This window comes from Saccharopolyspora sp. NPDC050389 (assembly GCF_040655595.1).
Classification (GTDB): Bacteria; Actinomycetota; Actinomycetes; order Mycobacteriales; family Pseudonocardiaceae; genus Saccharopolyspora.
Genome location: NZ_JBFAKG010000010.1, coordinates 87,304 through 144,531 on the forward strand (window position 1 = coordinate 87,304; position 57,228 = coordinate 144,531).

The 57,228-nt window shown below is 67.9% G+C and carries 51 protein-coding genes and 1 pseudogene (1 of these 52 only partly in view); 12 read left to right on the plus strand and 40 right to left on the minus strand.

The window, feature by feature from the left end; all coding sequences use genetic code 11:
• The 9 genes and pseudogenes from AB0I53_RS08970 to AB0I53_RS09010 form a co-directional block, all read right to left on the minus strand.
• Positions 1-1,602, minus strand: a pseudogene (locus tag AB0I53_RS08970) (hypothetical protein); the annotation flags it as partial.
• A 124-nt stretch (positions 1,603-1,726) separates the two neighbouring features.
• Positions 1,727-2,524, minus strand: a complete 798-nt coding sequence (locus AB0I53_RS08975) for a hypothetical protein (protein WP_358598792.1) — start codon at positions 2,522-2,524, stop codon at positions 1,727-1,729.
• 103 nt (positions 2,525-2,627) lie between these two features.
• Positions 2,628-2,924: a WXG100 family type VII secretion target gene (locus tag AB0I53_RS08980; RefSeq protein ID WP_132490886.1), complete on the minus strand. Its 297-nt coding sequence runs from the start codon at positions 2,922-2,924 to the stop codon at positions 2,628-2,630.
• A gap of 33 nt (positions 2,925-2,957) precedes the next feature.
• On the minus strand, positions 2,958-3,281 hold the full coding sequence (locus AB0I53_RS08985; RefSeq protein ID WP_358598795.1) for a WXG100 family type VII secretion target: 324 nt from the start codon (positions 3,279-3,281) through the stop codon (positions 2,958-2,960).
• 624 nt (positions 3,282-3,905) lie between these two features.
• The gene (locus tag AB0I53_RS08990; protein WP_358598798.1) at positions 3,906-5,144 is read right to left on the minus strand and encodes a hypothetical protein; all 1,239 of its coding nucleotides are present in this window, start codon (positions 5,142-5,144) and stop codon (positions 3,906-3,908) included.
• A gap of 348 nt (positions 5,145-5,492) precedes the next feature.
• Positions 5,493-5,846, minus strand: coding sequence for a hypothetical protein (locus AB0I53_RS08995; RefSeq protein ID WP_358598801.1), 354 nt, complete (start codon positions 5,844-5,846; stop codon positions 5,493-5,495).
• 371 nt (positions 5,847-6,217) lie between these two features.
• Positions 6,218-7,243 carry an alpha/beta hydrolase gene (locus AB0I53_RS09000; RefSeq protein ID WP_358598804.1) on the minus strand — a complete coding sequence of 342 codons (1,026 nt, stop codon included), beginning with the start codon at positions 7,241-7,243 and terminating at the stop codon, positions 6,218-6,220.
• Positions 7,244-7,272: 29 nt separating this feature from the next.
• Positions 7,273-7,764, minus strand: coding sequence for a DinB family protein (locus AB0I53_RS09005; protein WP_358598807.1), 492 nt, complete (start codon positions 7,762-7,764; stop codon positions 7,273-7,275).
• Positions 7,765-7,803: 39 nt separating this feature from the next.
• A complete protein-coding gene (locus AB0I53_RS09010) occupies positions 7,804-8,430 on the minus strand; it encodes a class I SAM-dependent methyltransferase (protein WP_358598810.1) in 627 nt (208 codons plus the stop codon).
• Positions 8,431-8,517: 87 nt separating this feature from the next.
• On the opposite strand from AB0I53_RS09010, the gene AB0I53_RS09015 reads away from it, so the two are divergent.
• On the plus strand, positions 8,518-9,123 hold the full coding sequence (locus AB0I53_RS09015) for an XRE family transcriptional regulator (protein WP_358598812.1): 606 nt from the start codon (positions 8,518-8,520) through the stop codon (positions 9,121-9,123).
• A 459-nt stretch (positions 9,124-9,582) separates the two neighbouring features.
• On the opposite strand, the gene AB0I53_RS09020 is transcribed toward AB0I53_RS09015, so the two are convergent.
• The 3 genes from AB0I53_RS09020 to AB0I53_RS09030 all read right to left on the minus strand — a co-directional run bounded on the left by AB0I53_RS09020 (position 9,583) and on the right by AB0I53_RS09030 (position 12,307).
• A complete protein-coding gene (locus tag AB0I53_RS09020) occupies positions 9,583-10,005 on the minus strand; it encodes a hypothetical protein (RefSeq protein ID WP_358598815.1) in 423 nt (140 codons plus the stop codon).
• 69 nt (positions 10,006-10,074) lie between these two features.
• Positions 10,075-10,923: a formyltetrahydrofolate deformylase gene (gene purU, locus AB0I53_RS09025; protein ID WP_358598817.1), complete on the minus strand. Its 849-nt coding sequence runs from the start codon at positions 10,921-10,923 to the stop codon at positions 10,075-10,077.
• A gap of 10 nt (positions 10,924-10,933) precedes the next feature.
• Positions 10,934-12,307 (minus strand): L-serine ammonia-lyase, encoded by a 1,374-nt coding sequence (locus AB0I53_RS09030; RefSeq protein ID WP_358598820.1) that lies wholly within the window; start codon positions 12,305-12,307, stop codon positions 10,934-10,936.
• A gap of 116 nt (positions 12,308-12,423) precedes the next feature.
• On the opposite strand from AB0I53_RS09030, the gene AB0I53_RS09035 reads away from it, so the two are divergent.
• Positions 12,424-13,098, plus strand: a complete 675-nt coding sequence (locus AB0I53_RS09035) for a GntR family transcriptional regulator (RefSeq protein ID WP_358598822.1) — start codon at positions 12,424-12,426, stop codon at positions 13,096-13,098.
• 20 nt (positions 13,099-13,118) lie between these two features.
• Here the strand turns inward: AB0I53_RS09035 and folP are convergent, their stop codons facing one another.
• From folP to AB0I53_RS09105, 14 genes are all read right to left on the minus strand, one after another.
• Entirely contained in the window at positions 13,119-13,994 is an 876-nt protein-coding gene (folP, locus tag AB0I53_RS09040) for a dihydropteroate synthase (RefSeq protein WP_358598825.1), read from the minus strand.
• Complete coding sequence (locus tag AB0I53_RS09045) at positions 13,991-14,869, minus strand: bifunctional 5,10-methylenetetrahydrofolate dehydrogenase/5,10-methenyltetrahydrofolate cyclohydrolase (protein WP_358598828.1); 879 nt, start codon at positions 14,867-14,869, stop codon at positions 13,991-13,993. The genes folP and AB0I53_RS09045 overlap by 4 nt, the downstream gene beginning before the upstream one ends.
• Positions 14,866-15,486 carry a cyclodeaminase/cyclohydrolase family protein gene (locus AB0I53_RS09050; RefSeq protein ID WP_358598830.1) on the minus strand — a complete coding sequence of 207 codons (621 nt, stop codon included), beginning with the start codon at positions 15,484-15,486 and terminating at the stop codon, positions 14,866-14,868. The genes AB0I53_RS09045 and AB0I53_RS09050 overlap by 4 nt, the downstream gene beginning before the upstream one ends.
• Positions 15,487-15,579: 93 nt before the next feature.
• Positions 15,580-18,054 (minus strand): FAD-dependent oxidoreductase, encoded by a 2,475-nt coding sequence (locus AB0I53_RS09055; RefSeq protein WP_358598833.1) that lies wholly within the window; start codon positions 18,052-18,054, stop codon positions 15,580-15,582.
• 109 nt (positions 18,055-18,163) lie between these two features.
• Positions 18,164-18,751, minus strand: a complete 588-nt coding sequence (locus tag AB0I53_RS09060; protein ID WP_358598836.1) for a sarcosine oxidase subunit gamma family protein — start codon at positions 18,749-18,751, stop codon at positions 18,164-18,166.
• Positions 18,744-21,524, minus strand: coding sequence for a 2Fe-2S iron-sulfur cluster-binding protein (locus AB0I53_RS09065; RefSeq protein ID WP_358598839.1), 2,781 nt, complete (start codon positions 21,522-21,524; stop codon positions 18,744-18,746). The genes AB0I53_RS09060 and AB0I53_RS09065 overlap by 8 nt, the downstream gene beginning before the upstream one ends.
• Positions 21,521-21,838, minus strand: coding sequence for a sarcosine oxidase subunit delta (locus AB0I53_RS09070; protein ID WP_358598841.1), 318 nt, complete (start codon positions 21,836-21,838; stop codon positions 21,521-21,523). The genes AB0I53_RS09065 and AB0I53_RS09070 overlap by 4 nt, the downstream gene beginning before the upstream one ends.
• Before the next feature lie 14 nt (positions 21,839-21,852).
• Positions 21,853-23,091, minus strand: coding sequence for a sarcosine oxidase subunit beta family protein (locus tag AB0I53_RS09075; protein WP_358598843.1), 1,239 nt, complete (start codon positions 23,089-23,091; stop codon positions 21,853-21,855).
• On the minus strand, positions 23,088-24,389 hold the full coding sequence (gene glyA, locus AB0I53_RS09080; protein ID WP_358598846.1) for a serine hydroxymethyltransferase: 1,302 nt from the start codon (positions 24,387-24,389) through the stop codon (positions 23,088-23,090). The genes AB0I53_RS09075 and glyA overlap by 4 nt, the downstream gene beginning before the upstream one ends.
• Positions 24,390-24,508: 119 nt before the next feature.
• Positions 24,509-25,135, minus strand: a complete 627-nt coding sequence (locus tag AB0I53_RS09085) for an MBL fold metallo-hydrolase (protein WP_358598848.1) — start codon at positions 25,133-25,135, stop codon at positions 24,509-24,511.
• Entirely contained in the window at positions 25,132-26,220 is a 1,089-nt protein-coding gene (locus tag AB0I53_RS09090; protein WP_358598851.1) for an S-(hydroxymethyl)mycothiol dehydrogenase, read from the minus strand. Before AB0I53_RS09090 ends, AB0I53_RS09085 begins: the two co-directional genes overlap by 4 nt.
• Before the next feature lie 281 nt (positions 26,221-26,501).
• Positions 26,502-27,647 (minus strand): aromatic ring-hydroxylating dioxygenase subunit alpha, encoded by a 1,146-nt coding sequence (locus tag AB0I53_RS09095; RefSeq protein WP_358598854.1) that lies wholly within the window; start codon positions 27,645-27,647, stop codon positions 26,502-26,504.
• 157 nt (positions 27,648-27,804) lie between these two features.
• Positions 27,805-28,980: an FAD-dependent oxidoreductase gene (locus tag AB0I53_RS09100; protein ID WP_358598857.1), complete on the minus strand. Its 1,176-nt coding sequence runs from the start codon at positions 28,978-28,980 to the stop codon at positions 27,805-27,807.
• Entirely contained in the window at positions 28,980-29,339 is a 360-nt protein-coding gene (locus AB0I53_RS09105; protein WP_358598977.1) for a bifunctional 3-phenylpropionate/cinnamic acid dioxygenase ferredoxin subunit, read from the minus strand. Before AB0I53_RS09105 ends, AB0I53_RS09100 begins: the two co-directional genes overlap by 1 nt.
• Positions 29,340-29,460: 121 nt before the next feature.
• On the opposite strand from AB0I53_RS09105, the gene AB0I53_RS09110 reads away from it, so the two are divergent.
• Positions 29,461-30,270 carry an IclR family transcriptional regulator gene (locus tag AB0I53_RS09110; RefSeq protein ID WP_358598860.1) on the plus strand — a complete coding sequence of 270 codons (810 nt, stop codon included), beginning with the start codon at positions 29,461-29,463 and terminating at the stop codon, positions 30,268-30,270.
• Between the two features lie 117 nt (positions 30,271-30,387).
• Positions 30,388-31,815, plus strand: a complete 1,428-nt coding sequence (locus AB0I53_RS09115; protein WP_358598862.1) for an MFS transporter — start codon at positions 30,388-30,390, stop codon at positions 31,813-31,815.
• A gap of 4 nt (positions 31,816-31,819) precedes the next feature.
• On the opposite strand, the gene AB0I53_RS09120 is transcribed toward AB0I53_RS09115, so the two are convergent.
• A complete protein-coding gene (locus tag AB0I53_RS09120) occupies positions 31,820-32,251 on the minus strand; it encodes a hypothetical protein (protein WP_358598865.1) in 432 nt (143 codons plus the stop codon).
• 302 nt (positions 32,252-32,553) lie between these two features.
• Positions 32,554-33,780 carry a helix-turn-helix domain-containing protein gene (locus AB0I53_RS09125; protein WP_358598868.1) on the minus strand — a complete coding sequence of 409 codons (1,227 nt, stop codon included), beginning with the start codon at positions 33,778-33,780 and terminating at the stop codon, positions 32,554-32,556.
• 143 nt (positions 33,781-33,923) lie between these two features.
• Between AB0I53_RS09125 and AB0I53_RS09130 the strand changes: the two genes are divergently transcribed.
• A complete protein-coding gene (locus AB0I53_RS09130; protein WP_358598871.1) occupies positions 33,924-35,717 on the plus strand; it encodes an FAD-binding dehydrogenase in 1,794 nt (597 codons plus the stop codon).
• Between the two features lie 113 nt (positions 35,718-35,830).
• Here the strand turns inward: AB0I53_RS09130 and AB0I53_RS09135 are convergent, their stop codons facing one another.
• From AB0I53_RS09135 to AB0I53_RS09155, 5 genes are all read right to left on the minus strand, one after another.
• Positions 35,831-36,481, minus strand: coding sequence for a histidine phosphatase family protein (locus tag AB0I53_RS09135; protein WP_358598874.1), 651 nt, complete (start codon positions 36,479-36,481; stop codon positions 35,831-35,833).
• 218 nt (positions 36,482-36,699) lie between these two features.
• On the minus strand, positions 36,700-37,371 hold the full coding sequence (locus tag AB0I53_RS09140) for a response regulator transcription factor (protein WP_358598877.1): 672 nt from the start codon (positions 37,369-37,371) through the stop codon (positions 36,700-36,702).
• Positions 37,368-38,540 carry a histidine kinase gene (locus AB0I53_RS09145; protein ID WP_358598879.1) on the minus strand — a complete coding sequence of 391 codons (1,173 nt, stop codon included), beginning with the start codon at positions 38,538-38,540 and terminating at the stop codon, positions 37,368-37,370. The genes AB0I53_RS09140 and AB0I53_RS09145 overlap by 4 nt, the downstream gene beginning before the upstream one ends.
• Positions 38,537-38,665 (minus strand): hypothetical protein, encoded by a 129-nt coding sequence (locus AB0I53_RS09150; RefSeq protein ID WP_358598882.1) that lies wholly within the window; start codon positions 38,663-38,665, stop codon positions 38,537-38,539. The genes AB0I53_RS09145 and AB0I53_RS09150 overlap by 4 nt, the downstream gene beginning before the upstream one ends.
• Positions 38,666-39,193: 528 nt before the next feature.
• Positions 39,194-40,258 (minus strand): aldo/keto reductase, encoded by a 1,065-nt coding sequence (locus AB0I53_RS09155; RefSeq protein WP_358598885.1) that lies wholly within the window; start codon positions 40,256-40,258, stop codon positions 39,194-39,196.
• Between the two features lie 117 nt (positions 40,259-40,375).
• On the opposite strand from AB0I53_RS09155, the gene AB0I53_RS09160 reads away from it, so the two are divergent.
• A complete protein-coding gene (locus AB0I53_RS09160; protein WP_358598888.1) occupies positions 40,376-41,209 on the plus strand; it encodes a helix-turn-helix transcriptional regulator in 834 nt (277 codons plus the stop codon).
• 458 nt (positions 41,210-41,667) lie between these two features.
• Complete coding sequence (locus AB0I53_RS09165) at positions 41,668-42,570, plus strand: LysR family transcriptional regulator (protein ID WP_358598891.1); 903 nt, start codon at positions 41,668-41,670, stop codon at positions 42,568-42,570.
• 80 nt (positions 42,571-42,650) lie between these two features.
• Here the strand turns inward: AB0I53_RS09165 and AB0I53_RS09170 are convergent, their stop codons facing one another.
• From AB0I53_RS09170 to AB0I53_RS09180, 3 genes are all read right to left on the minus strand, one after another.
• On the minus strand, positions 42,651-44,102 hold the full coding sequence (locus tag AB0I53_RS09170; RefSeq protein WP_358598894.1) for an NAD(P)/FAD-dependent oxidoreductase: 1,452 nt from the start codon (positions 44,100-44,102) through the stop codon (positions 42,651-42,653).
• A gap of 297 nt (positions 44,103-44,399) precedes the next feature.
• Positions 44,400-45,764 (minus strand): MFS transporter, encoded by a 1,365-nt coding sequence (locus AB0I53_RS09175; RefSeq protein ID WP_358598897.1) that lies wholly within the window; start codon positions 45,762-45,764, stop codon positions 44,400-44,402.
• Positions 45,765-46,056: 292 nt separating this feature from the next.
• Entirely contained in the window at positions 46,057-46,968 is a 912-nt protein-coding gene (locus AB0I53_RS09180) for a LysR substrate-binding domain-containing protein (RefSeq protein WP_358598899.1), read from the minus strand.
• Between the two features lie 245 nt (positions 46,969-47,213).
• Here AB0I53_RS09180 and AB0I53_RS09185 point away from each other — a divergent pair, with 245 nt between their 5' ends.
• The gene (locus tag AB0I53_RS09185) at positions 47,214-48,848 is read left to right on the plus strand and encodes an acyl-CoA dehydrogenase family protein (protein ID WP_358598902.1); all 1,635 of its coding nucleotides are present in this window, start codon (positions 47,214-47,216) and stop codon (positions 48,846-48,848) included.
• Between the two features lie 107 nt (positions 48,849-48,955).
• On the opposite strand, the gene AB0I53_RS09190 is transcribed toward AB0I53_RS09185, so the two are convergent.
• Positions 48,956-49,261 carry a hypothetical protein gene (locus AB0I53_RS09190; RefSeq protein WP_358598905.1) on the minus strand — a complete coding sequence of 102 codons (306 nt, stop codon included), beginning with the start codon at positions 49,259-49,261 and terminating at the stop codon, positions 48,956-48,958.
• 294 nt (positions 49,262-49,555) lie between these two features.
• Between AB0I53_RS09190 and AB0I53_RS09195 the strand changes: the two genes are divergently transcribed.
• The 4 genes from AB0I53_RS09195 to AB0I53_RS09210 all read left to right on the plus strand — a co-directional run bounded on the left by AB0I53_RS09195 (position 49,556) and on the right by AB0I53_RS09210 (position 53,349).
• Entirely contained in the window at positions 49,556-50,806 is a 1,251-nt protein-coding gene (locus tag AB0I53_RS09195; RefSeq protein WP_358598907.1) for a histidine kinase, read from the plus strand.
• Entirely contained in the window at positions 50,803-51,477 is a 675-nt protein-coding gene (locus AB0I53_RS09200) for a response regulator transcription factor (RefSeq protein ID WP_358598910.1), read from the plus strand. Before AB0I53_RS09195 ends, AB0I53_RS09200 begins: the two co-directional genes overlap by 4 nt.
• A 161-nt stretch (positions 51,478-51,638) precedes the next feature.
• Positions 51,639-53,144, plus strand: a complete 1,506-nt coding sequence (locus AB0I53_RS09205) for an acyltransferase (RefSeq protein WP_358598913.1) — start codon at positions 51,639-51,641, stop codon at positions 53,142-53,144.
• A 79-nt stretch (positions 53,145-53,223) separates the two neighbouring features.
• Positions 53,224-53,349, plus strand: a complete 126-nt coding sequence (locus AB0I53_RS09210) for a hypothetical protein (protein WP_358598916.1) — start codon at positions 53,224-53,226, stop codon at positions 53,347-53,349.
• A 25-nt stretch (positions 53,350-53,374) separates the two neighbouring features.
• Here AB0I53_RS09210 and AB0I53_RS09215 read toward each other — a convergent pair whose 3' ends face one another.
• The 3 genes from AB0I53_RS09215 to AB0I53_RS09225 form a co-directional block, all read right to left on the minus strand.
• Entirely contained in the window at positions 53,375-54,181 is an 807-nt protein-coding gene (locus AB0I53_RS09215; protein ID WP_358598919.1) for an MFS transporter, read from the minus strand.
• A gap of 147 nt (positions 54,182-54,328) precedes the next feature.
• Positions 54,329-55,963, minus strand: a complete 1,635-nt coding sequence (locus tag AB0I53_RS09220) for an amidohydrolase (protein ID WP_358598921.1) — start codon at positions 55,961-55,963, stop codon at positions 54,329-54,331.
• Positions 55,964-56,207: 244 nt separating this feature from the next.
• A protein-coding gene (locus AB0I53_RS09225) for a cytosine permease (RefSeq protein ID WP_358598923.1) crosses the window boundary here: on the minus strand, positions 56,208-57,228 show its 3' portion. The gene runs 293 nt beyond the window's last position; only the last 1,021 of its 1,314 coding nucleotides appear in the window; its start codon lies off the right edge, out of view — the gene reads right to left on this strand; its stop codon occupies positions 56,208-56,210.

Here is a 57,228-nt window from a genome sequence, read left to right on the forward strand (position 1 = left end):
TTCGCCGGCGTCCAGCAAGCCCGAGGCATCCGGGCGCTCCGCGTTGGAACCCTGACCACCGGCACCCGGAGGCATCATCGGCGGAACCATCGGCATGCCGCCGCGATCCTGCTGCCCGCCCGGCGGAACCTGGCCACCGGGAGGAGGCGACCAGTCCTGCGGGTTCGACACCGGCGGCGGAGTGCCGATGCCGCCCGGTGGCGGCGTCGAGCCCGGCGGTGACCCCAGAGGGGGCGGCGTACCGATGCCGCCCGGTGGCGGCGTGGAGCCCGGCGACCCCACTGGTGGCGGCTTCGAGCCCGGCGGCGGACCCACGGGTGGCGGCTTCGAGCCGGGCGGCGGAACCTCGCCGGGGCCCCCGTTCTGGTTGTCCTTCGGCGGGCTCTGGCCGGGCGGCGGGCTCACCGGAGGCGGCGGACCCACCGGCGGCGGCTTCGAGCCGGGAGGTGGTTGCGAACCAGGAGGCGGCACCGAGCCCGGCGGCGGGCCCACCGGCGGCGGCGGACCCGGCGGCGGCTTCGACCCCGGTGGCGGAATTTCGTTGAACTGTCCGCCCTTCTGGTTGTTCTTCGGCTGGTTCTGGCCGGGCGGCGGGCCCACCGGCGGCGGCGGGCCCACGGGCGGCGGCGAACCCGGCGGTGGCTTGGAGCCTGGCGGCGGCCCCACAGGCGGCGGCTTCGAGCCCGGCGGCGGTGGGCTCTTCGACGGCGGGCTCTTCGGCGGCGGTGGGCTCTTCGGCGGTGGCGGAGAACCCGGCGGCGGCTTCTGCGGCGGTGGTGGTGGGCTCTTCGGCGGCGGCGGATTCTTCGGCGGTGGCGGATTCTTCGGCGGTGGCGGCGGGGGTGGGCCGCCCTTCTTGTCGATGGGCGGCGGCTTCTCGCCGCTTCCGCCCGGCGGCACCGGCGTCGTGGTCCGGACTTGGTCGACAGTGACGCCGTAGTTGTCCGCGAGCTTCTTGATGGGCTTCTGCATCTCGATGTTCATGGCCTTGACGACTTCTTCGTCGTCACTGACCTTGACCAACCCGTTGTCCATCACGTCCGCCACGCCGCGCCATCTCGCCACCTGGGCGTAGTGCTGGTCGATCTGGTTCACCGCGTCGCGGGCCCAGGCCAGCCAACGACCGTTGTCGTACAGCTTCGACGGGACCGGGTGCACCGTGTCCGGGCCGCCCAGCCGGTCGGCGTTGTCCTTGATGTTGTTGGCCAGGGTCTGGATCTTGGCCAGGAACACGCCGGCCGCCTGGCCCTTCCAGGAGCCGTGCCCCCCGGCGACCGCGTTCGCCTGGGCCTCCAGGTTCTTGGCGACGGCGTGCATGGTCTCCTGGATGTGCAGGAAGGCATTGCCCGCCGCGTACAGCGTGTTGGGATCGACCTCGTGCCAAGCCTGTTCCCACAGGGCGTCGCTCGACAGGGCGGCACCGCCCCACAGCGCGGCCTTGATCTGCTTCCAATCCCAGGCTCTGAAATCCTCGTCTTTTCCGTCTTGGTAGGGCGCCTTGTGGTTGATGAACACCGCGTGCTCGTCGATTTCGTCCTTCCGGAAGACGTCCGCGTCGTAATCGCCGAACTTCAGCCTTTCGTTCTCTTCCGACTCAGCCATCGCCCATCACGCTCCCTAGAAGACCAAACCAAGATCAGAATTCAGCGCCCGTACGCCACCGGCAGGCCCCGCCACGGCCCGGCCAGCGCGCCAGAACCGCCGTCCACCACCGGCACCGGACCCGCTACTTCGAGCGCGAGCTCGAGTCGATGAAGCCGAACGAGTCCCGCATCACCTTGTTGAGCTTGTCGGTGGTGAGCTTGTTCAGCTCTTCGGTGCTGTCGTAGTCGACGATCAGCTTCCGGACCTCGTCCCGGACGTTCGCCAGCGCGATGTCCAGCCCGTCCATGTAGTTGCGCACGTTGCTCTTCAGGCCGGGATCCTTCTCACCGGTGCCCATGATCTTGTCCCGCAGCTTGAAGGCGACGTTGAACCCGCCGGGCAGGACGTTCACCTCGTCGGTCTTCTTCTTGGATTTGCCGATCATGACGCGCAGTGCTTCCACATTGTCGGCGAACACCGCGAGGGCCTTGGTGTTGACGCTGATGACACCGTCGCCGCCCTTCTTCTTGTCGCCGCCATCGCCCGGCACCTTGGGAACGTCGCCCACCGGGGTCTTCTCAGTTCCCGGAATGTCGGAGGGGCCGTCCTTGTAGTAGTCCTTCCCGTCCTGCGGGCCGTCGTCCCAGTCCGGCGGGGGGATGTCCTCCGCCTTGGTTTCGTCGTTGAAGATCGGGTCGTTCTCGTGCTTGTCGGAAACGTCGAGGTACTTCTTCCACGCCGCGTCGGTCTCCGAGAACCCGCCCGACGAGTCCGGGTTGAGCGCGACCATGCTCCCGTACGCGTGCAGGTACTTCCGGTCCTGCTCCGTGAGCCAGCCGTGATCGACGAAGGCGTCGATCTTCGACCAGTCGGCGACCTTGGTGTCCTTCCAGGCGTCGCTCGCCAGGTAGTAGTCGAGCCCCTTCAATTCTTCGGCCATTGCGAACCTCCCTTTCTTCAGAACCTGTCGCGGATCTCAGCCGCGAACGGCCGCCGGAGAAGTCCGAAACCTCCCCGGCGGCCGAACCGCGGATCGCGGCAGGTCAGCGGCTGCCATCCCAGATCTGCTTGGCCCGCTGCTCGGTGGTGCCGTAGTTGTCCGAGATGGAGAGCAGGGTCTGCCGCCCCGACTCCAGGTAGACCGGCATCTGGTCGGCTTGCTGGTTCCATTCCAATTTGGCCGCCCGGTAGGCTTCCTGGGCGACACCGGACCAGTCCGCGAGGGTCGCCTCGACCTGGGCCTCCATTTCCGAGAGCGCGCTCCGGACGCGGCCGTTGACCGCGTTCATCTCGTCGAGGGTCATGTCCGCGACGTTGAAGTCGAACCTGTAGTCGGACAATCTCTTCTCCTTACGATTCGGGAGGGATGTGCGTCAGACGCCGGGCAGGGCGCTGGCGAAGGACTGGGCGGTGTTGGCCGCGTCGTCCTCGGACGCCACGTAGTCCTTCGTGTTGACGCCCATCACGTCCATCATGTTGATCAGCTTGTTGATGATCGTCTGGAAGGAGCGCTCCCAGTTGTCCATGGCGGCGTTGAAGTTCTTCGACGCGGTACCGGTCCAGCTGCCCTGGAGGCTCGCCATCATCGAGTTGATGCGCCCCAATTCCTGGGTGAACTCGGTGGCCCGGTCGCTGAAGATCTGCGCAGCCTGCTGCATTCCCGGCTGCGACGTCTGCACCTGCGGAAAGTTTGCCATTCAGGAACTCCTCCGGTCTCTGTTGGACCCGCGGTCATGCGCCGGACCGGCCGACTCACGGGCGCGGGCACCTGTCAAGTCTCCCGCCGGGTTCGCCGCGCGCCCAGCCGATCCGGTACGCCTTCCCGAAAGGCAGGCAGCCTTGCCCGTTCCGGCAAGCCGGGGTTTTCCAGATCACCTCGAGCCCCCGAACGGGCAAACTCGAGGCCACCGAAGGCAATCCGACGAGCAGCCCGCGTTTCCGCGGGGTCGTTTCAGATCCGGGCGCGAGCCCGTGCGGGACGTGGCCGCCTGAGGCGCAGGGTGGCGATTTCGCGCGAAATCAGCACTCCACGTGAGGGTGAGGTGGCGCGCGAAATCGGCGCCAGGTACCAGGTGTCTTCGGATGAGCCGGGCGGAGCCATTCTGGAACGACCTCTAGCCCGCACCACAGGCGCTCAAGGGCCTGACATCGTCTGGCCACAATGCTCGCCGGCGGGTTCGCACACGCCGGCGCGAAGAATTACGAATGGGACATTCCGGTATCGCACAACATTTTCGCGGAGCCGGATTCACCAGGGCCGCGCGGGTGCAGTTCCGATCGGAACTGCACGCCGAGCAGCGCCGCACCCGCGGCGGGGTGCGTCATTTCGTGGGGAAGACCCCGCCGAGGTCGCTCTCCCAGCCCACCCACGGGCCGCTGGCGGGGATCGCCTGGTAGGTCTGCTCCATGCCGCCCCGCTTGCTGATCCCGTAGACGGCCAACCTGCCCTGCGAATCCTGGGCCGAGGACACCAGCTTGGCGATGCTGCCGCCGTGGTCGTGCCACTCGCTCCACACCGCGCGATCCGGCAGCTGGAAGATCTCCTCCACGGTGCCGTTGACGGTCAACACGTGCACGACCACGCAGCCCTTGGGATCTGCGACGGCCAACGGTCGCCCCGTCAGCTGGCCGCCCCGGCTCTGCCAGCCCCGCCAGGTGTCCGACGCAGCGCTCAACTCGACGTTGTCGAGCAGCGAGCCGTCCACAGTGAGCGAGAAGACCCGCAGGCTGCCCTGGTCGTCCATGGCCACCGCGGGAGGCCCGGTCGTGGTGCCGCCCAGGCTCCGCGGGGCGTTCCAGTCGTCGACGGCGAGCCCGGCCTGCGCGATCGTCCGCAGCTGACGGTCCGGTCCGGCCGCGAAGATGCGCAACTTCCCCTTGGAATCCCGGATGAGCGCGGGATCGTGGGCCGCCAGCATCGGAAGGCTCCGCCACTCGGTCCAGGCGCTGCCCCCGGGCTGGGTCTGCTGGGCCGTCCACAGCGACCCGTCGGCGGCCCGGGCCACCACGACCAGTTTGCCCACGGCATCCTGCGCCACGGCGGGCATTCCCACGAGGTTCGTGCCGCCGAGCACGCGCCAGTTCGCCACCCCGCCGGTACTCGGCTTCACCTGGTAGTTCTCCATCAGGGCACCGTTGGTACCAATGGCGAAGGCCACCAGCTCGCCATTCGCGTCCGTCGCGATGACCGGGTCCCCCGCGGCGCTTCCGCCCAAGTTGACCCACCCGGTGGTGGCCGATCCCGAGGACGGGGCGGCCTGGGTGCTGCTCAGCACCTCGTGGTTCTGCCCCTTCGCCACCACCACCAGTCGCCCCGCCTTGTCCAGGCGGGCCGATGCCGCGGGCAGCGGGGAGACCTGCGTCGGCTGCGCCGCGTACGTCCCCGTCTCGACGGGGAGCTGGATGCCTGCGGGGTCGCCCGCGTTGATCCAGGGCGGGCGCTGCTCGCCCAAGGCCTGGCTGAACACCACGACCGGGGCCGCGATCAGCACCAGCCCGCCGAGACCGGCCAGCACCAGCAGCTTCTGGTCCTTGCGCCGATCCACCCTCTTGATGGGCATGGTCGGCTGGTCGAAGACCCGGGAGAACCCCTGATTCGCACCGGATTCGGCAGGTTTCGACGAGCCACGGTTGCCGGACGGGTGATCCGATCGACCGCCGGCCGAGAACAAACGCACCTGCCACCCCCATCCCTGTCAAGAGGCCATCGCTGATTCCAACACTATCGGGAATGACCTTGGGGCAGAATGCACCCCCGCACACCGACCTGGTGTACAGACGTACATGTCTTCAGGGTCCCGGAGCGCACCCGTCGCCCGGCGCGGCGGGGCCGGAATCCGCCCCGGAACACGACTGCGCCGCTGCCGCGGTTCGCGGCAACGGCGCAGTTCAGCCTTCGACCGGCCCCGTCAGAACGGGTAGAAGCTCGGCCCGTCGACGGTGGCGATGTTCAGGCCCGCACGACCGTCGTAGGTGACCGACCCGATGACGCCGTCACTGTTGGCGTTGACGATGTCCACCCGCTCGGGGCCGTTGCCGCCGTAGTTGAAGTCCTGGCACGAGCCACTGCGGACGACGTAGGTGGAAAAACCGCCGCGCTCAGTGAACGTCGCGTAGGAGTCGTAGGACCCCTTGGAGCACAGCTTGAAGACGCCCGGGGTGGCGGCCTGCGCGGTGCCGAACGTCCCCATGGTGAGCGCGGCGCCCGCCGCGACGGCGAGGGCGATTCCCCGACCCGTCCAACGCTTGGTGGCCTGCTGCATCAAGTGTTCCTTTCAGCGGTTTTCACTTGCAGAACAAGTCAAGCAAGTGCGGGACCGATTGGCCGCAATCCGCGTCGCGCAGATGACATCCGGGCAACAGCACTGCCCGATCGTACTGTCCAAGAGCGCGAGCCCCGCTGGGCCGCAGGTCGTTTCCGCGTTGGGACGGCCAGATTCCAACGACGGACGCCGCTCGACGGAATCCCATTCTCTCCCAAGCCGAACGCAACAATTCGATGCGCCACGTATTGCAACGACAACTGATCATGCCGTAGCGGCACAGTTTTCAGCGCGGGCACCCTCGAATTCCATCCCAGTCCACAAGAGACAGTTGTCGACCGGAATCGGTAAGCCCCGAACAAAAGGCCGGGTCATCCGTCGAGGAAGCGCAGCAGCTCCGCGGTGACGAATTGGGGGTTCTCCTCGGCGAGCCAGTGCCCCGCGTTCGGCACGTCCACCGCTCGCACGATGTTGGTCATGCGCGGCGCCGCGGTGGCCCGGATCGGGTCGAGCTGCCCCTGGGCGGTCATGAGCAGGGCCGGGACGCGTATCGGTGCTGCTGCCAAGGTGTCGCGGACGTCCTTGTCGAGGGCGCGGTAGAGCTCGAAGCCACCCGACAAGACCTCGGGCCGGCGGTAGGTCCGCGCGTACTCGTTGATCTCGGCGTCGGTGAACGGGGATCGATCCGAGGTGCCACCGAACGCCGTTCCACCGAACGAGACCTGCGGGTAGAACAGTGCCAGGTACTCGCGGACGTCGTCGCCGACCACCGCCTCGGGGACCCGGCGCTGGGAGTGGAAGGCGATGTGCCAGCTCAGTGAGCGGTATGTGGACGCATCGATCGCGGGCCCGGGTAGCGGCAGGTCGAGGTAGCCGAGTCGTGCGGTGTCGGCGGGGAACTGGGTGGCGTACTGGAACGCCACCGCGGCGCCGAAGTCGTGCCCGACGACGCGGGCGTCGCGCACCCCGAGCCGATCGGCCATCAGGGTGTGCACGTACCGCGCCAGAGTGGCTTTGTCGTAGCCGGTCGGCGAACCGGTGCTGTCACCCAGCCCGGGAAGGTCGACGGCGTAGACGGTGTGGTGCTTGGCGAGCTCCGGCATGATCGGCCACCAGCCGAACCAGGTCTGCGGCCAACCGTGTATCAGCACCACTGGCGTGCCGCTGCCGCCGGTCACATAGTGCATGCGGACGCCGTCAACGTCGGCGAACTCGTGCCGGAAAGCGCTCTCGAACTCCGGGGCGCCCTGGGTGGCGACGGCGTAGGGGGGAACGTCGGCGGCTGGCGTGGCGCAAGCCGTAGCGACGATCGTGAGCAGGACGGTGAGTGTGACGGTCGCCGCCGCCCGCGCGGATCGGAGGGAGCGGCGCGGCGACGGCCGTGTTGCGGTGATCATGTGTTCCTGTCCTGGAAAAGGTGTTGGAGTCAGCGCCCGGTCGTGCCGTCGATCAGTTCGCGGAGGATGTCCGCGTGGCCGGCGTGGCGGCCGGTCTCTTCGATCATGTGGGTGAGTGCCCAGCGGATGCTGGGAGCGGGGCGGTCCGGCCGCGGTCGAGGGACCGGTGCGCCGAGATCGGCGCACTCGTCGAGAACTTTGTTCGCACGCTCGACCGTCTTCCGGTAGCGGGCGACGACATCGGCCACGCTGTCCGCTGGTGCGGCCTGGAACGTCGCCTGCCAGTCGGTGACGTCGTCCCCGAGGAACATCGAGCGCTCGACGAAGGTCAGGTGGTTGAGCAGGCCGAGCAGGTTCGTGCCCGACGGCACTCCGGCTGTTCGCACCTGCGGTTCGGGTGCACTGTCGACCTTCGCGGCGATCGAAGCCCGGAGGTAGTCGAGGAATCCGCGCAGGGTCTCGGTCTCGCTGCTTCCGGTCCGGGGCGGCGGGGTGTCGCCGCGGCGGGAGGCGGTGCGCATGGTGGTCTCCTTCGGTGGGGAGCGGCTTTTCGCGCCGGGTCAGGCGGTGCGGCGGATGAGCAGGACGTGATCGGTGACCTCGGCGGTGCGCCCGCCCGGGCCGGTCGCGATCCGGCGGGGTGCGTCGGCCCGCTCGACCATCCACGTCGCCGGGTCCAGATCGATACCTGCGGCGACCTCCTGCGGGCTCGGGTACCGAACGTCGGAATCCTGGTTCCACGACCACGGCGCGGCCGAGCCGTGGTCGACGACCAGCAGCAGCCCACCCGGGCGCAGTGCGTGCGCGGCGGAGCGCAGGACGGTTGATCTGTCCAGGCCGAAGGAGGTGTGGAGGTAGTGGGCGCAGATCAGGTCGAATCGGCCCTGCGGGAAGGACTTGTTCAGGTCATGCCGATCGGCGATGACCAGGTCGCCCAGGCCACGTGAGCGGGCAAGGCCGGCGAGCCGCTCGACCGCCACGGCCGAGATGTCGACGGCGGTGACGTGCCAGCCCTGGCGGGCGAGCCACAGCGCGTCGCCGCCATCGCCGCATCCGAGGTCCAGCACATCGCCGGGCGGCAGGCCCGTGACCGTCTCGACGAGACGATCGTTCGGCCGCGGGTCGATGGCTGCCGTCCGGGCCGCGTAGACGCCGTCCCAGAACGTGACCGCATCGGTGGTGCTCATCAAGACTCCTTCTGTCGGCACGCGCTCAGTTTCGCCAGGCCCGCCACGATCTGGCACGAAATCTTGCGGTTCCGGCAAGATGGCCTCGTGGACAACGAAACGGAAGACGTGCTCGACGCAGTGGGGCCGCGGCTGCGCGCGCTGCGTCGCGACCGCGGCATCACCCTCGCCGACCTCTCGGCAACGACCGGGGTGTCGGAGAGCACCCTGTCCCGGCTGGAGAGCGGCCAGCGCCGGGCGACCCTGGAGTTGCTGCTGCCGCTGGCCCGTACCTACGACGTTCCGCTGGACGATCTCGTCGGCGCCCCGCGCACCGGCGACCCCCGGATCCACCTCAAGCCGATCCACCGGTTCGGGATGACCTTCGTGCCGCTGTCCCGGCGGCCGGGCGGGATACAGGCGTTCAAGATGATCATCCCCGCCCAGCCGAAACCGCTCGAACCGACCCCGCAGACCCACGACGGCTTCGAATGGCTGTACGTGCTCAACGGACGCCTGCGGCTCGTGCTCGGCGACCGCGACATGACGTTGCCGCCCGGAGAGGCAGCCGAGTTCGACACGTCCATGCCGCACTGGCTGGGCAGCGCCGACGGCGGAGTGGTCGAGCTGCTCATCCTGTTCGGCCTACAAGGGATGCGCGCGCACGTACGAGCCGACCCCCATCGGTCGCCCCACGGCGAAAGCCAGCGGTGAGCCCACCGCGAGACCACCTGTTCATGTCAGCAGCGATCCTCGCCGCGCAGAAGCCACAGCCGACGACGCCGCGCCCGACGATCAGCCGGCAGCCGTGACCGCCCACGAACCTGGTCGATCCTTCCGGTCGCCACAGAGATCGCCTGAGCGCAGGAGCGGGCGGCTCGCGAGGAATCCTTATCGTCCAGACTCCGTCGTCCACAAGCGAGGCTCACTGACGATCGTTGACCCACAACGGAATTTCACTTTGAACGCCGAAAGATCGCTACAGGGAGGACCGGGTCCCGCGGGCAGGAACCGGCGCCGGTCCCATGTGCCCTGATTCCCCGGACATCAGTCTCCAGTTCTCGGCGCGTCTGATAGAGATGGCCTCATGTCAACCGCACAACCGTCGTCACGGCTTCCCCGATGTGAGCTGTGTGGCGGCCCCCAGATCGGCAACCTCGGCCTGGTGAGTTCTCACCACGTCGGGGTGCACCCGAATGCGCGCACGCTGTGGGCACGACCGCTGTCAACGTTGAGCGCGATCCTGTGCCTGCAGTGCGGCCATACGAAGTTCTTCGCCAACGAACTCGCAAAGATCCGCGAGGAAGCAGAAAAACATCCCGAGCGGTTCACCTGGTGATACCGCGAATACCCGACGACATGAGCAAGGAACGGAAGGTCCTTCTGCCGTGATGAACCGTCACGCGCACGTACCGGGCTCACCGGGGCGGCCGATGGCGACGAGCACTGGGGGCGCATTTCGGCGAGGATTCCCGCCTTCTGCACGGCGATCTCCGGCGACGTCTCGCCCAACACCTCCTGGTGGTCGAGTCCGATCGACGTGAGCACGGCGAGCTTGTCCGTCCGCGCGATTGCGTTCGTCACCTCGATTTGCATCGCGGTACGCGCCGGACTGCCCCAACTCGCTCGACGCCGTCGTCGGGGCAGTCCGGTCAGGCACGATGGTCATGGGAAGACGACCGTGCTTTGGCCGTTGAGCAGCACCCGGCGCTCGCAGTGCCAGCGCACCGCGCGGGACAACGCGAGCGCCTCGGCGTCACGCCCCACGGTTTGCAGCGCACGAGCGTCGTAGGTGTGATCGATCCGAATGACCTCCTGCTCGATGATCGGCCCCTCGTCCAGATCTGAGGTGACGTAGTGCGCGGTGGCACCGACGAGCTTGACGCCGCGGTCGTAGGCCTGGTGATAGGGCTTGGCGCCCTTGAACCCGGGCAGGAACGAGTGGTGGATGTTGATGGCGCGGCCGTACAGCGCCTTGCTGGTCTCGTCGGAGAGGATCTGCATGTACCGCGCCAGCACGACCAGGTCGGCATCATACTCGTCCACCAGCTGCAACAAGCGCGCTTCGGCAGCCTCCTTCGCATCCGGGGTGACCGGGACGTGCACGAACGGCAGGCCGGCGGACTCGGCCATCGGATGCAGGTCCTGGTGGTTGGACACCACTGCGACGATGTCGGCGCCGAGGCTTCCGGCCCGCCACCGGTAGATCAGGTCGTTCAGGCAGTGGCCCAGTTTCGAGACCATGACCAGAATCCGGGCGTTGCTGTTCGCGGTGAACTCGTAGGTCATCTGGAATTCGGCGGCCACCGGCGCGAATTCGCGCGACATCTTCTCCAGATCGGTGCCGTCGGGCGCCGTGACCTGGGTACGCATGAACACCCGGTCGCGCACGGAGTCGTCGAACTGCCGGTGCTCACCGATGTCGCATCCGCGTTCGAACAGGTACCCGCTCACCGCGCGCACGATGCCCGTGCGGTTCGGGCAGCTCAAAGTGAGGGTGAAGGTGTCAGTCACGCAGATCTCCTCAGCACTCCACGATGTTGAGAGCCAGCCCACCGCGGGCAGTCTCCTTGTACTTGTCCTTCATGTCGGCGCCGGTCTCGCGCATGGTCTTGATCGCTTTGTCCAACGACACGTGATGCGCGCCGTCGCCGCGGACGGCCATCCTGGCCGCGGTGATCGCCTTGACGGATGCGACGGCATTGCGCTCGATGCAGGGAATCTGCACCAGTCCGCCGACCGGGTCGCACGTCAGGCCCAGGTTGTGTTCGATGCCGATCTCGGCGGCGTTCTCGACTTGTTCGGGGGTGCCACCGATGATCTCGGCGAGGCCGCCGGCGGCCATCGAGCAGGCCGAGCCGACCTCGCCCTGGCAGCCGACCTCGGCGCCGGAAATGGATGCGTTCTCCTTGAACAGCAAGCCGATGGCGCCCGCGGTCAGCAAGAACCGCACGGCGTCGTCGTCGGTGAACTCGGGCAGGAACTTCTGGCTGTAGTGCAGTACTGCCGGCACGATCCCGGCAGCGCCGTTCGTGGGGGCGGTGACCACCCGGCCTCCCGCGGCGTTCTCCTCGTTCACCGCGAGCGCGAACAACATGACCCACTCCATCGCGTGCAGTGAGTCGGTTTCGTTCGCACTGGACTCCAGTTGCGCCCGCAGCCTCGCGGCACGACGACGGACCTTGAGTCCGCCGGGCAGTGTTCCCTCGGTGTGCGCGCCGCGGTCCACGCACTCGCGCATCACCGACCAGATGTGCAGCAGCCGTGCGCGAATCTCGTCTTCCCCACGCCAGGACAGCTCGTTCGCGAGCATGATGTCGCTGATGCGCAGCCCGCTCTCCCTCGTGAGCGCGAGGAGCTCGTCGCCCGTGGTGAAGGGGTAGCGAACCGGCGTGTCGTCCTCGACCAGCACCGGTCGTCCAGCCTCGTCCTCGTCGAGCACGAACCCGCCGCCGACCGAGTAGTACTCGCGACGGTCGATCTCGGTGCCGTCGAAATCGTAGGCCGCGAACACCATGCCGTTGCTGTGGAAGTCCAACCGCTTGCGGCGATGCAGGATCACGTCGTCAGCCGCGGAGAACTCGATCTCGTGCTTTCCGCCGAGACTGATCCGCCCGTCGGCGCGCACTGTCTCGACCGCCGGGTCGGCGGCCACGGGGTCGACCAGATGTGGCTGCTCACCGGCCAGCCCGAGCACCACGGCCTTGACACTTCCGTGCCCGTGCCCGGTGGCACCGAGCGAACCGAAGAGTTCGCATCGCACGCGGGCCGTGCGGCCGAGCGTCCCAGACTCGCGAAGCCGGGTGACGAACAGGTAAGCAGCCCGCATCGGGCCGACCGTGTGCGAGCTCGAGGGTCCGATCCCGACCTTGAACAGGTCGAACACGGAGATGGTCATCAGCGGCTCCCTGGTCGCATCATCGCACCTCAGATATTGAACTAATATATCAATTCAGTGCAAGAGTTATTTCAAAGAAGTGCCGGTACACGTCTTCCTGGATTTCAGCCCCTAAGATGGGGCCCGTGACCACTGCCCCGCAGGAACTCGAACCGATGCCCACCTCGCTGGCCGAACGCGCCTACGCCGCGATCCAGGACCAGCTGATCATGCTGGACATCCCGCCGATGGCGCCGATCGACGACCTGGCGCTGAGCGAGGCCCTCGGCATCGGACGCACCCCTGTTCGCGAAGCTCTCAAACGTCTCGAAATCGACCGTCTCGTGGTCTCCTACCCACGCCGCGGCACCTTCGCGACCGGCGTGGACATCACCGACCTCGCCTACATCTCCGACATCCGCGTCCAGCTCGAGCCGCTGGCCGCCCGTCGTGCCGCCGAGAACGCTCCGAAGGTCATGCGCACCAAGCTGGCCGAGCTCGCCGACACCATCCAGGACAAAGAGGTGCTGGTCATGTCGCGCCACGAGCTGATGCAGTGGGACCTGCGGGTGCACCGCTCGATCTATCGCGCGGCCGGCAACCCCCACCTGGAAGACACACTGGTGCGCTACAACAACCTCGCCACTCGAATTTTCTGCGTGTTCCTGGAACGCATCACGCATTTCGACCGGCACGTCGAGGAGCACGTCGGCTTGTTGCAGGCCGTGGCCAACGGCGACGCCCGCAAGGCCGAGAAGATCGCCCGAGACCACGTCACCGGATTCGAGAAGGCGATTCGGGCGATCATCTGACCGCCCGCACCACCTCCCGTTCAAACCCCGGTCGCGTCAAGCACCTTGAGCGCGTCGACCGTGGCCGCCACGTCATGGACCCGGAGAATCTTCGCGCCGCGCTGCGCCGCTAGCACGGCGGCGGTGACCGAGGCGGCCTCCCGCTGTCCCACCGACCGTCCGGTGATCTGTCCGAGCATTGCCTTGCGCGAAAGTCCGGCCATGACCGGTGCACCGAGCTCGGTGAACGCGCCGAGCGACCGCAGCAAGGTCAGGTTGTGCTCCAAGGTCTTGCCGAAGCCGAACCCGGGGTCGATCACGAGGTGCTCGCGCGGGATGCCCGCACTGGCACACACCTCGATCCGTTCCCGCAGGAACTCCGCCACTTCGGCGAACACGTCGACATAGCGCGGGTCGCCCTGCATCAGGTGTGGCGGCCGGAGCATGTGCGACAGGCAGATCGGAACTCCCAAACCGGCCGCCATCTCGACTGCACCGGGATAGCGCAATGCGCGCACGTCGTTGATCAACGTCGCACCCGCGGCCACGGCTGCACTCATCACCTCCGGGCGCGAGGTGTCGATGGACAGCGGAGCGTCCGTCCGCCGCGCCAACTGCTCGATGACGCGCACGACCCGGTCGAGCTCCTCCGCGACGCTCGGCGGGTGGGAACCCGGCCGCGTGGATTCGCCACCGATATCGAGGATGTCGGCGCCCTCCTCGATCAGGCGGAGCCCGTGCCGAACGGCCGCACCGTTGTTCCAGTGAGTGCCACCGTCGGAGAACGAATCCGGTGTGACGTTGAGGATTCCGCACACCAGTTTGCGCGGGCCATGCAGCATCCGCAGCAGACTTCCCACCGCAGCACCGGCTATGGGAGTCCTCAGGCCGACGGCAGTGTGTTGCGGCTCGGTCATGCGGTGCTCCTGGAAGCGGACTCGACCGTGTGCCGCAGCAGTAGAGCCGTGGTCACTGGTCCCACTCCGCCGGGCACCGGTGTCAGCCCGGCGACCATGCCGGTCACCGCGGTCTCGTCCACGTCACCTACCAGGCCGCCATCGACGGTTGGGTTGGTGCCGACGTCGATCACGACTGCCCCAGGACTGACGTGCTCGGCGCCGATCAGACCGACCTGGCCCACGGCCACCACGAGGATCTCGGCGGGATGCGTGTGCGCGGTGAGGTCCCGGGTGTAGCGATGGCACACGGTCACCGTCGCGTCGCGCCGCAACAGCAGCTGGGCAGCCGGTTTGCCGACGACGTTGGAGCGGCCGACGACGACGGCCCGACGCCCGGACAGCGGAATCTCGTGGTGTTCCAGCAACTCCAGCACCGCTGCGGCGGTCGCGGGCACGAAAGCGGCCAGCCCGGCGCTGAGCCGACCCAGCGACACCGGGTTGGCGCCGTCCACGTCCTTTTCCGGAGCGATCGAAGCCGCCAGCTCCTCAACGGTCGCCCCGCCGGGCAACGGGGTCTGCAACATGATTCCGTGGACCGACGGATCCGCGCTCAGGGAGGCGAGTTCGCTGCGGATCTCGGCCGGCGTCGCTCCAGCGCCCAGATCGATGACGTCGCACCGGATCCCGGTCTTGGATGCGGCGTTCGCAATCGAGCGGACGTACCAGGCGGTGGACTCATCGTCCGTGGCGACGACGACCGCCAGGCGCGGCGGAACGCCGGCCTCGGCGAGCGTCGCCGCGGTGGTGGTGACCTCGGCTCGGATCTCCTTGGCAAGCCTGACGCCGCTGAGCACGGCCGTCGTCGGCTCATCAGAGATGAGCTGTCCGGTCATCGCGTGATCACCTCCCGTACCGCGGCGGTGACCTTGTCGGCGCGCGCGGCGATGTCGTCAACGTCGGCAATGGCCGCAGTCAGCTCGGCGCGCTCCTCCGCGCCGGTGATCCCGGCGAGGTTGACCTCCACGTTCACCCGCGCCGTGGTCGCTGCGGCGCGGGCGGCTTCCGCAGCGGCGGCGACGTCACTGATGACGTTGCGATTTCCAATCGGAAGCACCTGCTCGGCCAAGCCGATGATCTGCTCAGCAACCGCAACTACCCGTGCGGGCACTCGGCCCGCCTCGATCAGGGCCGCCGCGATCGCTTGTGAGCGAGCGGCCTTTTCCTCCTCTGTGGACCGTGGGAGTGCGTAGGCATCCCCGACGGCTCCGAAAGCCGAGGCGTCATCTTCGGTCAGCGTCAGCGCGCGCTGGCCGAGGTCGTCTGCGGCATTCCGCACCGCTGTGACAGTCTCGGCGTGCTCTGCGTACTTCTCGCCGTCGCTGTAGCGGGCGACCATCCCGACCAGCGCGGCGGCCTGGGCGGCGTGCAATCCGGCGCTCGCCCCGCCACCCGGGGCTGGTAACCGAGCGGCGAGAGAGCCCAGGAACGTTTCGAGGGTGTCCTTGCGCATGTCATCGGTCTTTCCTGCTCGGCGGGCTGAACCCGCGAATGGGATGGGGTGCGCGGTCACCGACCGCCAGGACCGCGCACCCCGGCTCAGGGATCAGCGGCGGATGCGGGCCATCTCCGGATCGACCAGTGGTTCGGCGGCGACGGTGGCGCGCACCTTCCGCCCGAAGTACTGGATCTCCACCGAGGTGCCTTCCGTGGCCGACGCGGGGAGCCAGGCGTAGGCGATCGGCTTGCCGATCGTGTGGCCGAACGCGGCCGACGTCACGTACCCCGCAGCCTCGCCATCGAGGAAGACGGGTTCGTGGCCCAGCACCACACTTCTGCCATCATCGATGGTCAGACAGGCAAGACGGCGGGTGACCGGTTCGTCGCTGAGCCCGGCGATCGCGTCGTAGCCGACGTAACCGGTCTTCTTCTTGTTCACGGCGAATCCGAGGCCGGCTTCGTACGGGTTGTGCTCGGTCGTCATATCACCGCCCCACGACCGGTAACCCTTCTCCAGGCGGAGGCTGTTGAACGCGGCCCGCCCCGCGGCGATGACGCCCAGCGGTTGCCCGGCTTCCCACAGCGCATCCCAAAGCCGCTGACCGTACTCGGCGCTGGTGTAGATCTCCCAGCCGAGCTCGCCCACATAGGACAGTCGCATCGCGGTGACCGGGATGCCGGCGATGTGCGCGTGCTTGAGGCGGAAGTACTTCAGCGCTTCGTGGGAGAAGTCATCGCCGCTCAACGGCTGCACCAGGTCACGGGCCAACGGCCCCCAGACTCCGACGCAGCAGGTTCCGCCGGTGATGTCGCGGATCTGCACGCTGCGGTCGGCCGGCGCCTCGCGCAGGAAGTAGTCCAGGTCGAGATTGCCGTTGGCCCCGACCTGGAACAGCTCTTCGCCGAGCCTGGCCACGGTGACGTCGGAGCGGATGCCGCCGGCCCGGTCCAGCACGAGGGCGTAGGTCACCGAGCCGACGGACTTGTCCATCTTGCCGGTGGTCAGCCGTTGCAGGAACTCAACCGCCCCGGGCCCGCTGACCTCGATGCGCTTGAGCGGGGTCATGTCGTACATGGCGACCGCGGTACGGGTCTTCCACGCCTCGGCCGCTGCGATCGGCGAGTGGAACATCGCCGACCACGCGTCGCGCGACGGCGGTTGCCACTCGGTGGGCAGCTCCTTCACCAGACGCGCGTTGGCCTCGTACCAGTGCGGCCGTTCCCAAGCGTGCGATTCGAGGAAGAACGCTCCCAGTTCCTTCTGCCGCGCGTGGAACGGGCTCACCCGCACGTCCCGCGGTGAGAGCTTCGGCTGCAGCGGGTGCAGGACGTCGTAGATCTCCACGAAGTTCCGCTGCGAGGTTTCGCTGACGTAGGCGTCCGTCGTCTCGATCTCGTCGAACCGGTTGACGTCGCACCCGTGGAGCTCGATGTCGCTGCGGCCGTTCACGAGCAGCTGCGCGACGGCGCGGGCGACGCCTGCGGAGTGAGTCACCCACACGGCTTCGGCGACCCAGAAGCCTGCCACGTCCGGGGATTCGCCGACCAGCGGCCCGTTGTCGGGCGTGAAGGAGAAGATGCCGTTGAACCCAGTATCGATCTTCGCTTCCCGCAACGACGGCAGCAGCGCCTTGCTGTGCTCCCACGACGGAGCGAAGTCCTCTTCGGTGAACGGCAACATCGAGGGCATCGCCGCCTCGGTGAGGTCATCGTCGTCGACTTCGGGCAGCTCCGACAGCTGCGCGGGCATGGGGCGGTGGGCGTAGGTGCCGATGCCGAGGCAGTCGTTGTGCTCGCGGTAGTAGAGATCGTGGTCCTGGTGGCGGAGGATCGGAAGCCGCGCCTCGATCCGCTCGTCGTTGCGGCCGACGAGCTCGGCGATCTGCCCGGTGCGCACGTACTGGTGGGCCAGCGGGAGCAACGGCACCTTCATGCCGACCAGCTCGCCGACGGCCTTCCCCCAGAACCCGGCGCAGGAGACCACGATGTCGGCAGCGATCTCCGCACCGCTTCCGGTGCGCACCCCGGCAACGCGGCCGCCCTGCTGGAGGATCTCCACGACACGGGTCGAACCGTGGAACACCGCACCGCGGGATTCGGCCCGGCGGATCAACGCGGTGACAGCCCGGGATGCCTTGGCGAGGCCGTCCGTGGGAGTGTGGAAGCCGCCGAGCACGCGCTCGCGGTCGAGCAGCGGGTGCAGTTCGGCGCACCGATCCGGCCCGACGATCTCGCCAGGGATGCCCCAGGAGGTGGCCCACCCCTGTTTGCGGTGCAGGTCCGCGAGCCGTTCCGGTGTGGTCGCGATTTCCAGGCCACCGACCTGGTTGAAGCACCAAGCGCCATCGACGTCGAGGCTCTTGAGCTTCTCCACCGTGTAGGTCGCCAGCTCGGTCATGGTCTTCGAACCGTTGGTCTGGTAGACGAGACCGGGTGCGTGCGAGGTCGAGCCACCGGTGAGGGGAAGCGGCCCCTGATCGACGACGGTGACCTCGGTCCAGCCGCGTTCGGTGAGCTCGTCGGCCAGGTTGGCACCGACGATCCCGGCTCCGATGATGACGACGCGAGGGATGGTGCTCATGACGGGGTCTCTCCTAACTGGACGGTCCGCGGTGACCGCTGGGAGGGTGCCTGCTGAGGTGGGAGGCCGGCCGCGCGCATGACCGCGGCCGACCGGGTCCGGTTCGGATTCAGCGGAATTCCTGAGCCGTGTCGAGCAGCCAGTCCGCGAGGTATCCGGCGAACGACGGCCGGACGAAGAGCCGGAAGTCGTCGCCGTCGCCGAGGGCGAGGATCAGCACGCCGGCCTGCCCGATGCTGGTCTGCGCGCACGATCCGCCGGGAAACGCTGCGGGCCGCAGGTCGATCGAGCAGCCGAACGAGAGCAGCTCGCGGGCCAGCGCGCCGCCCAGCCGGATCGTGGTGCGTTGCGCGGACACGTCCACGGCCGCGCCGTCATGGGCGGACACGACCTTGCCGAGCGAGTCCTCCAGCTCGTGCGGGCGGGAGATGCTGCTCGTCACGAGCCACTCGTCCGGCCCGAGCCAGATGATCTGGCCCTCGCGGGTGGCGGTCCAGGTGTTGGGTTCGACGGGTAGCGCCGAGCCCAACGCGTGCTCCACCGCAGCAGCGCCCGGCCCGTCGGCATCAACGCGCAGATCTGCTGCGGCCACCGGGTTCTCGGGCTTGACCACCAGCCCATCGATCGCCCATGTCAGCGCCGCCAGCGCGGGTCTCCAGGCTTCCAGGGGATGCGTGACGTAGAGGGTTTCAGCCATCGCGGCGTGCTCCTTCCGGGTCCACCAGCACGGTGTGGCCGATCTCCGCCTCGACGAGTGCGCCGTCCACCGGGACGTGCACCAGGTCACCGATGCGGGCGCGGCCGTTCTTCACCAGCGCCAGGGCGAACGGCCGCCCCAGCTCGGCACTGCGGTAGCTGGACGTGACGTGGCCGAGCATCGGGACCGGTGGCTCGGGAAGAGTCCCGTCCTCGCGGCGTTCCACGATCTGCGAGCCCTCACGCAGTTTGGTGAGCCCATCGGTCGGCAGCAGCGAGACGAGCTGCTTCCGCAACGGGTTGTGGTTCTCGGGCCTCGCGAACGAGCGCTTGCCGATGAAGTCTTCCTTCTTCTTCGACACGACCCAGTTCATGCCGAGGTCCTGCGGGGTAACCGTGCCATCGGTGTCCTGCCCGATGATCGGGTAGCCCTTCTCCGCACGCAGCACGTGCATCGTCTCGGTCCCGTACGGCGTGATGCCGAAGCGCTTTCCCGCCGCCAGCAACCGCTTCCACAGCGAAAGCCCGTACCAGGAATTGATGTTGACCTCATAGGCCAGCTCGCCGGAGAAGGAGATCCTGGCGACGCGGACGGGAACACCGTCGAGCGTCGTGTCCTTCCACGACATGAACGGGAACGCCTCGTTCGACACGTCCAGGTCGGGGAACACCTCGCCGAGCACCTCGCGTGAGCGCGGCCCGACAACCGGGTAGACCGCCCACTGCTCGGTGACCGACGCGAGGTGCACCCGCAGCTCGGGCCACTCCGTCTGGAGCCACTCCTCCATCCAGTCCAGGACCGCCGCCGCCCCACCGGTCGTCGTCGTGACCAGGTAGCGGTTCTCCTCGATCCGCAGCACCGTGCCGTCGTCGATGACCATGCCGTCGTTGCCGCACATGACGCCGTAGCGCACTCGGCCAACCTTGAGCGTGCTCATCATGTTCGTGTAGATGCGGTCGAGGAACGCAGCGGCATCCGGGCCTTGGACATCGATCTTGCCCAGCGTGGAGCCGTCGAGGATGCCGACACCGGCCCGCGTCGCGGCGCACTCGCGCAGCACGGCGGACTCCATGTCCTCGCCGGGCTTCGGGTAGTAGCGGGCGCGCTTCCACTGCCCCACGTCCTCGAAGACCGCTCCGGCTTCGACGTGCCAGGAGTGCACGGCGGTGATCCGCTCGGGATCGAACAGGTTGCCGCGTTCGCGCCCGGCCAGAGCGGCGAACGGGACCGGTGTGTAGGGCGGGCGGAACGTGGTGGTGCCCAGTTCCTCGATCGGACGGCCGAGCAGTTCCGCGGTGATTCCCGAAGCGATCACGCCCGAGGTCTTGCCCTGGTCATGCGCGGTGCCGATCGTGGTGTACCGCTTGACGTGCTCCACCGAACGCAGTCCGGCGCCGACCGCGCGGCCGATGTCTGTCACCGAGGCGTCGCGCTGAATGTCGACGAACTGCCTCTCCGGGTCACCTCCGGTACGCCAGATCACCTTCGTCGGCGTGCGGATCGGCTCCGCCCCGACTACCGGTGCCTCGTCACCAGCCCCGTCGCGCACCACGTCGCCCAGGTCGAGGGTGCCGTTGGCGGCACCGATCACGGTGACGCCAGGCAGGCTTCCGGCCGGCCGGAAGGCGCCGAGCGAGGCGTCGTAGGTGAGCGCGCCCTTGATGTGGCTGAACAGGTGCACCGCCGGGTTCCAGCCGCCCGAAACCAGCAGGAGGTCCGCAGGAATCCGCACATCGCCCTCAGCGTTGCGCGCGATCACCGCACTGACGTGCTCCTCGCCTTCCGCACCGATGACCGCGGTGGACGCGGAAACGCCGACACCTCGTTCCCTCGCACGCGTTTCCCATTCCAGCGGTAGGTCGTCCCTGGCGTCGAGGATCGTCACGTTCGCACCTGCGTCGGCAAGATCGATCGCCGCGGAGTAGGCGGAGTCGTCGCTGGTGAAGACGACGACCTCGCGGCCGGCGAGCACGCCGTAGCGGTGCAGGTAGTCCCGCGCCGCCGAAGCGAGCATGATGCCCGGGCGGTCGTTGTCCTCGAACACGATCGGCCGCTCGTGAGCGCCGGCCGCAACGACGACCTTCAGCGCACGGATGCGATGCACCCGTTGACGACAGCGGGTCGCAGCCGCGTCCGTGCCGAGGTGGTCGGTGCGGCGTTCCAGTGCGAGCACGAACCCGTCGTCGTACTGGCCGAACGCCGTCGTGCGCTGCAGGTGCAGCACATCCGGGTTCGCCGCCAGCTCGGCGACTACCTCCGCGACGAACTCCAGCGCCGGGAGCCCGTCCATCCGCTCGGTGCCGGTCAGGCTGCCGCCCGGTGTGGGCCGGTCATCGACCAGGACGACGCTTTCCCCGGCGCGGGCGGCACTACGCGCGGCCAGCAGACCCGCCGGGCCGGCACCGATCACCAGGGTGTCGACGTGGGTGTGCTTGCGGTCGTAGCGCGCCGGATCCGGAACCTCGGCGAGGCGGCCCTGCCCGTTGACTCCGCGAGCGACGAGCCCATCCGTTAGCTCGATCGTGGCGGCCTGCAGCATCGGCTCCGGGAACGGCTCCTCGATCTGCACCAGGCCGGTTGCGTCCTCGGTCCACGCCGCGCCGATCCCGCGAGGCCGGCCCAGTTTCACACTGGTGCCAACGCAGTGGACGCCGTTGGCCAGCAGAGCCGACGCCAGCGTGTCGCCGGGATGGCCGGTGTAGGTGCGGCCGTCGAAGGTGAAAGTCAGCGTGCGGCTGCGGTCGATGCGGCCATATCCGTGGATCCGGCTCATGCCCGCACCTCCGTGGTCGGCTCGGTCGATTCCGGACCGGGAATCCTGGGCGCAGGTTCACCGACCTTGTAGACGGCGAGGAACTGGTACGTGCGGGTGTCCCGGACGGCGTTGAACCAACGCCGGCAGCCGGTGCTGTGGCTCCACCGCTCCGGGAACGGGCCCTTCTGGTTGTCGCGGTAGAAAACGAACTCGGCCCATTCCTGGTCCGAGAGATCGGCTGGTTTCTCCGGGTAGGAGATGTCGGCTTGGCCGCCGTAGTGGAACTCGACCTCCTCGCGGGGGCCGCACCAGGGGCAGTGGATCAGTTGCATGGCAGTCCTCGGATTCAGTGGGCGACGGCGGCGGCGCCGTGTTCGTCGACGAGCGCTCCGGTCGTGAAGCGGTCGAGGCTGAACGGGGCGACGTACGGATGCGGCTCGCCGTGCGCGATGGTGTGCGCATAGCACCAGCCGATACCCGGCGTGGCCTTGAACCCGCCGGTGCCCCAACCGGAATTGACGTAGACGTTCTCGAACGGGGTGTGCCCGACGATCGGGCTTGCGTCCGGAGTGACGTCGACGATCCCAGCCCAGGTGCGCAGCAGGTGTGCGCGGGCGAAGACCGGGAACAGCTCGACCGCTGCCGCCATCTGCCGCTCGATGATGTGGAATGCTCCGCGCTGCCCGTAACCGTTGTAGGAATCAACGCCCGCGCCCATCACCAGCTCGCCCTTGTGCGCCTGCGAGACGTACACGTGCACGGCGTTGGACATCACGATGGTCGGGTGCACCGGCTCCAGCAGTTCCGATACCAGTGCCTGCAGCGGGTGCGACTGCAGAGGCGTGCGGACGCCGAGCTCGTCCAGCAGAACCGACGTGTGCCCCGCGGCGCAGAGCGCGACGGTGCCGCAGGCGATGTCACCGCGGGTGGTGCACACGCTGGTCACCCGTTCACCGTCCACTGTGAACCCGGTGACCTCGCAGTCCTGGATCAGGTCGATCCCGGCCTCATCCGCACGACGGGCGAAGCCCCAGGCGACGTAGTCGTGCTTGGCGATCCCGGCCCGGGGCTGGTAGGTGGCGCCCTGCACCGGGTACCGGATGTCCGAGGAGACGTTGACGATCGGGCAGACTTCCTTGACCTCTTCCGGGCCCAGCCACTCCGCATCGATCCCGTTGAGCTTGTTGGCCTCGACCCGGCGGATCGAGTCCCGGATGTCCTGCTCGGTGTGCGCCAGGTTGAGCACACCGCGCTGCGAGAACAGGATCGGGTAGCCGAGGTCCTCCTCCAAGCCCTCCCACAGTTTCAGGGAGTGCTCGTAGATCGCCGCGGATTCGTCCCACAGGTAGTTGGACCGGATCAACGTCGTGTTGCGGGCCATGTTGCCACCCGCGAGCCAGCCCTTCTCCAGAACGGCGACGTTGGTGATGCCGTGGTTCTTCGCCAGGTAGTGCGCAGTCGCCAAACCGTGCCCGCCGCCACCGACGATGACCACGTCGTAGGACCTCTTCGGCTCCGGGTTGCGCCAGAGGAAATCGGGATGTTCGGGCAGATCCGCGCCAGGAGGCGTGATGTTCGTACTCATGCCTGCAGCTCCGAGTAGAGAGGACGACTTTGGGCGAGGTTCGCGACGCGGGCGGCGAGGGCGTCGAGGCCGACTTCCGGCGTCTCGGGACGCAGCGCCAGCGCGATGATGTCCGAGACCTCGATGAAGTCCTCTTCGTCGAAGCCGCGCGCGGCCAGCGCCGGAGTACCGATGCGCACACCGGAGGAGACCATCGGCGGACGCGGGTCGAACGGGACCGCGTTGCGGTTCACGGTGATGCCGACCCGGTGCAGCCGGTCCTCGGCCTGCTTCCCGTCCAGCTCGGAGTTGCGGAGATCCACCAGCACGAGGTGGACGTCGGTGCCGCCGGAGACCACGCCGACGTTCTGTTCGTGCGACAGCCGGTCGGCAAGGATCCTCGCGCCGGCGAGAGTCCGCTCCTGCCGCTCGCGGAAGGCGGGTTCCCCGGCGAGCTTGAACGCCACCGCCTTGGCCGCGATCACGTGCTCGAGCGGACCGCCCTGCAAGCCGGGGAACACGCTGGAGTTGAGCTTCTTCGCCAGGTCCCGCTGCGCGAGCACGACCCCACCGCGCGGGCCCCCGAGGGTCTTGTGCGTGGTCGAGGTGACCACGTGCGCGTGTGGCACCGGGGACGGGTGCAGGCCGGCGGCCACCAGCCCGGCGAAGTGCGCCATGTCCACCATCAGGTAGGCGCCGACCTCGTCGGCGATCCGCCGGAACTCCTGGAAGTCCAGGTGCCGCGGGTAAGCCGACCATCCCGCGATGATCAACTTCGGTCGTCGTTCCTTCGCCAACCGCTCCACCTCGTCCATGTCGACGAGGTGGTCGTCTTCGCGCACGTGGTACGCCACAGCATCGAAGTACTTCCCCGAGAAGGTCAGGCGCATTCCATGCGTCAGGTGCCCGCCGTGCGCGAGGTCCAGACCGAGGAACGTGTCGCCCGGCGCCAGCAACGCGGCCATGACCGCCGAGTTCGCCTGGGCGCCGGAGTGCGGCTGCACATTCGCGTAGTCGGCCCCGAACAGCGTTTTGGCCCGGTCGATCGCCAGCTGCTCGATCTCGTCGACGTTCTCGCAGCCACCGTAGTAGCGACGCCCCGGATACCCTTCGGCGTACTTGTTGGTCAGCACCGAGCCCTGCGCCTGCATCACGCCCAGCGGCGCGAAGTTCTCACTCGCGATCATCTCCAGCGTGCTCCGCTGCCGGATCAGCTCGCGGTTGACGGCCGCATGGACCTCCGGATCCGTCTCCGCAAGTGGCAGGCCGAGCACTCTCTCGGCGCTCGGCGCCCCTTGACGATCAACCGTTGCGGACATGCGGCCGCCCTCCCGTTGTACCAGTGTTCGTCCGGTTGATATATCAGTTAAAGGTCACGCTAAGACCCGCTGCGGCCTCGGTCAACAGGCCTGGGACAACTTCTCGCGGATGCCGGGACTCAGTGCCCCCGCGCTATCCATTCCTCCAGATGTGGCGCCTCGGCGCCGATGGTGGTCGAACCGCCGTGTCCGGTGTGGACGATCGTTTCTCCCGGCAAGGCGAGCAATGTGCGGCCGATCGACTCGATGATCGTGTCGAAGCTGGAGTAGGACCGACCGGTGGCACCAGGCCCGCCCTGGAACAGGGTGTCCCCGGTGAACACCGTCTCCAGCTCGGGAATGTGGAGACAGGCGGAGCCCGGCGAATGCCCCGGCGTCGACAGGACGTGCAAATCGATGCCCGCGACGGTGAGGATCTGCTCGTCCGACAATTCACCGTCCGGCTGATGATCCGGGTGGGTCAGTTTCCACAACACCGCTTCGGCGGGGTTGAGCATCACGGGTGCGTTGAAGCGCCTGGACAGCACCGGCGCCTGGTTGATGTGGTCGTCGTGGGCGTGGGTGCACACGATCGCCGTCACCCGGCGATCGCCGACCATTTCCGCGATCGCCTCGGCATCGTGCGCCGGGTCGATGAGGAGAACCTCGCGGTCGTCACCGACCAGCCAGACGTTGTTGTCGACCTCCCAGGTGCCTCCATCGAGGGAGAACGTGCCCGAGGTGACCAGGTGCTCGATCGGACTCACAGGACCACCACCGAGCGCAGGACCTCACCGCGGTGCATCTTCTCGAAGGCGACCTCCACGTCATCCAGGGAGATCTCCTCGGTCACGAACTTCTCCAGCGGCAACCGGCCCTGCAGGTGCAGGTCGACCAGGGCCGGGAAGTCACGAGAGGGCAGGCAGTCGCCGTACCACGAGGACTTGAGCGCTCCGCCTCGAGCGAAGTATTCGATCAGCGGCAACTCCGGCGCCGTCATGTCCGGCGTCGGCACGCCGACGAGCACGACGGTGCCGGCCAGGTCGCGTGCCTCGAACGCCTGCTTCCAGGTCTCCGGACGTCCAACGGCGTCGATCACCACGTCGGCACCGAATCCCCCGGTGCAGCTCCGAATTTCCTCGACGACATCGGCGTCTCGGGCATCGATGAAGTGGGTGGCACCGAAGTCCCGGGCCTTGTCCAGCTTCCGCGGGTCCCGGTCCACCGCCACGATCGTGCTCGCCCCCGCGAGCTCGGCCCCAGCGATGGCCGCGTCGCCGACGCCTCCGCAGCCGATCACCGCTACCGAATCACCCCGGCCCACTTCCCCGGTGTTGATCGCGGCACCGATCCCGGCCATCACCCCGCATCCGAGCAGTCCCGCCACCTGCGGCTTGACCCGCGAATCAACCTTGGTGCATTGCCCCGCGGCCACGAGGGTCTTCTCCGCGAACGCTCCGATCCCCAGCGCCGGGCTCAGTTCCCGCCCCGAAGCCAACGTCATCTTCTGCGTCGCGTTGTGCGTGTTGAAGCAGTACTGCGGCTTGCCCTTGCTGCAGGCACGGCACTGCCCGCAGACCGCACGCCAGTTCAGGATCACGTAGTCGCCCGGGGCGACGTTGACGACGCCTTCGCCGACCGATTCCACCACCCCGGCCGCCTCGTGCCCAAGCAGGAAGGGGAACTCGTCGTTGATCCCGCCTTCCCGGTAGTGCAGGTCCGTGTGGCACACCCCGCACGCCTGCACCCGCACCACGGCCTCACCAGGACCCGGGTCCGGGATCACGATCGTCTCGACGGAGACGGGCTTGCCCTGCGCAACCGAGACGACTCCGCGGACTTCTTGCGACATACGGTTTTTCTCCTTCTTCCTGCTTGTTCCTCGAACGCAGACGAGCCGGACCACGGTCCGCTCGAACGGGATGTGGCTCGAAGGCACGGGAAGGCTTGCTCGTCGGACAGCTCCGAACCTCGACCGGGACGCGTGCCGCGACGCCCCAGGTTGACATACGATTGGTATATCAGTCCAGCGTCCAGGGTGCCCAGATCGACGGCGCGGGGCCGGACCGGAGGCGCGAATACACCGATCCGGCCCCTGGACTTGCTGCGAGATTCCCGCGGCTTCCGGTGAACTCAGCCGGAGATCGCGGCCGTCACCCAATCCCGGAACTCACCGATGTGGTGCTCGCTCGGGACCAGCACACCACCCGACGCGTACGCCCGCGAGGACATCGCCGGCTGGCAACGCTCGCACGCGTCGAAGTCCTGCTGGTTGACCCGGTGGAACAGCTCCACCGAAGGTGAAAGATCGGCCCCGCTGTCGATGACCTCCTGCGTGTAAAGCCAGTCGCACTCGACGATCGTCCGGTCCACTGCTACCGGGTACATGCGGTGGAAGATCACGTGGTCCGGGACGAGGTTGATGAACACCTGCGGGTTGATCGTGATCGCGTAGTAGCGCCGATCGTGGTCCTCGTCAACACCGGAGAGCGTTCCGAAACCGTTCTGGCCGTCCACGGTGAAGCCGGTGATCTCCTCGCCGAACTCCGCGCCGTGTCCCACGAAGTACTGCGCCGCGTAGCCATCGGCGAACTCGGGCAGCACTTCGGTCAGTTCGGGGTGGATGGTCGCGCAGTGGTAGCACTCCATGAAGTTCTCGACGATGAGCTTCCAGTTCGCCTTCACGTCGTAGGTGATCCGACGACCGACCACGAGGTCGTCGATTCCCCACCCGTCGATGACGGTGGGATCACCCAGCCGGTCGGCGACCGGCTTCTGCACGGTGTCCTCGAAGGATGGCGGCTCGTCGGCCAGGCAGACCCAGACGGTTCCGAGCCACTCCCGCATGGCGACGCCGATGAGGCCGTACTCGTCGCGGTTCACGTCGTTCATGGAGTTCAGGTTCGGTGCCGCGATGAGCGAGCCATCGAGGCCGTAAGTCCACGCGTGGTACGGACATTGCAAGGACCTCCGGACCGATCCGGACTCCTCAACGCACAGGCGCGCGCCGCGGTGCCGGCAGACGTTGAGGAACGCGCGCAACGCGCCGTCGCGGCCACGCACGATCAGCACGCTCTCCCCTCCGACATCGACGTTGCGGAAGCTTCCCGGCGTGGACATGTCGCTGCTGCGAGCCGCAGCGAACCAGTTGCGCTGGAAGATTCGGGACTTCTCGAGCTCGAAGACCGCGTCATCCGTGTAGTGCGATCCCGGCAAGGTAGGAATCAGGCTGGAAGCGGGTTCCGGATGCTGCTGGCTGTCGACTTCGACGGAACTCACAGACGATCCTTTCCTTCTACTGCAATGCGGCGATGAACAGTCGGCGCGGATCCAAGGCAGCGGAAGACTCGGAGAACACCTGAGCCGAGCCGGCGCCCGAGGATCACTGCGCTAGCGTGAGGAGGGACTACCTGAGTTTTGATCAGCGCAGTTCTGATCAGCGCAGCGCCGGCAGGAATCCAGCCAGCTGGCGGCGCCATCTCCCGAACGAGCGGGCACGGTCGATCGCGAGAACCGCTTCCGGATTCCCGTCCTGGTCGCGGTAGAGCGCGAGGAAGTCGAGCGAATCGAGGCTGCCCTCGAGGACTTCGATCCTGGAATCCGCAGAGCGGTGCCCGGCGAACTGGATCTTGTGGCCGTACTGATCCGACCAGAAGTACGGCACTTCGTGGTGCGCCGGCGGCGTGTAGCTCCGGCCGAGGAGAGCGGACGCCGCCGCGACCGGCTGCTGCACGGCATTGGTCCAGTGCTCCATGCGCCGCGAAGAGCCGAGATAGTTCCGATGGGAGTTGGCGCAGTCACCGACCGCGACAACGCCGGGGATGTTCGAAACACCCTGCGCATCGGTCACGACACCGTCATCGAGGTCGACACCCGACCCGTCCAGCCATTCCACGCATGGCTCTGCCCCGATCCCGACCACCACCACGTCGGCCGGGAGTTCGCGGCCGTCGGTCAGGCGGACGGCTGTCACCTGCGCACCGCCAACGAGCTCGGCGAGCATGGCGCCGGTGTGCAGCCGCACTCCCTTGGTGGCGTGCAGCCCGGCGCAGATCTCCCCCATCTCGGCACCGAGCGGCTTCAGCAACGGCACGGGCGCAGCCTCGACGACATCGACCTCGACGCCCAACCCCACCGCCGTCGAGGCGATCTCGGAACCGATGAACCCCGCCCCGATCACCACCAGACGGACTCCTTCGACCAACTCCTTGCGCAACGCCACCGCATCGTCGAACGTACGAAGCGTGTGCACGCCCTTCGGCAGCTCCCCGGGGAGGTTCTTGGCCCGGGCGCCAGTCGCCAACACCACGCCGTCGGACACGATCCGTTCACCGTCGTCGAGCACCACCGCCCGATCACCGGTGTCGAGGGCGGTCGCGGTGCGGCCGAGGCGCCAATCCGCTTGCAGTGCGTCGTCCTCCGGCGTCGCCAGTTTCAGGTCGTCTTCCGAAACGGTTCCGGCCAAGAATTCCTTCGACAACGGAGGGCGGTCATAAGGCGCGCGAGCTTCGTCACCGACCACGACGATGCGCCCCTCGAATCCCTGATCACGCAGGGCTCGAGTCGCCGTGAGCCCGGCAAGGGAAGCCCCGACAACAGTTATCGTCCGCATCACCGGACCTCTTCCGCTAGCGCTTCGACAACTTCCGCCCCGACTTCCACCCCGACTTCCACCGTTTCGAGCACGTAGACCTGCCCGTCGGCGATGACGACCTCGTGCGTGCGCACCGGCTTCCGCGCGGGTGGCCCGCTAGGCTTGCCGGTGCGGAGATCGAAACAGGCTGCGTGCAACGGACATTCGACCGCGCAGTCTTCGAGCCAGCCATCCGACAGCGAAGCATCCTGGTGGGTGCACGTGTCGTCAATCGCGTAGAAAGTGCCGTCCGCGTTGAAGACCGCGATCGCCACGCTGCCCTGCACACGTACGGACTCCCCGACCGGGATATCGGACACCGCGCCAACTAAGATCATCGTTGCTCCTGTTGCTGATTGCGGAACACGACGTGCGATTCGCAACAGAGCATCCGGCACTTATCGTTTCCCGTCAATTAACCGATCCCAGATCAGCTCGCCCCGAGTTCGGAGTTGCAACATGCACAACAACGGCAAGGCCGCAGTGGCCGCTGAGCCCCGGACCCCCACCCAAGCCGTAGACCGGGCGCTGTCGATGCTCGTCCTCCTGGCCCAACGTGGACCGTCCGGCGTCACCGAGCTGGCGCGCGAGCTGGGGGTCCACAAGTCGACCGCATCCCGCCTGATGACCAGCCTGGAGAAGTACCGGTTCGTCGAACAAGTGGGGCCACGCGGGAAGTTCCAGCTCGGGTTCGGCATCGTCCGGCTCGCCGGGGCGACCGCGGCACAGCTGGACATCGCGAGGGAGAGCAGGCCCATCTGCATCCGGCTGGCATCCGAACTGCGTGGGACGGTGAGCCTCAGCGTCCTCGAGGGCGGCGGCGCGACCGCGGTCGTGCAGGAGCCGAGCACCGAGCGGAACTGGATCGGCCTCCGGGTGCCGCTGCATGCGACCGCGAGCGGAAAAGTGCTGCTGGCGAACTTTGGATTCGAGGAACTCGAAGAGGCCCTGCGGCAACCGCTGCAGCGGTTCACCGCGAACACCGTCATTTCGCGCGGCGCCTTGACCGCGGACCTGAACCGGGTGCGCGACCGCGGCTGGGCAGCGGCGAGCGGCGAGTTCGAGATCGACCTCCACTCCGTCGCCGTCCCGGTGCGGGGCCCTGGTGGGCGCATGGCCGGAGCGCTGAGCGTGTCGGCCGACGACGAGCACCTCCACCCTGCCGATTTCCAGGACATCGCGCGGATTCTCGGCCGGGCAGCCGAGGAGATCCTCGATCGACTGCTGCACCTCGCAGGCCCGCCCGTAGCCGGCGCGGAAAACTCTTGACCACCCATAACACATCTATTAGCTTGCACAGATATATCAGCCGGATGAATCAAGGGTGATCATGTCGCTACCCCCTCGGATGTCCTGGTTGAGCTTCGGGCGGAATGGAGCGGCCGGGTGAACGGGGCGCCCGTGCCCCGGGGCGTGGGCGGCCAGTTGGCCATCGAGGACGCTCAGACGATTCGTCGCGCGACAACGGCTGCGACGCTGGGCAACGTCGCCGAGTGGTACGACTTCGGGATCTACTCCTACCTCGCAGCCATCGCCCTGGATCGGGTGTTCTTCCCCGATGCCGGGGAATGGGCGGCAGTGTTCACGCTCGGCACGTTCGCCGCCGCGTTCCTGGTTCGCCCGCTCGGCGGGGTCATCTTCGGGCCGCTGGGCGACCGAATCGGTCGCACCAGGGTCCTCGCCGCCACCGTTCTCCTGATGGCGATCGCGACTGCGCTGCTCGGGCTCGTTCCCAGCTACGGCACCATCGGCATCGCAGCTCCCTTGATCGTGTTGTTCATCCGCATGCTGCAGGGCTTCTCCGCAGGCGGCGAGTACAGCGGAGCGCTGACCCTCATCGCCGAGTACGCGCCCGATCGGCGGCGCGGTTTCTTCGGCAGCTGGCTGGAATTCGGCACGCTCGTCGGGTACACGCTCGGCGCGGGTGTGTGCGCGATCCTGGTGGCCGCGCTGCCGGAAGATGATCTGCTGGCCTGGGGATGGCGGCTGCCCTTCATGCTCGCCCTTCCGCTGGGCGTCATCGGGATCTACCTCCGGCTGCGCCTGGAGGAGACTCCCGCGTTCCGGCAACTGATGGAGCGTTCACCGGCGATGGCGACCATGGAGCTGCGCCGCGTGTTCCAGATCTTGGTGACTCGTTGCCGTTCGGCGGTGCTGATCGCCGGCGGCCTGATCGTGGCCTGGAACGTCACCAACTACGTCCTGACGAACTACGTGCCGACCTACTTGACGAGAATCCTGCCGGGCCACGGCCAGAGCGGAACCAACGAGGCATTGTCGACCGCACTCCAGGTGGCGGTCATGCTGGCGATGCTCTGCGCCATCGTCTTCGTCGGCAGGCTCAGCGACAGGATCGGCAGGAAGCCGATCCTGATCACCGGCAGTGTCTCGCTCATCCTGCTCGGCCTGCCTTCGGTGTGGCTGCTGCGAGCGGGACTTTCCGGCCAGTTCCTCGGCTTGCTGATCATGGGTTTCGCACTGCTCTGCTTCGCGGCGGTGACTCCATCGACTCTGCCCGCGCTCTTCCCCACCTTCGTCCGGTACGGCAGCCTCGCCATCGTCTTCAACGTGTTCGTGTCGGCCTTCGCGGGAACCGCACCCACGATCATCGGGATAGCGGTGACCACGACCGGCAACCTCGACTGGCCCGGCTACTACCTCATCGGAGCAGGAGCGATCGGACTCGTGAGCGCCCTGTTCCTCAAAGAACCGGCCGGACGGCCGCTGGCCGGCGCGGCGCCACTCACGTCGAGCGCGGACCTGCCCGCACCGAGGCTCTCGAAAGACGGCGTGCCGTTGGAAAATCCGTCCTGAGTGATCAGCACCGGCTCTTGAAACCGCGGAAGACCCCGTCGGAATCAGTGGCGTCGTAGTACTCCTCCAGGTCCAAGTTCCCCGTCGACACGTTGTTCTCGATGCTGACGGCCTGCACCGGAAGGCACCGGAAGTCGAAACGTTCGGCGACATCGCTGACGTTGACGACCCACACCGGATGCTCGGGATGGGTGATGGTGACCTTGTCGACGACGAAGATCTCTCCCCGCTCGGGATCCGTCAGCTCGTAGATCTGCTCCTTCGCGAGACCGGCGTAGGCGAGGTCGTTCACCGTCAGGTAATCGGCCGTGAACCCGTCTTCCGCAGTCGGTCCCTGCATCTTGCGCAACACGTCCCGCCACAGATCGTCGTCGCTGAAGTCAGTGCGGACCAGCAGCTTGTAGGAGTTCCTGTCCCAGGTAGGAAAGGGCTTCATCGGTTTCCTTCGAATCCGTTGGTTTCGGTACCACGTCATTCAGGGTCGACATGCGATTCGCTGCCGACGAGCGCCCTCATTTCCCGCCGTCGTCATGCTGAGTCGTCGCGTTCCTGGAGGAGCCGACCCTGCCGATCGTCATGTACTGCTTCGAGCTTGACATCCGGCTAGGGCAGCTTGCGATCTTCACCGGGAGATGCGGGGATCCACTCACCAAGCCCACTTCTTGATGCCGGACCCTGCCCCTGATAATCAGAATCCCGGTGCTCGCGAACCGTCTCTCATTCCTGGCGGGGACGGGGTCAGTGCAGCGTGCGAGCGATGAGGGCGGCTCGCAGGTGCGCCGCGTCGGTCGCGTCCGCGGGGTTGAGGCCGGTGAGTTCGGCGACCTTGCGCATGCGGTAGTCGACGGTGTTCGGGTGGACGTGCAGTCGGCTGGCGGTGCGGCGCCGGTTCAGGCCGGTACCGAGGTGCGTGCGCAGCGTCTCCAGCAGGTCGGGCTCGTCCTCGATCGCGCGGAGCTTTCCCGCCAGCACGTCGCGGGCCGGGCCGGGGCGGGTGAGCTGGTAGTCCAGCGCGAGTTCGTCGAGCGTGTAGACCCCCGGTGGACGCCCGGCCACCGCGAGCCGGCGCAACTCGTGCGCGGTCCGCGCGGCCTGGGGGATACCGGGGACGGACGCCGATACCGCCCCCACCGTCACATCGGCGCCCGCCGCCGCGCCCGCGGCCAGGACCAGGTCGTGGACGTGCCGGTCCGGATCGGCCGCGTCGTCGCGGGCCAGCAGCACCACCCCGCCGTGCCCGTTGAGCCGGGACAGCAGCGATTGCGGCGACCGGCGCTCCAGTTCCGCGCGGAACCGGCGAAGTTTCCGCCACCGCGCCACGTCCGCGTTGGTGCCCGGAGCGGACTCGTCCGGATGCGCGGCGATCTCCACGTCGAGCACCGCGTAGCTGTCGGCCAACCGCATCCCCAGCCGGGCCGCCGCGTCGATCGCGTCGCCCCCGGTCAGCAACGCCGACAGCAGGTCCTGCTTCGCGGCGTGCGCATCGGCCAGGAAGGTGTCCCGCTCCTGGAAGTACACGGCCGAGGCCACCGAGGTGATCTCACGCAGGTAGCGGAGCACTAGTTCCACCACCCCGACCAGGGTGCGCATGTCCTCGGGCCGGGCCTGTGCGCTGAAGTGCTCCCACGCCACCCGGACACCCACGTTGTGCGCGTTGAGCACCGCCTCGATCGGCACGCCCTCCTCGGCCCGGTGCAGGATGTCCTCGCGCAGGTCGGCCAGCGACTTCGGGTCGGGTGCGCCGCCGTTGCGCAACATCCGCCCGACCATCGCCATGCCCCGCTCGATGATCCTGGTGATGTCCCCGCGCAGCTCCTCCTCCGGCAGTTCGGCGTAGGCGGGCAGCTCGGCGATCACCCTCGCGAGCATGGCGGGCACCAGCGCGGGCGCGGCGGCGGCGAGCACCTGGTGGAGCGGTTCGCCGCGCCAGCGGAGCTCAAGCGGGACCGCGTTGGATTCGATCACAACGATGACCTCCCAAGACTGGAGAACTCACCACCACCACTCCCCTCGTGCGGCGTCCAGCATGGTAGCCAAACCCTTACCGATAGGTAACTTGCGGGCGGCCGCACATCGTCAGGGAAGATCGAACGGCAACAGGGGATGCTATGAACTCTCGCGGGAACGGCCGGATCAGCCGACGCTCCGTGCTCATCACCGGCGGTGCGGCCGCCGTGAGCGCGGCCTTACCCACAGGTGCCGCAGCCGCCGCACCGGGCACTGCCTCCGGTGCCGACGCCGACGCGATCGTCGTGGGCGGCGGTCTGGCGGGGCTGGTGGCCACCGCGGAGCTGGCGGCCGCGGGCCGCAGGGTCCTGCTCCTGGACCAGGAACCCGAGGCCAGTCTCGGCGGGCAGGCGTTCTGGTCGCTCGGCGGGCTGTTCTTCGTCGACTCCGAGGAGCAGCGGCTGGCGGGGATCAACGACTCGCTGGAACTGGCCCGCGCGGACTGGTTCGGCAACGCCGGTTTCGACCGCGGTACCGAGGATCCGCTGGGCGAGGACTACTGGGCTTCCCGCTGGGCCGACGCCTACCTGGAATTCGCCGCGACGGAGAAGCGGGCCTGGCTGCACGGAATGGGTGTGCGGTGGGTGCCCATCGTCGGCTGGGCCGAGCGGGGCGGCCAACTCGCGGACGGGCCGGGCAATTCGGTCCCCCGTTTCCACCTCACGCTCGGCACCGGTCCGGGCGTCATGGAGCCGTTCGAGAAAAAGGTGCGCGAGGCCGCCGCGCGGGGCCTGGTCTCCTTCCGGTTCCGCCACCAGGTGGACGAGCTCACGGTCACCAACGGCGCCGTCGACGGAGTGCGGGGCGGTGTCTTGGAGCCCAGCGACGCACCGCGCGGCACACCGAGTTCACGCACCAGGGTCGGCGATTTCGAGCTGCACGCACCGGTGGTGATCGTCACCTCCGGCGGGATCGGCGGCAACCAGGACCTCGTCCGGCAGAACTGGCCGGACTGGCTGGGCGCACCGCCGAAGCGGATGGTGACCGGGGTTCCGGCCCACGTGGACGGCCGGATGCTGGCCATCAGCGAGCGGGCCGGTGCCCGGCTGGTCAACCGCGACCGGATGTGGCACTACACGGAGGGACTGGCCAACCACAGCCCGATCTGGCCCGACCACGGCATCCGGGTGCTCGCCGCGCCGTCCTCGCTGTGGTTCGACGCGCGCGGCCGCCGGTTCCCGAATCCCGGCATCCCGAGCTACGACACCCTCGGAACGCTCAAGCTGATCAAGGACACCGGCTACGACTACTCCTGGTTCGTGCTGAACCAGCGGATCATCAACAAGGAGTTCGTCCTCTCCGGTTCCGAGCAGAACCCGGAACTGACCAGGAAGGACCTGGCGGGCTACCTGGCGAGCAGGCTGCTGCACTCGACTCCGCCGCCGGTCAAGGCGTTCCTGGACCGGGGCGAGGACTTCGTCGTCGCGCGAACCCTGCCGGAACTGGTGGCCGGGATGAACCGGCTGGCCGGTGCGGACCTCGTGGACCCCGGCGACCTGGAGCGCCAGATCGTCCGCCGGGACCGCCAGATCGACAACAACTTCACCAAGGACGACCAGATCATGGGGATCCGCAACTCGCTGGCCTACTCCGGCGATCTCCTCGCGCGCACCACTCCCCTGCACAAGATCCTGGACCCGGCCGCCGGCCCGCTGATCGCCATCAGGATGAACATCCTGACACGCAAGACGCTCGGCGGGCTCCAGACCGACCTGTCCGGCCGGGTCCTGGACGCGCGAGCCGTCCCCATCCCCGGGCTGTACGCCGCGGGCGAGGTAGCGGGCTTCGGCGGTGGCGGGGTCCACGGCTACCGCGCGCTGGAGGGAACTTTCCTCGGCGGCTGCCTGTTCTCCGGCCGGCAGGCGGGCCGGGCGGCGGCAGCAGCGACGGCCTGACCCTCGGGAGCCGAGGTCTCCGGAGCCGGAGACCTCGGCGACAGGTCGCCCTCCTGCGACGTGCGCAGCGTCGCGTGCACGTACGTCGACCGGCTATTTCGTGTCACGGCCCATCATGCGCCATCCCCAGTGGGCATTGACGTGAGGTGGCTGACGTCGTTCAGCGTGTGCAGCGTTCGGTTGTGGAAGTAGTCATCTTCCTGCAGAACCGTGATCCCTCCACTGCTCGACCGGAAGGAGGCGTACGCACACGCGCTGACTGGGATGCCGAGCCATGCCGCCACGACCCAACTCAACGATCCACCGTGTGTCACAACGATCTGGTGGTCGCAGGAGCGGGTGCGGAGGTAGGCAACGGCGCGGTACACACGCTCGATCCATTCGAGCTTCGTTTCCGCTCCCTCGATGCCCTCGTCGTGGTTCAACCGCTCACCCTCTCCAGGTGGCGGGACGAACCGCTCCCGGAACCATTCCTGACGCCTGCCACCCGCCACGCCATACGACTTCTCGCGAAGATCAGCCATGAGAACCGCTTCCGATTCGAGCGCGACCTCGATCGGCTTCGCCGTCTGGACGGCTCGCCGCAAGTCCGAGCTGTGGAGTTCGGATCGGGCGCCCCCAGGAACAAGCTCTCTCAGCCGGGTCGCGATCGCGTCGGCGTGGATCCTTCCGAGGTCGGTGAGTTCGCTATCGAACCAACCTCCAACACGACCGTCGACGTGATGTGTCGCTTCCGGGTGAACTACGGCATAGAGCCAACGCATCCGATCACCTTCGCAGAAAGCGCACGCCGGGCGCCGCACGACGGCGCTCTTCGTTCTGCGAAAAGTGGCGTGCTCCGCACAGTTCACCGTGGCCCTGGCCGAGCGAGCATTGACGGCGCTGTCCGGTTTGCAGGCCACAACGCCACTCGGTGGTCCACGCCGGCTCCGCTGCCAAGGCGGTGCTACCAGGAAACCCCCACCACTGGGCGGCGGCCGATTCAGGGGTTGCGGGTTCGGGGTGACACGAGGCCGTTCTCGTAGGCGATCACGACGAGCTGGGCGCGGTCGCGCGCGCCCAGCTTGGTCATGGCGCGACTGACGTGGGTCTTCGCGGCCGTGTGGGAGATCACCAGGCGTTCGGCGATCTCCTCGTTGGCCAGTCCCGCGCCGACGAGGGCGAGGACTTCGCGCTCTCGCGGGGTGAGGCCGTCCAGGGCGGGCGTGGCGACCGGCGTGGGCGGTCGGGAGACGTATTCGGCGATGAGGCGTCGGGTGATCTGCGGGGAGAGCAACGCCTGGCCGTCGACGGCCACCCGCACGGACCGAAGCAGTTCGGTCGGCTCGGTGTCCTTGAGCAAGAAGCCGCACGCCCCGGCGCGCAGGGCTTCGAAGACGTAGGCGTCGAGGGCGTAGTTGGTGAGGATGACGACGCGCACGCCGCCGAGAGCGGGTTCGGTGGCGATGCGACGGGTGGCCTCGATGCCGTTGGTGCCGGGCATCTGGACGTCCATCAGGACGACGTCGGGGGACAGCCGGACGGCCAGCTCGACGGCTTCGGCGCCGTCGCCCGCCTCGCCGACGACCTCGATGCCGGACTCGGAGTTGAGCAGTGCGGCGAAGCCGGCTCGGATCAGCTGCTGGTCGTCGACGAGCAGGACGCGGATCGTCATGCCGGGGGCTCCTGGGTTGCGAGGTCGAGCAGGGGGATGTCGGCCTGGACGCGGAACCCGCCTTGGTCGGGGCCCGCGCGCAAGTCGCCGCCGAGGGCGTCGATGCGCTCGCGCATGCCGATCAGGCCGGTGCCGCCGCCGGGCCCGGCGGCGGGTGCAGCCCGCGCGGGGCCGTTGGCGACCGTGATTCGCACGGAGTGCGGCTGCCGGGCGATCGCGAGGTGCACGCGGGCTCCGGGGGCGTGGCGGACGGCGTTGGTGAGTGCTTCCTGGACGATGCGGTACGCGGCGCGGTCCACCGCTGGCGGCAGGTTGCCGGGTTCGGCGGCCACCTCGACGTCCAGTCCGGCGGCCTGGGAGCGGTCGACCAGTTGCGGCAGGCGGACCAGGCCCGGCTCGGGTTCGTCCGCCGGATCCGCGCCGTCGTCGATCCGGCGCAGAACCTCCACTGTGGAGCGGAGTTCGCGCAGCGCGTCGGCGCTGGCGGTGCGGATGGTGTCCAGGGCCGGGCGAAACCGTTCCGGTTCGCGGTCGATCAGGTGGGCGGCCACCGACGCCTGCACGTTGATGACCGAGATGCTGTGGGTGAGCGAGTCGTGCAGCTCGCGAGCGATGCGCAGGCGCTCCTGCTCCGCCGCGCGGCGGGCCGCGTGCTCGGCGCGCTCGCGCTCGTGTTCCAGCAGTTGGCGGCGTTGGCGCAGCACCTCGGCCGCCCCCGCGGAGGCCAGCATCCAGCTGGCGATCCACAGTGGACCGACGGCCGCCTGGGCGGGGGTGAGGCCGTGGCCGAGTCCGGCCGCGAAGGTGCCGAGGCAGGTCGCGGCCGCGGTGATGATCGAGTACGAGGCGCGGCCCAGCAGCACCGCGGTGAAGGCGGCGACGGTCACCAAGGCGGGAGCGAAGATGCTGCTGTAGCCGCAGGCGTAGAACGTCACGGCCGCCAGCGAGGTCGCGACGAGCACCGGCCGCGGCGCGGCGGACGCCCATCCGGTGGCGACGGCCGGCGCAACGAGGAGCCCGAATCCGAGGGTGTCCAGGACCCGCACCGGGTTCGCCGCGGGCACGCTCAAGGTCGCCGCGACGCAGAAGACCGCCAGCAGCAGGCCGAACGCCGCGCGCCGCGCCACCAAGTGCAGCGGGGAGCGTGGCGCGGGCTCGGTGCGGATCACGGGTTCGACGATACGACGACGTGCCTAGGGGCAGCGGCGCGGCGTTGCGCCCACGGGGCGCGGAACCGCACCACCACGGCGATCATCACCAGCGACAGGACGATGGCGCCGCCATCGGTGACCACGGTCGGCAGGGTTCCCGCGATGAGGAAGGGCTTGCTGGATGCGAAGGGGCGAGTCGACGGCGGCGATCGAGTTCGTCGACATCGGTTCTACGGGCCCTGTCGTTGAAAACGGAGCACCAGCTGGCGCCGCGGGATGGCACGTGCACAAAGGATCCCGTGCATGCCAGGCCGTCGATCCCCGTCAGTTCTGCCGGCGGCATGGCGATCAGCTTTGTGACTGAGCGCGAAGGAGCACGAAGGAGTCATGGGCACGATGGCGGCACCAGGCAGCCTCGTCGTCGCACAGGCCACCAGAGAAAGCTTCGACAGCACCATCATCACCGGCTTCCGCTAACAACCACGGGCCCGACAAAGCGCCCACGAGCAACGCGCCGACCTGTCGGATCACCGCCCCACCCACAAAGATTCGGAACCGGCGCAGAACCGGAACGGATTCGCCAGGCGAATCACGACCCGAATCCACGGCAGAGGTGTGCCGATGATCGCCCGAGGGCGGCGGTAGTGCCGCCCTCGGGGTTCGATCGGGTATCAGCGGCGGGGTTCGATCTTCAGGTCGCCGCGGGTCAACGCGCGGGTCGTGTCGCGGGCGAGCATGTCGTGCGGGAAGCCCAGCTCGATCGCGCTGGCCTCGTCGAGGCGGGCCAGTTGGGAGGCGGTGAAGTCGACCTCCAGGGCACCCAGGTTGTCCTCCAGCTGCGCGGGGGTGCGCGCGCCGATGATCGGTGCCGTCACGCCCGGGTTCTGCAGGGTCCAGGCCAGCCCGACCTGGGCGGGTGTGCGGCCCAGCTCCGTGGCGACCTCCTTCACGACGTCCACGATGGCGAGGTTGCGTTCGGTGAGCACGCCGTTGGCGATGGTGACGCTCTTGCGGGTGCCGTCGTCGAATGCGGCGTTCGCCGCGGTCAGGTCGTCGCGGCTGTACTTGCCGGTGAGCACCCCGCCGGCCAGCGGCGACCACGAGGTCACCCCCAACCCCATCTCGCGTGCCATGGGGATCAGGTCACGTTCCCCGGTACGTTCGATCAGGTTGTGTTCGATCTGCAGCGCGACCAGCGGCGACCAGCCGCGCAGGTCGGCGATCGCCTGCATGCGCGACACCTGCCAGGCCGGGACGTTGGAGATCGCCACGTACAAGACCTTGCCCTGCCGGACCAGATCGTCCATGCCGCGCAGGATCTCCTCGACCGGCGTCGTGAAATCCCACAGGTGCAGGTAGAGCAGATCGATGTAGTCCGTATTCAGCTGTCGCAGACTGGTTTCCACCGAGGCGAACAAGGTCTTGCGATGATTGCCCCCGGAATTCGGATCACCGGGCCGGCGCAGCGTCGAGTATTTCGTTGCCAGCACCAGGCTTTCGCGGTTGTCGCGGGTGAATTCGCCCAGCAGGCGCTCGGAGCTGCCATTGGTGTAGGTGCTGGCGGTGTCGATGAAGTTGCCGCCGCGCTCGACGTAGAGGTCGAACAGCTCGCGCGCCTCGTCCTGCTCGGCGCCCCAGCCCCACTCGGTGCCGAAGGTCGCCGCGCCCAGCGCCAGCGGTGAGACCCGCAGCCCGGAGCGGCCCAGCAGCCGGTAGGTGTCGAGGGTGAGCGACATCTCGTCCTCCTGTGCTTGTGATCCGTTGTCGAAAACGAGTCTGTGCCCACCGCGAGCCGGGGATAAGGGAAAGAATTTCCTGGGAACGCCAGTCCTACCCTGGCGGTAGGATCGAACATGATGACCCGCACCGTGGACACGACACAGGAGCTGGCCGCGTTCCTGCGGTCCAGGCGCGAACGCCTGGACCCGCACGATTTCGGTCTGCCGTCGCGTCGGCAGGCCCGGCGGACTCCGGGATTGCGCCGCGAAGAGGTCGCCGAACTGGCCGGGGTCAGCATCGACTACATCGTGCGGCTGGAACAGGGCCGCGGGCTGCGGCCCTCAGCGGACGTGGTGGAGGCGCTGGCCCAGGCGCTGCGCCTGGCCCCCGACGAACGCGCCTATCTCTTCGACCTGGCCCAGCAGCGCCCCCGCAACGCCGACAAGCCCGCCACCACTGCAGCGCCGCCGCTGGCCCGGCTGGTCGCCGACCTGTCGCCGCTGCCGGCCATGCTGATGAACCACCGCTACGACATCCTGGCCTGGAACGGCGAAATGGCGCGGCTGCTACTGGATTTCGACACCCTGCCGCCGCAGCAGCGCAATATGATGTGGCTGTGCCTGATGCATCCGGAGATGCGTGAGTTCTATGCCGACCGCGAACGCGTCGTGCGGGAGGGGATCGCCCACCTGCGCGCTGCGTGGGCCGCGCATCCGGAGGATCAGGCGTTGACCGACCTCATCGCCGAATTCACCAATCGTGACGAGGAATTCGCGCGATTGTGGGCGGAGCGAGACGTCAAGGTCAACGGCCGCGGGCGCAAGGTGATGCGGCATCCTGCCGTCGGTGCGATCGCAGTGCATTTCGAAGTGCTCATGCCACTTGAAGATCTGGACCAGCGGTTGGTGATCTACCGCGCCGCGGACGATGAGAGCCAGTCGGCATTGGACCGGTTGTGCGCACGGTGATGCCGAACCGTCCATTCGTGCACTGAGTCGAACCGTCATTCCGGCTCCGTCGTCACCGAAATCGAACCTGTGCCCAGGCAGGTCCACAAGAGACGCAAATCAGCGAAACCTCAGGAACCGCAGGACAACCTGGTGCAGCTCACCGTGGTAGTCAGCCGTAGTACGACGCGGCCCAGGACATCACGGTCCGCCGCCATCCTCCCGTGGTCTCGAGGAACTCCTCGAAGCCGAGCACATCACGTCCCTTGCCGGGCTGCCGGTAGCCGTCGAAAGCAGCGGTTCCACTTCGAGCACGACACCGGGCCCCCTCCGATTGAAGCCATCGGAGAGCAAGCAGTCCAAGACTTTCCCGACTGCGAGCGGTAGGCGCTTCTCACCGCAGGCCCACGTGCGGCCGATGGTGCCAGTGAGGCGCCACATACCGCACAATGGGGCCACCTTGGCCTTCTGGAGGGTGAGTGGAGTTCAGGCAAGCGGAGCAGTTCCTGGCCGTGGTGGAGCACGGTGGGCTGGTGCACGCCGCCGCAGCGCTCCACATTGCGCAGCCCTCGCTGTCGCAGACGATCAGGACCCTTGAGCGCGAGCTGAAGGCTCCGCTGTTCCACCGGGTCGGCCGCGGACTGGTGCTCACGTCGGCCGGCGAAGCGCTCGTGAAACCGGCACGCCAGTTGCTGCGAGACCTCGCCACCGCGCGCGCCTCGGTTGCCGAGGTCGCCGGCATTCGCGGTGGGCAGCTGGACATCGCGGCCATGGGTGGACCGCTGGAGTTCATCCTCCCCGCAGTCGGGTCCTTCCGGCGGCGCCACCCGGAGGTCTTCGTCCGCCTGGAGAGCCCGTCGATGGAGTCCGAGCTCCTGCACCAGGTTCGCCAGGGGCACAGCGAGCTCGGTTTCACCCCGCCGCTCGCGGACGAAGATCCGCACCAGCACCAGGGCTTGGAGATGACTACCTTCCCGCCGACGCCGCTGATGCTCGTGCTCCCACCAGACGCGGACCCGGATCTACCGGATCCGCTGCCGATCGAGCAGATCCCCGACATTCCGACCACGGCGATTCCCGGCGGTGCCTACGCGCGATCCGTCGTCGAAACCGCTCTGCGGAATGCACGGGTGCAAACGCGGCTCGCGGTGGTGACTGCGCACCGCAACACCCAGACATCGTTGGTCCTTCGCGGCATCGGCATGGCTTTCACCACGCGGGAACAAGCCGTGCGGGCGCGGGAGCACGGTGCGCTGATCAGGCATCTGGACCCTCCTATCGCGCTGACGAACTGCGCGGTCAGAAGGCCCGCACCGCTCTCTCCCGCGGCCCGGATCTTCCTCGCCCTCGCCTCGGAATGCCTGGTGGATCGGGCTCGCTGAGCGCGGGATCACTACCGGACTGCTGCTCCGTCGAGGTCGGCACAGCTCGCCCGGCCGCGAAGTCCGCCGTGCTCAACTGCTCAGGAGAACCGCATTCCGGTCTTGCGCGACCCTGTTCGGCGCAGTGTGAACAGCCACTCACGCAGGAAGTTGTGGTGCATGCGCCACGGTGCGGCACTGCCTTGTTTCGGCATCACGGCGGTGCCGCGCCGGGCGTAGCCCGACGTGAGGTCGAAGAGCGGGGACCGGCCCGACGCTTTCGGTCGTAACGGGATGCAGGTCCGCAGTCCCCGGCGGCGCATGTGGTTGAGCAGGTGGCAGACGTAGCGCGCCACGAGCTCGGCGCGCAGCGTCCAGGACGAGTTGATGTATCCGATGGTGAAGGCGAAGTTCGGCACCCCGGAAAGCATCATCCCCTTGTACGCCACCGCCTCCGGAATGTTGACCTCGACGCCGTCGACCGTCAGGTGCATGCCGCCGACAGCAAGCATGTTCAGCCCCGTCGCGGTGACGATCACGTCGGCTTCGAGGAACTCACCGGAGCGCAACTCGATTCCTGCTTCAGCGAAGGCGTGGATGTGATCGGTGACGACGGATGCTCGTTCTTCGCGAACGGCGGCGAAGAAGTCTCCGTCCGGCACGAGGCACAGCCGTTGATCCCACGGGTCGTAACGGGGGGTGAAGTGGGTGTCGATGTCGTATCCGCCGGGGAGCTGCATCTCCACGCCCTTGCGCAACAGCGCCTTCATCCGCTCGGGCGCCCGTCGCGCCTTCTGGTAGTTGTAGGAGTTCGTCGCGATGCTCTTCCACCGCACGATCGGGTCCGCCAGCGATGCGGGCGCTGTCCGGCGCACCCGAGCTGCGAAAGGATCCGTCTCCGGACGGGTGACCAGGTACGTCGGTGAGCGCTGCAGCATCGTCACGTGGCTCGCTGTTTCAGCCATCGCTGGAACCAGCGTGACCGCAGTCGCGCCGCTACCGATCACCACGACTCGGTTGCCCACGTAGTCGAGGTCTTCGGGCCACAGCTGCGGGTGCACCACCTGTCCGGAGAACCGGTCGATGCCGCGGAAGTCCGGCGTGTATCCCTGCTCGTAGTCGTAGTACCCGGAGCATGTGAACAAGAAGGAGCAGCTGACCTCGACCTCCTCGCCGTCGGTGACCCGACGCGCTCGAACCGTCCACCGCGCGTCGTCGCTCGACCAGTCGGCCTCGATCACCCGATGCCCGAAGCGGATGTGCCGGTCCACTCCGTGCTCGGAAGCGGTATCCGCCACGTACGAGCGGATCTCTGATCCACCGGCGATGGACTTCGACCTGTCCCACGGCCGGAAGGAGTAGCCGAGGGTGGACATGTCCGAGTCCGAACGAATGCCCGGATAGCGGAACAGGTCCCAGGTGCCGCCGATCGCGTCCCGTCCTTCCAGAACCGTGAACGTCATCGCCGGGCAGTGCTTCTGCAGATGACAGGCAGCACCCACGCCGGACAAGCCGGCCCCGACGATCACCACGTCGACATGCTCAACAGACATGACACTCCTGCGGCTTTCTTGGTCGATGCTGGACTCGAGTTCCGCGGAGTTGCGACACAACTCCGGGCCTCGGCTCTCGATCCACCTTCAGGCCGAGGATTCGATCGAGAATCAGGCCGAGGATTCGATCGAGAACCGCCGGACAACAGCAGGTTGATCTCCAATGGCTCCTGCCCGTCTCCCGGTGACTGCGCTGACCGGAGAGCGGGACATCGGGTGTGCCTAAGCACTTCCAGTGAACGACGCGAGCAGTGGACCGAACAACAGCGAGATGCCGAAGAGCCGTATCGGTCGTGCTTATGCATTCCGCTGTGCGGGCAGGGCGGTCGGAGGCTGGACGCCCAGCCGGGCGGCGTCCCGCTGCGGTCTCATGAAGATGGCGGCGACCGCGCCACCCACCAGCATGATCCCCGCGGCGACCGCGAAGGCGGTGTGGAAACCGGTCACGGGATCCGCAGCGGCGGAGACGATGCGACCGGTGACGTAGGGGGCGAGGATTCCGGCGCTGGTCTGCAACGCCACGTGCATGCCGAGTGCACCGCCGCGCTGTGCCACCGGGACGATCTCGCCGATGGCCGGCGGAGTCGCGGCGGTGATGGCGACCCCCAGCTGCAGACCGACCGCCACGAGCACGAGGTGCCAGACACCCCCGATCTGGAGGCCCACCAGCAGCGTGAGCGCCGCGAGAATCGCGGCACCGCCGCCCACGCCCCCGCGTGCCCACCGGCTGGAGCCCCCTCGCGCCATCAGCACGTGCGCAAGCAGCCCTTGACCGAAGAGCGCACCGGCCCCGATCAGTGCGGTCAGCGCGACCACGTTGCCCGCCGCCAACGTGCCGTACCCGAGTCCTTCTTCCAGATAGACCGGGAGCCAGGTCACGGTGACCGCAATCCCCCAGTACACCGCGAAGGTGCCGATGGTGGCGCCCAACCAGGTCCCGCTGGTGAAGACCCGGCGGTACGGCACCCGGAACCCGTCCTCGACCGCAGCGCCCTCCTGGTCGCGCCTCGACGGCTGAGCCCCGGTGAACGGCCCCTCCGCCCCGAAGAGCCACCAGACCACGACCCATACCAGCCCGATGATGCCCATCGCCCCGAAGGCCCACCGCCAGCCGAAGGTCGCGGTGACCCACGCCAGCCCTGGAGCAGCGACGACGACACCGAGCGAAGCGCCCACCAGAAACACCGAGTTCGGCATGTTGCGCTTCGTGTCGGGGAACCACTTCATCAGCCCGTGCAACGCGACCGGCGCCGCGGGCCCCTCCGCAGCACCGAGCACGACACGGCACGCGATCAGCACTGCGAAACCCGTGCTGAACAGCATGGGGAGCTGCGTCAACGACCAGATCACCGCCATGCCGGCCATCAGCCACTTGGCCTTGACCCGGTTCGCGAGGAAACCGCCGAATGCGCCGGAGATGCTGAACAGGAAGTAGATAGCGCTCGCCGCCAGCCCGTACTGGGCCGGGCTGAGGCCCATCTCCCGCATCATCGGGGCGGCGGTGAGGCCGAGCACCGCCTTGTCACCCCAGTTGATCAGGAAGAACACGAACAGCAGCGCGGTGATCGTCCACGCTCGACGCGGTTGGTAGCGCGGCTCGCTCACCTCCGGGTCCACGCCCTCCACGACAGGAGTCGTCCCGATATTTCTTCTGTGCGCCATTTCCACTCCTCGAGCCCTGCGTGCATCCGGGAAAAGTGGTCGGATTCCGGGCGTCCCGGTATTTGCTGTGACCCACAGCAAACGAGGTCCACTCCCCTTCGACCAAGCCCGGGAATCCGAAGGGATCTAGAGGGAAACGTGATGAGTTGCGGTAAACAACCATGAGCGGCTCCCGAACACGAAGCCAGCGCGGAACCGCCGACGTGCCATCGACTGATGACGGTGCTTCGACAACGCTGGCCAGGACCTGCCCGCGATCTCGTCCAAGTCAAGGAGCGCGACGTCGCCAGGACTACCTGTTCTCGTCGCCGTCGTGGGGCCACGCGTGCACCTGAGCGCGCTGTGCGAGCGTCAAGAACGCTCTCGACGGCGCGGTGAGGGTGGACTTGCGGAACACGAAACCGAAGTCCTGGACCAGCGGCGGTTCGGTGAGCCGGACCACCGCGCCCTCCTTGGCGGCCGACCTCGCGACGCCCGGCGGCAGGAAGGCAGCACCGGCGCCATCGAGCACCAGGTCGGGTAGCACCGCTGGGACTCCCGCCTCCACCATCACCTTCGGCTTGACCTTCAGCTCCGCGCAAGTCGCCTCGACCAGGTCGCGGACGACATCACCGGGCGGTCCGGCCACCAACGGGATGTCTCCCAGCGACGACAGTGGCACCACCTGCCGCTCGCGCAGCGGTGTGTCCGGAGGTAGGACCAGCAGCAGGTCACGCCGGCCCAGCGCTATCGAGGTGAGACCGGATCTGGAGACGGGTAGGGAGCACAACGCGACCTCGCACTCCGCAACTCGCACCCGCTCCGCCGCCGCCTCGGAGTCATCGGCGTGGAGCACGTTGACCCACACCGCGGCGTGACGTGCCCGGAACGCGGCCACGAAGTCCGCCAGCGGATCGACGGCGAGGTCCTCGGTGACGGCGATGTCGAGCCGGCCCTCCTCCAGTTGCTGGATCCGGCGTACCGCGTCGGAGGCTTCCAGCGCGGACTGCTGCACCTGCCGCGCCGGACCGAGCAACGCCTGCCCGGCGGCGGACAGCTGCAGCGCCCGGCCTACGCGGTGGAACAGTTCCGTGCCCAGCTCCCGCTCAAGACTCCGGATGGTCTGCGAAAGCGAGGGTTGCGAGACGTAGAGAGCCGCGGCTGCCCGAGTCACGCTGCCGTGGTCGACAACGGCGAGAAAGCAGCGCAGCTGCCGGGCGTCCATGGCGGGACGATAACAGCAATCCCCGCAATTTCAGGCCTTCAGGGACGCGGACACCTGCAGAGCGGTCGAGCGGGTCTTCTCTCCCGGCGCCAACGCCTTCCGCAGCGGCACATCAGCGTGGATCACGACTCCATTCGCTGGGCCTATGCGAACGGCTGGAAGAACGACTTTGACTCGATCAACGACCGGGACGAGTCTGCCAATGCATCGCGTCCGCACGGATTCGAGTTTCGAGGGAGACCGCAATGCCGACGAATCACGACGTCGCCAACCAGGTTCCAGCACTGGTGGACTACAACGTCGCCGATGATGTCCCGTTGGTCGAAGGCTTGCAGCGCGAGAGTGCCGATTGGGCCGCTGAGGAACTCCAGTCCCTGGGCGAGTTGGCGGGAAGCGAGCAGGCCCAGGAGTGGGGCCGACTCGCGAACGAGTGCCCACCGGTCCTGCACACCCACGACACGGTCGGCAATCGGCTCGACGAGGTCGAGTTCCACCCGCATTACCACTCCCTCATGGCCACGGCAGCCGAACGAGGGCTCAACGCCGCGGCATGGCTGCAGCAAACGCCCGGCGCCCATGCGGCGAGGATCGCGAAAGCCTTCGTCTGGGCCCAGACCGACGCCGGTCACATGTGCCCGACCAACATGAGTTACAGCGCGGTACCCGCACTCCGCGACTCCCCCGAAATCGTCGCGCGATACGAGAAGCAGCTCGGGTCGCCGCTCTACGATCCGAAACCAGGCCCGCTGTCGACAAAGCAGAGCCTGGTCTTCGGCATGTCCATGACCGAGAAACAAGGCGGCTCCGACCTACGCGCGAACACCACAACCGCAACGCCGACAGCGGATGGAACGTATCGGATCACGGGCCACAAGTGGTTCACGTCCGCTCCCATGTGCGATGCGTTCCTGGCGGTTGCGCAGACCACCAGCGGGTTGTCCTGCTTCCTCCTGCCGCGCATCCTCCCCGACGGTTCGCGCAACGGCATTCACTTCCAGCGGCTCAAGAGCAAGCTGGGCAACCGATCGAATGCATCCGCCGAGGTCGAGTACGACCAGGCCGTGGGCGAACTCATCGGCGAAGAGGGCCGAGGGATCCGCACGATCATGCAGATGGTGAACTACAGCCGCCTCGGCTGTTTGCTGATGAGCGCTGCCTTCATGCGCAAGGGCCTCGTGCGCGCCATGCACCACGCACGGCATCGCAAGGCTTTCGGAAGCCCCCTGGTCGAGACCCCGTTGATGGGGAACGTGTTGTCCGATCTCGCACTCGAGTCCGAGGCGGCGATCACGGTCATGATGAGGCTCGCGGGGGCGACGGACCGCGCCAACGAGGGCAACGAGGACGAGGCCGAGTTCCGCCGGCTCGGGTTGGCGGTCAGCAAGTACTGGGTGTGCAAGCGTGCCCAGCACGTCGTCGGTGAAGCGCTCGAATGCCTCGGCGGGAACGGCTACGTCGAGGACTCGGGGATGCCGCGGCTGTACCGCGAGGCGCCGCTGCAGTCGGTGTGGGAGGGAGCCGGCAACGTCGCGGCGTTGGACGTCTTGCGCGCGATCAAGAAGTCGCCCGAGTCCCTGGATGCATTCCTGTCCGAGGTCAAACTCGCGCAGGGCTCCGATCCGCGGCTCGATGCCGCTGTGCTTTCGCTGACCGAGCTCCTCGGTGACACCGAGAACCTCGAATTCGGCGCTCGTCGCCTGGTCGAGCGGATGGCCCTGGTACTGCAAGGTTCGCTGCTCGTCCGGTTCTCCGATCCGGCTGTGGCGGATGCGTTCTGCGCCTCGCGCCTGGATGGAGATTGGGGCGCCGTGTTCGGCACGCTCGGCCGCACGGCGGACACCAGGACGATCCTCGAGCGCGTGCCGACCTACGACGTCTGACCGGTTCGCCGCCGGGGGAACTGCGCCACGTGCCACCGGAAGGGCAGCTATCCGCGGAATTCGCGCGGACGAGGGCGGAGCCGGGAACGATCCGGCTCCGCCGCTGATCAGTTCCGGCGGAGCAAGGCCACGGCCAGTCCGGCGCGCTCCCGCACCAACTGGTGGACCAGCTCCACGTCTTGTTCCTGCCCCGCCATCGCACCCGCCCTGATCCGCGAGTACACGCCCTGCAAAATGCAGGCACCCTTCCACAACGCGAACGCCACGTAGTAGTCCAGATCGGACAGATCCGCGCCGGAACACCTGCTGTAGTGGCCGGCCATCGCGTCCGCATCCGGCATGCCGGGCACGAAGACGACCGGAGGCTGCACCGCACCGCATACCCGCATTGCGTAGGTACGCCGCGAAAGCATGTCCGATTCCCCCTTCGGACGCAGTTGATCACACAGCGTCCGATGCCATCACTCACGGTGCCCATCCCGCCGGAACTCCGCCCGCCGTGTCGAGCTGGAAACACCGCTCGCTACGCAGTCCCCGTACGCGGTCCAGCGGCCGGCGGCGGCCCGTGCAGGCGGCCGGCGGCACCACAGAACACCGCATCCCTCGCCGACCACCACATTCACGAGGGGATTGACGATCAGGCATGACGACCGCAGCGGGTACCCTCACCGAAGAACTCTACGACCTGCGGAGTTGAACCTTCCCCGATGGCGAAATCCAAGCGCAGGCGCGATCCGGACGAGCGGCCGCGACCCCAGGTGAAGCCCTTTGTCTGGGTCGCGGCCGTGCTCGGTGCTCTTGCGGTGGCGCTGGCAGCCGTGGCGATCCCGCTCAACGCCGCGGTATTCGGGATGCCGCTGGCTTTGGCGTTCCTGCTCGGCACCGCCCAAGCCGGATCGATCGGCATCGTGCTTTTCTACCCGCGGGTTGCAACCGCCATCTCCTGTTCAGCCGTGTTCCTGCTCGCGATGGCTGCCCGGAGCGACGATCCCGCAGCCATCTGGCCGGTCTCGGTGACGACGCTGATCGGCCAAGCGCTGCTGATCAGCGCACTCGGCGTGAACCAGGCATGGTCGGCCGGCCTGCGGTGCTGGCTCGGTGGTGTCGCGGCAGCTATCGGAGCTGCCCTACTCGCACCGCAAAGCGTGCCGGCGAATGCTGTGGCGGGAAACCTCTATCTGTTCGGCGCGGTCACCGGTGGTGCGCTCGGCGCCACGCTGGTGGTGCGGCAGTGGCGGCAGATCTCCTCGCAGCTGGTGCAGGAACGCAGGCTCAGCGCCGACGAACACGCCAAGCGGGTGATAGCCGAGGAGAAGACGCGGATTGCCCGCGAGCTGCACGACGTGATCGCGCACAGCATGTCGCTCATCAACGTGCAGGCGACCACTGCGCAGTACCGGCACCCAGGCCTCGATCCACTGCTCGCCGCGGAGTTCGACGAGATGGCGGCGGCGTCGCGGCAGGCGTTGCGCGAGATGCGCAGTGTGCTGGGGGTGCTGCGCGACGGCCAGACCGGCGGCGAGCTGGTTCCGCAGCCCGGCCTGGCCCGCATTCCAGAACTGATCGACGGCGCCGGCCGCGCGGGCGTGGACGTTTCGGCGCACGGAACGGAGTTGCTGGAAGACCGAACCGGCAGCGAAATCGTGGGCGTCGCAGCGTTTCGCATCGTGCAGGAAGCGTTGAGCAACGTGACCCGGCACGCCCCTGGCGCGCGCACCGAGGTGCGTTTCGCCTGCTCCGGCGGTGAGCTGACGATCATCGTGCGCAACGGCGCCCCGGGCCGGGAGGTGAACCCGGTGCAGGGCGGTGGGCACGGTCTCGTCGGCATGCAAGAGCGGGCCGCGGTCGTCAACGGAAGTGTCCACTTCGGGCATGTCGATGACGGTGGCTACGAAGTGCGAGCGGTTCTTCCACTGGACCAACTGGGCAACGATTCACAGGAGCGGGAAAACCAGTGACCATCAAGGTGATCGTCGTCGACGACCAGGCAATGGTGCGGGCCGGGTTCGCCGCTCTGCTCGACGCCCAGCCCGACATAGAGGTGGTCGGCGAGGCGGACAACGGCGCCCGCGCGATCGAAATCGCCCACACCCGCCACCCGGACGTCGTCGTGATGGACGTGCGGATGCCGGTGCTCAACGGGATCGACACGACGCGGCAGCTGATGCACCCGCCCGCGACCGTCGAACACGTGCCCCGCGTGCTGATGCTGACCACATTCGACATCGACGACTACGTGTACGACGCGATCCGGGCGGGGGCCAGCGGCTTCCTGCTCAAGGATGCGCTACCTGCCGATCTGGTTTCGGCAGTGCGCGTGGTTGCCGGTGGCGAGGCACTGCTGGCGCCCACGGTGACGCGCCGGATGATCGAGCACTTCGCCCGGTCGGCCCCGCCGCGCCAGGCCACGGCACCGCGGTTGTCGGCGCTCACCGAGCGGGAGCGCGAGGTACTAGTCCTTGTGGCGCAAGGCCTTTCGAACACCGAGATCGCCGGCGCGTTGTTCATCTCCGAGCAGACCGTGAAAAGCCACGTCAGTCGCATCATCGGCAAGTTGGAGATCCGGGACCGGGTGCAGGCTGTCATCGTCGCCTACGAATGCGGTCTGGTCTCCGCCACCGGCACATGATGTGCGAAGGGCTCCAGTACCGGGGATGGAGTGGTCGTCCCGACCCCCTACCGCGGTAGGGGTCTTGAATGCGCTCCCAGGACGGACGCGATCACGGCTGCTGAATTCATACGCTTTCCCGGTCCGGAATTCGTCCGGACTTTTTCACGGGAGAAGCGACAGTGGCCACTCCGCGCACACCTTTTGCACCGGCACCGGCACCGGCACCGGCACCGACCGCCGGTCCGGGACCATCCCGCGACCGGGTTCTCGACCTGGTCCGATCCGCTTGCCTGGTGGTCGTTGTCGTCCTGCACGCCATGATGGCGGGCATCGAGACCGGCCCGTCGGGTATTCAGATCACGAATGCCCTGGAGAACCAGCGATGGTTCACCCCGATCTCCTGGATCATCCAGGTAATGCCCCTGTTCTTCGTTGTCGGCGGATTCGCCGGCATCACGCAGTGGCGCCGAATGCGCGACGCCGGTGCGACGCCGGCCGATTTCGTCCGGACCCGCCTCACCCGGCTCGCCCGGCCCACGCTTGCCGCCTTCGCGGCGATCGCAGGCGCGCTGGCGGTGGCGAGCGCGGCCGGGGTCTCGCCGGACCTGCTCGCACAAGTCGGATTCCGGATGAGCCAGCCGATGTGGTTCATCGGCGTCTACCTGGGGACTTCGGCACTGGTCCCGCTGCTGTGCCGGCAGCACGAGCGAGCGCCGCGGGCAACGCTGGCGCTGCTCGTCTCGTTCGCACTCGGTGTCGATCTGCTGTCGATCGCCACCGCTTCGCCGGAGATCGGGTTCTGCAATCTCGCGTTCGTCTGGCTGGCCATCCAGCAGATCGGTTTCTGGTATGCCGACGGCCGGTTCCGGTTCCGGTCGAACGGTCAGCTGCTGGGTGTGGCGTTCGGCGCGTTCGTGTTACTGCTGACCAACACGGCCGCCGGCCCCTACCCGGCCGACATGCTGGCCAACCTCAACCCACCGACCATCAACCTGGTGCTGCTCGGCGTTGTCCAGATATGCCTGCTGTCGCTCATCACCCCACGCCTCGCGGTCCTCATGAGCCGACCAGGCCTGCGCACGCTCGTCGACACGATCGGCAAGCATTCGCTGACCATCTACCTCTGGCACATGCCCGCCCTGGTGCTGCTCGCTGCCATGCTGCTGGTGATGGGAGTCCCGTGGCCGGAGCCGCTCGGCGCCGCGTGGTGGCTGACCCGGGGCGTGTGGCTGGCCGGGATCGCACTGGTCCTCATCCCGCTCGCCGTTTGGTTGGGCCGGTTCGAGCGAGGGACCACCGGGTCTCCTCGTCGCGCGCCCGGATTCGCCGCAGCCGGTGTGGTCATCGCCATCGCGGGCATCGTCACGGTACTGGCCGCAGGATTCACGGTCAGCTCAGCAACAAGCTCTGCGCTCCTGCTCCTGGTAGCGCTATGCCTGCAACAATCCCCGGGACCGATGCTGCGTTCGCTGCTCTCCAGGAACTTGGGGCCGAGCGTGCGGAGATCGTTTTCGTCCCGGTCGCGCGGCCACAGGGGTGAGGTCGTACTCCGGCACGTACCGCATGAATGCGTGCACAACCGCGATCAGACCGACGCCGCCGGCCAGGACGAGTCCGCCAGACAGCAACGTGAGCCGAGCCCGGACGCTCAACCAGATCCGCACCGGGCGCCCGCGATGCAGTAGCCAACGCCGGGCGCAGCAGCGGCGGATTCCCAAGTCGTCCAAGAACGAACGGCGTGTCCTCGACGAGGTCGAACGACGGTTGCGGGACGAAGATCCCGGCTTCGCGGTGCTCTGCCTGTTCCTGAAAGACGGCGCCGGCATCATCACGGCAGCATCGCTCGCCGCGGTGCTGCCGGCGTTCGCCGGCTGGACCTTCCAGGCGTAGAACGACGATGCCCAGGACGCGTCGCTCAGTCCTCGGTCGGCGGGGAGCCGAAGCTCTGCAGCCCTCGTTGTCGCGTCATGAGCAGGTACACCCCGATGGCGCAGAGCGCGATGAACCCCGCGATGTAGACCATCACCTCGGTGAAACCCGCGATGATGGCCTCGCGCCCGGTGGCGCCGGAGGAGCGCAGGACGCCCACGATGATCGGCACCACGACGCCCAGGCCCAGGCCCATGCCGAGCTGCCCGACCGCGGGTTTGACCGCACCGACCGAGCCGACCATCTCCTTCGGCGCGGCCGACATGATCACCGCCGATTCGGAGTTCTGCGCCCACATGATCCCGAAACCGACGATGAACGCGCACCCGGCGAAGTACCACGATCCAGTCGTCGTGCGGACCAGCCCGAGCAGCATGATCCCGAACGCGATCGTGAGCAGTCCGCTGGTGAAGATCGTGCGAGCGCTCAGGTGCAGGCGCTTCTGCGCCTCGCCGGCCGCGAGCGTGCCGAACAGCATTCCCACCGACATGACGGTCAAGGCGATCGAGACGACGAACGCGCTGCGGCCCAGCACGCTCTCCAGCACGGTGGGCAACTGCGTCGCGATCACGCCGTTGGCGAAGTTGAACGCGATCCCCACCACGCAGGCCGAGGCGAACGCGGGGACCGCGAACAGCCGGATCGGGAAGCCGGGCTGCGAACTGCGCGCCTCCCAGAGCGCGAACGAGGCCAGCAGCGCCACCGCCAGCACCAGCCCGCCCAGCACCACGGGACTGCCCCAGCCGAGCTCTCCCGCCAGCGTGAACCCGCCGATGAGGCAGATCAGCGCCACGGCGGCGAGGACGACGCCGACGGCGTCGAACCGCCGCGGGTGCGCCGCCGATCAGCGCGTACGCGCGCCGGTGGTGGCTGCCGGCCACCTTCGCCGGCCACCGCTGCGGAACGGGGGTGTCGGCCTTGCCGGGCGAGGACATCCCGCTCACGCCCGGTAGGTGCGGCGACCGTCGAGGTAGGTCGCGTGGACCGGGATGTCGCCGATCTCGCCCGGTGGCACGGCGTGCGGGTCGGCGTCCAGCACGACCAGGTCGGCGCGCTTGCCGACCTCCAGCGAGCCCACGTCCCGCTCGGCGAACAGCTGCCAGGCGGCGTCGATGGTTTCGGCGCGCAACGCCTGCTCGACCGTGGTCCGGTACTGCGGTCCGATGACGCGACCGCTGCGGCTGGTGCGGGTGACGGCGACCTGGACGTTGCGCAGCGGTTCCGGGGGTGTGACCGGGGAATCGTTGTGGAACGAGATCGGCACGCCCGCCTCGATCGCGGCGCCCGCGCAGGTCCACGACTCGGCGCGCGACCCGAACAGCCCGTCCACGAGCACGTCTCCCCAGTAGTACAGGTGGTCGACGAACAGGCTGCAGGTGACGCCCAGCCCGGCCGCGCGCCGGTACTGCTCGGGTGTCATGGCGCCGCAGTGCTCCAGCCGCAAACGCGCGTCCGTGCGCGCCGGATTGGCAGCGAGCGCCTCGCCGAACACGTCCAGCACCATCTCGACCGCCTCATCGCCGTGCACGTGGCAGGCGATCTGCCAGCCCAGCGGGAAGTAGGCGTCGACGATCTCGGTGAGCTGCTGCCGGCTGTAGTTGGCGCCGCCGCGGTGGCCCGGCGAAAGCCCCATCGAACGGGTTTGCGGCGTGTCCAGGTAGGGGAAGCTGGTGGCGATGTTGCCGACCCAGGGGGACCCGTCGGCCCAGATCTTGATCCCGATCTGCTGGAACAGCAGGTCCTCGGCGTCTTCGCCCGGGGTCACGTCGGTGCGTTTCTCGGGGACGCTCACCTCGTAGACGCGCATCCGCACCTTCGCCGCGCCGGAGCGGTAGAAGGCCTGGACGTGCTCGCGGGCGTCCCGGCGGAACCCGAGGTCGGCGACGGTGGTGATGCCGACCTGCGCGAGCCGGTCGTGCTCGCGGCGCATCAGCACGCCGAAGTTGTGCTCGTCGGGCGGGCGGATCGCGCCGCCGAGCACCATCGCGGTCGCCGGCGCCTCGAACGCCGCGCCGGTGGGGTTGCCCGCGTCGTCGCGTTCGAACCTGGAACCGACCGGATCGGGGGTGTCCCTGGTGATTCCGGCGCGCTCGATCGCCTTGGTGTTGCCCCACGCGCTGTGCCCGCTGTTGTGCATCACCGAAAGCGGGTTGTCGGGAGAGAGCTCGTCGAGGAGTTCCCGGCTGATCTTCGGCAGGCCCTCCTGCAGCAGCGGATCCCAGCCGAACGCCCCCAGCCAGGCGCCGGGTTCGGCGGCGGCTATCGCCTCCCGCAACCGGGACAGCGCTTCCCCTGCGGTCGCGCAGGTCACCGGGCGGATGTCCAGGATGTCCGGTCCGGTGATGACCATTTCGAGGGTGGGGTGCCCGTGCGCCTCGACGAAGCCCGGCAGCACGGTCCGCCCGTCGAGCCGGACCTCCTCGGTGCCCGGTCCGCACCACCGCCGGATCTCCTCGTCCGCGCCGACCGCGAGGATCCGGCCGTCGGCGACCGCGAGCGCGCTCGCGCGCGGGTGGTCGCGCGTCATGGTGAGCACGTTCCCGCCGGTCAGCGCAAGTTCTGCTTCGGGCGCCATCGTCGCCACCTCTCCCGGTGTGGATTCGGACCACCGTCGATCCTGTGCGTCTACCAGCCGCCTCGCACGGCGGAGCGCGACTTCCGCGCGATCTGCATCGAGTGTTGCGTTCGCGGGGCTGGTGGGGCTGGCCGTGCGCATGAGCACGTGGGCTCGCGCATCGCGGGAGTCCACATCGGATTCCCGAATCACTCCACAACGGACAGATACCGATGAGAAGAGGGCCCCGACGGGGGCCCTCTTCTCAGCTCTCCGAGCGTGCTTGCTTCCGGGGCAGTTCTATCGCCAGATAGACCACAAGCCCCACGAGCAGGCCGACCACGGCGTCCGAGAACGACGGCGCGACCACATGCACGAGCAGGGCGACGACCGCACCTGCCGCCCATGCGATGAACGCGGTCGGGCGGAACCTGGTCTCGGCACGGCCGGCGAGGCGGCTGCGGAGGATGATCTGATCCGCGATGAGCACCGCTCCGAGCGGCGGCACCAGAACGCCGAGGATCGACAGCCAGTTCACGAAGTAGTTCCAGGCGCCGAGCAGCGCCACGATCACGCCGATCACGCCGAGGACCAGCGTGAGGAGCCGCATCTTGGAGCCGACCAGGTGCGACCAGCCCAGCGCCCCGTTGTAGAGGCAGTGGGTGCAGACCGAACCCAGGTTGATCACCACGAACACGACGACGAGAACGTTGAGGACGGGGCTCCCCACGCCGGTGAGGATGGGCGTGAAGTCACCACCGGCCGTTTCGGCTGCGGTGATCGCGCCGGCGGCGACGAGGATGCCGCCGCTGAGCTGCGCGACGAGGCTCGCCACGGGGAACGCCGTGGCCGTGGCCCACACGGCCTGGCGGCCGTTCTTCGACCACCGGGTGAAGTCGGCCGTCATGGTGCCGGAGTCGGCGAAGGTCGCCATGATCGTGGTGACCGCCACCCCGAACGTCATGGCGCCGCCGCCGGCCCCGCGGAATTCGGTGATCTGCCCGAAGTCGCCGTTGTTCGCCGCGACGACCATGGCGGTCCCGGCCGCGATGATGAACAGCGGCGCCGCGATCGCCCCGAGCCAGGAGAGCGCCTTGATGCCGAGGTAGGTGACGGCGATGAAGACGACGCCTGCCGCGCCGGCGACGAGGGTCTCGTTCCAGCCGAACGCCTCGTTGAGGCTCGCCCCGGTCGCGCCCGTGTTGAAGGCGAACCAGCCGACGACCACTGTGGACAGAAAGCCGGAGGCGATCGCGTATCCGGCGGTTCCGAAGGTCTCGGTCGCC

What these genes read in the sequence shown, in the direction of transcription:
- AB0I53_RS09000 (WP_358598804.1), bottom strand. Translation starts at nt 7,243, where the DNA reads ATGATCACCGCAACACGGCCGTCGCCGCGCCGCTCCCTCCGATCCGCG.
- AB0I53_RS09070 (WP_358598841.1), bottom strand. Translation starts at nt 21,838, where the DNA reads ATGCAACTGATCCACTGCCCCTGGTGCGGCCCCCGCGAGGAGGTCGAG.
- AB0I53_RS09065 (WP_358598839.1), bottom strand. Translation starts at nt 21,524, where the DNA reads ATGAGCCGGATCCACGGATATGGCCGCATCGACCGCAGCCGCACGCTG.
- glyA (WP_358598846.1), bottom strand. Translation starts at nt 24,389, where the DNA reads ATGTCCGCAACGGTTGATCGTCAAGGGGCGCCGAGCGCCGAGAGAGTG.
- folP (WP_358598825.1), bottom strand. Translation starts at nt 13,994, where the DNA reads ATGACCGAGCCGCAACACACTGCCGTCGGCCTGAGGACTCCCATAGCC.
- AB0I53_RS09135 (WP_358598874.1), bottom strand. Translation starts at nt 36,481, where the DNA reads ATGCGTTGGCTCTATGCCGTAGTTCACCCGGAAGCGACACATCACGTC.
- AB0I53_RS08990 (WP_358598798.1), bottom strand. Translation starts at nt 5,144, where the DNA reads ATGCCCATCAAGAGGGTGGATCGGCGCAAGGACCAGAAGCTGCTGGTG.
- AB0I53_RS09160 (WP_358598888.1), top strand. Translation starts at nt 40,376, where the DNA reads ATGATGACCCGCACCGTGGACACGACACAGGAGCTGGCCGCGTTCCTG.
- AB0I53_RS09050 (WP_358598830.1), bottom strand. Translation starts at nt 15,486, where the DNA reads ATGCGCAAGGACACCCTCGAAACGTTCCTGGGCTCTCTCGCCGCTCGG.
- AB0I53_RS09105 (WP_358598977.1), bottom strand. Translation starts at nt 29,339, where the DNA reads ATGATCTTAGTTGGCGCGGTGTCCGATATCCCGGTCGGGGAGTCCGTA.
- AB0I53_RS09185 (WP_358598902.1), top strand. Translation starts at nt 47,214, where the DNA reads ATGCCGACGAATCACGACGTCGCCAACCAGGTTCCAGCACTGGTGGAC.
- AB0I53_RS08975 (WP_358598792.1), bottom strand. Translation starts at nt 2,524, where the DNA reads ATGGCCGAAGAATTGAAGGGGCTCGACTACTACCTGGCGAGCGACGCC.
- AB0I53_RS09140 (WP_358598877.1), bottom strand. Translation starts at nt 37,371, where the DNA reads ATGACGATCCGCGTCCTGCTCGTCGACGACCAGCAGCTGATCCGAGCC.
- AB0I53_RS09190 (WP_358598905.1), bottom strand. Translation starts at nt 49,261, where the DNA reads ATGCTTTCGCGGCGTACCTACGCAATGCGGGTATGCGGTGCGGTGCAG.
- AB0I53_RS08985 (WP_358598795.1), bottom strand. Translation starts at nt 3,281, where the DNA reads ATGGCAAACTTTCCGCAGGTGCAGACGTCGCAGCCGGGAATGCAGCAG.
- AB0I53_RS09120 (WP_358598865.1), bottom strand. Translation starts at nt 32,251, where the DNA reads ATGAAGCCCTTTCCTACCTGGGACAGGAACTCCTACAAGCTGCTGGTC.
- AB0I53_RS09175 (WP_358598897.1), bottom strand. Translation starts at nt 45,764, where the DNA reads ATGGCGCACAGAAGAAATATCGGGACGACTCCTGTCGTGGAGGGCGTG.
- AB0I53_RS09220 (WP_358598921.1), bottom strand. Translation starts at nt 55,963, where the DNA reads ATGGCGCCCGAAGCAGAACTTGCGCTGACCGGCGGGAACGTGCTCACC.
- AB0I53_RS09045 (WP_358598828.1), bottom strand. Translation starts at nt 14,869, where the DNA reads ATGACCGGACAGCTCATCTCTGATGAGCCGACGACGGCCGTGCTCAGC.
- AB0I53_RS09010 (WP_358598810.1), bottom strand. Translation starts at nt 8,430, where the DNA reads ATGAGCACCACCGATGCGGTCACGTTCTGGGACGGCGTCTACGCGGCC.
- AB0I53_RS09170 (WP_358598894.1), bottom strand. Translation starts at nt 44,102, where the DNA reads ATGTCTGTTGAGCATGTCGACGTGGTGATCGTCGGGGCCGGCTTGTCC.
- AB0I53_RS09130 (WP_358598871.1), top strand. Translation starts at nt 33,924, where the DNA reads ATGAACTCTCGCGGGAACGGCCGGATCAGCCGACGCTCCGTGCTCATC.
- AB0I53_RS09075 (WP_358598843.1), bottom strand. Translation starts at nt 23,091, where the DNA reads ATGAGTACGAACATCACGCCTCCTGGCGCGGATCTGCCCGAACATCCC.
- AB0I53_RS09035 (WP_358598822.1), top strand. Translation starts at nt 12,424, where the DNA reads ATGGGGCCCGTGACCACTGCCCCGCAGGAACTCGAACCGATGCCCACC.
- AB0I53_RS09155 (WP_358598885.1), bottom strand. Translation starts at nt 40,258, where the DNA reads ATGTCGCTCACCCTCGACACCTACCGGCTGCTGGGCCGCTCCGGGCTG.
- AB0I53_RS09055 (WP_358598833.1), bottom strand. Translation starts at nt 18,054, where the DNA reads ATGAGCACCATCCCTCGCGTCGTCATCATCGGAGCCGGGATCGTCGGT.
- AB0I53_RS09100 (WP_358598857.1), bottom strand. Translation starts at nt 28,980, where the DNA reads ATGCGGACGATAACTGTTGTCGGGGCTTCCCTTGCCGGGCTCACGGCG.
- AB0I53_RS09195 (WP_358598907.1), top strand. Translation starts at nt 49,556, where the DNA reads ATGGCGAAATCCAAGCGCAGGCGCGATCCGGACGAGCGGCCGCGACCC.
- AB0I53_RS09030 (WP_358598820.1), bottom strand. Translation starts at nt 12,307, where the DNA reads ATGACCATCTCCGTGTTCGACCTGTTCAAGGTCGGGATCGGACCCTCG.
- AB0I53_RS09110 (WP_358598860.1), top strand. Translation starts at nt 29,461, where the DNA reads ATGCACAACAACGGCAAGGCCGCAGTGGCCGCTGAGCCCCGGACCCCC.
- AB0I53_RS09005 (WP_358598807.1), bottom strand. Translation starts at nt 7,764, where the DNA reads ATGCGCACCGCCTCCCGCCGCGGCGACACCCCGCCGCCCCGGACCGGA.
- AB0I53_RS09090 (WP_358598851.1), bottom strand. Translation starts at nt 26,220, where the DNA reads ATGTCGCAAGAAGTCCGCGGAGTCGTCTCGGTTGCGCAGGGCAAGCCC.
- AB0I53_RS09020 (WP_358598815.1), bottom strand. Translation starts at nt 10,005, where the DNA reads ATGCAAATCGAGGTGACGAACGCAATCGCGCGGACGGACAAGCTCGCC.
- AB0I53_RS09180 (WP_358598899.1), bottom strand. Translation starts at nt 46,968, where the DNA reads ATGGACGCCCGGCAGCTGCGCTGCTTTCTCGCCGTTGTCGACCACGGC.
- AB0I53_RS09060 (WP_358598836.1), bottom strand. Translation starts at nt 18,751, where the DNA reads ATGGCTGAAACCCTCTACGTCACGCATCCCCTGGAAGCCTGGAGACCC.
- AB0I53_RS08995 (WP_358598801.1), bottom strand. Translation starts at nt 5,846, where the DNA reads ATGCAGCAGGCCACCAAGCGTTGGACGGGTCGGGGAATCGCCCTCGCC.